Origin of the sequence: Levilactobacillus humaensis, assembly GCF_024345185.1 — a bacterium.
Lineage (GTDB): Bacteria > Bacillota > Bacilli > Lactobacillales > Lactobacillaceae > Levilactobacillus > Levilactobacillus humaensis.
In genome coordinates this window covers 1-57671 of the sequence record NZ_BROB01000011.1, presented here as the reverse complement: position 1 = coordinate 57671, position 57671 = coordinate 1, and the positions used below count along the sequence as shown (strand labels likewise).

General features: G+C 50.0%; 40 protein-coding genes (1 of these 40 running past the window's edge). 13 read left to right on the top strand and 27 right to left on the bottom strand.

Features of this window, described 5'->3' with window-relative positions; all coding sequences use genetic code 11:
- A protein-coding gene (locus OCU14_RS05015; RefSeq protein WP_261810072.1) for an FtsX-like permease family protein crosses the window boundary here: on the bottom strand, positions 1 to 1351 show its 5' portion. Its footprint begins 464 nt before the window's first position; the window shows 1351 of its 1815 coding nt (coding positions 1-1351); it begins with the start codon at positions 1349 to 1351; its stop codon lies beyond the left edge, outside the window.
- Positions 1352 to 1362: 11 nt separating this feature from the next.
- Positions 1363 to 2124: an ABC transporter ATP-binding protein gene (locus OCU14_RS05010; RefSeq protein WP_261810071.1), complete on the bottom strand. Its 762-nt coding sequence runs from the start codon at positions 2122 to 2124 to the stop codon at positions 1363 to 1365.
- 195 nt (positions 2125 to 2319) lie between these two features.
- On the opposite strand from OCU14_RS05010, the gene OCU14_RS05005 reads away from it, so the two are divergent.
- Complete coding sequence (locus OCU14_RS05005; protein WP_261810070.1) at positions 2320 to 3270, top strand: aldo/keto reductase; 951 nt, start codon at positions 2320 to 2322, stop codon at positions 3268 to 3270.
- Positions 3271 to 4039: 769 nt separating this feature from the next.
- Here OCU14_RS05005 and OCU14_RS05000 read toward each other — a convergent pair.
- A complete protein-coding gene (locus OCU14_RS05000; protein ID WP_261810069.1) occupies positions 4040 to 6196 on the bottom strand; it encodes an L-type lectin family protein in 2157 nt (718 codons plus the stop codon).
- Positions 6197 to 6477: 281 nt separating this feature from the next.
- On the bottom strand, positions 6478 to 7686 hold the full coding sequence (locus tag OCU14_RS04995; protein WP_261810068.1) for an MFS transporter: 1209 nt from the start codon (positions 7684 to 7686) through the stop codon (positions 6478 to 6480).
- Positions 7687 to 7810: 124 nt separating this feature from the next.
- On the opposite strand from OCU14_RS04995, the gene OCU14_RS04990 reads away from it, so the two are divergent.
- The 3 genes from OCU14_RS04990 to OCU14_RS04980 all read left to right on the top strand — a co-directional run bounded on the left by OCU14_RS04990 (position 7811) and on the right by OCU14_RS04980 (position 11555).
- Positions 7811 to 8173 carry a winged helix-turn-helix transcriptional regulator gene (locus tag OCU14_RS04990; protein WP_261810067.1) on the top strand — a complete coding sequence of 121 codons (363 nt, stop codon included), beginning with the start codon at positions 7811 to 7813 and terminating at the stop codon, positions 8171 to 8173.
- Positions 8174 to 8309: 136 nt separating this feature from the next.
- On the top strand, positions 8310 to 9242 hold the full coding sequence (locus tag OCU14_RS04985; RefSeq protein WP_261810066.1) for a hypothetical protein: 933 nt from the start codon (positions 8310 to 8312) through the stop codon (positions 9240 to 9242).
- A gap of 9 nt (positions 9243 to 9251) precedes the next feature.
- Positions 9252 to 11555 (top strand): bifunctional glycosyltransferase family 2 protein/CDP-glycerol:glycerophosphate glycerophosphotransferase, encoded by a 2304-nt coding sequence (locus tag OCU14_RS04980; protein ID WP_261810065.1) that lies wholly within the window; start codon positions 9252 to 9254, stop codon positions 11553 to 11555.
- 242 nt (positions 11556 to 11797) lie between these two features.
- On the opposite strand, the gene OCU14_RS04975 is transcribed toward OCU14_RS04980, so the two are convergent.
- From OCU14_RS04975 to OCU14_RS04965, 3 genes are read right to left on the bottom strand one after another with little or no spacing between them, the layout of a single operon-like run.
- Positions 11798 to 12793 carry a zinc ribbon domain-containing protein gene (locus tag OCU14_RS04975; RefSeq protein ID WP_261810064.1) on the bottom strand — a complete coding sequence of 332 codons (996 nt, stop codon included), beginning with the start codon at positions 12791 to 12793 and terminating at the stop codon, positions 11798 to 11800.
- Between the two features lie 15 nt (positions 12794 to 12808).
- Positions 12809 to 13912 carry a PrsW family glutamic-type intramembrane protease gene (locus OCU14_RS04970; RefSeq protein ID WP_261810063.1) on the bottom strand — a complete coding sequence of 368 codons (1104 nt, stop codon included), beginning with the start codon at positions 13910 to 13912 and terminating at the stop codon, positions 12809 to 12811.
- 9 nt (positions 13913 to 13921) lie between these two features.
- On the bottom strand, positions 13922 to 14515 hold the full coding sequence (locus OCU14_RS04965; protein ID WP_261810062.1) for a DUF805 domain-containing protein: 594 nt from the start codon (positions 14513 to 14515) through the stop codon (positions 13922 to 13924).
- 299 nt (positions 14516 to 14814) lie between these two features.
- On the opposite strand from OCU14_RS04965, the gene OCU14_RS04960 reads away from it, so the two are divergent.
- On the top strand, positions 14815 to 15537 hold the full coding sequence (locus tag OCU14_RS04960; RefSeq protein ID WP_261810061.1) for a helix-turn-helix domain-containing protein: 723 nt from the start codon (positions 14815 to 14817) through the stop codon (positions 15535 to 15537).
- An 86-nt stretch (positions 15538 to 15623) separates the two neighbouring features.
- Here OCU14_RS04960 and OCU14_RS04955 read toward each other — a convergent pair whose 3' ends face one another.
- Positions 15624 to 16481 (bottom strand): SDR family oxidoreductase, encoded by an 858-nt coding sequence (locus tag OCU14_RS04955; protein WP_261810099.1) that lies wholly within the window; start codon positions 16479 to 16481, stop codon positions 15624 to 15626.
- A gap of 167 nt (positions 16482 to 16648) precedes the next feature.
- Here OCU14_RS04955 and OCU14_RS04950 point away from each other — a divergent pair, with 167 nt between their 5' ends.
- Positions 16649 to 17341: an SDR family NAD(P)-dependent oxidoreductase gene (locus OCU14_RS04950; RefSeq protein ID WP_261810060.1), complete on the top strand. Its 693-nt coding sequence runs from the start codon at positions 16649 to 16651 to the stop codon at positions 17339 to 17341.
- Positions 17342 to 17583: 242 nt separating this feature from the next.
- Positions 17584 to 18327, top strand: coding sequence for a sulfite exporter TauE/SafE family protein (locus OCU14_RS04945; protein WP_261810059.1), 744 nt, complete (start codon positions 17584 to 17586; stop codon positions 18325 to 18327).
- A 158-nt stretch (positions 18328 to 18485) separates the two neighbouring features.
- Here OCU14_RS04945 and OCU14_RS04940 read toward each other — a convergent pair whose 3' ends face one another.
- From OCU14_RS04940 to OCU14_RS04890, 11 genes are all read right to left on the bottom strand, one after another.
- A complete protein-coding gene (locus OCU14_RS04940) occupies positions 18486 to 19682 on the bottom strand; it encodes a multidrug effflux MFS transporter (protein ID WP_261810058.1) in 1197 nt (398 codons plus the stop codon).
- 294 nt (positions 19683 to 19976) lie between these two features.
- Entirely contained in the window at positions 19977 to 22031 is a 2055-nt protein-coding gene (locus OCU14_RS04935; RefSeq protein WP_261810057.1) for a collagen-binding domain-containing protein, read from the bottom strand.
- Positions 22032 to 22223: 192 nt separating this feature from the next.
- Positions 22224 to 24365 carry a MucBP domain-containing protein gene (locus tag OCU14_RS04930; protein WP_261810056.1) on the bottom strand — a complete coding sequence of 714 codons (2142 nt, stop codon included), beginning with the start codon at positions 24363 to 24365 and terminating at the stop codon, positions 22224 to 22226.
- Positions 24366 to 24616: 251 nt separating this feature from the next.
- Entirely contained in the window at positions 24617 to 26890 is a 2274-nt protein-coding gene (locus tag OCU14_RS04925; RefSeq protein ID WP_261810055.1) for a MucBP domain-containing protein, read from the bottom strand.
- A gap of 268 nt (positions 26891 to 27158) precedes the next feature.
- On the bottom strand, positions 27159 to 29318 hold the full coding sequence (locus OCU14_RS04920; RefSeq protein WP_261810054.1) for a MucBP domain-containing protein: 2160 nt from the start codon (positions 29316 to 29318) through the stop codon (positions 27159 to 27161).
- 337 nt (positions 29319 to 29655) lie between these two features.
- Complete coding sequence (locus tag OCU14_RS04915) at positions 29656 to 31953, bottom strand: MucBP domain-containing protein (RefSeq protein WP_261810053.1); 2298 nt, start codon at positions 31951 to 31953, stop codon at positions 29656 to 29658.
- A 386-nt stretch (positions 31954 to 32339) separates the two neighbouring features.
- Positions 32340 to 34493, bottom strand: a complete 2154-nt coding sequence (locus OCU14_RS04910; RefSeq protein ID WP_261810052.1) for a MucBP domain-containing protein — start codon at positions 34491 to 34493, stop codon at positions 32340 to 32342.
- Positions 34494 to 34953: 460 nt separating this feature from the next.
- The gene (locus tag OCU14_RS04905) at positions 34954 to 35661 is read right to left on the bottom strand and encodes an MIP/aquaporin family protein (RefSeq protein ID WP_261810051.1); all 708 of its coding nucleotides are present in this window, start codon (positions 35659 to 35661) and stop codon (positions 34954 to 34956) included.
- A 236-nt stretch (positions 35662 to 35897) separates the two neighbouring features.
- Positions 35898 to 36329 carry a Spx/MgsR family RNA polymerase-binding regulatory protein gene (locus OCU14_RS04900; protein ID WP_057878271.1) on the bottom strand — a complete coding sequence of 144 codons (432 nt, stop codon included), beginning with the start codon at positions 36327 to 36329 and terminating at the stop codon, positions 35898 to 35900.
- A 748-nt stretch (positions 36330 to 37077) separates the two neighbouring features.
- Positions 37078 to 38895: a glycoside hydrolase family protein gene (locus OCU14_RS04895; protein WP_261810050.1), complete on the bottom strand. Its 1818-nt coding sequence runs from the start codon at positions 38893 to 38895 to the stop codon at positions 37078 to 37080.
- 151 nt (positions 38896 to 39046) lie between these two features.
- Positions 39047 to 39430 (bottom strand): MarR family winged helix-turn-helix transcriptional regulator, encoded by a 384-nt coding sequence (locus OCU14_RS04890; RefSeq protein WP_057878273.1) that lies wholly within the window; start codon positions 39428 to 39430, stop codon positions 39047 to 39049.
- A gap of 258 nt (positions 39431 to 39688) precedes the next feature.
- Between OCU14_RS04890 and OCU14_RS04885 the strand changes: the two genes are divergently transcribed.
- On the top strand, positions 39689 to 40507 hold the full coding sequence (locus tag OCU14_RS04885) for a Cof-type HAD-IIB family hydrolase (protein ID WP_261810049.1): 819 nt from the start codon (positions 39689 to 39691) through the stop codon (positions 40505 to 40507).
- A gap of 68 nt (positions 40508 to 40575) precedes the next feature.
- On the opposite strand, the gene OCU14_RS04880 is transcribed toward OCU14_RS04885, so the two are convergent.
- Positions 40576 to 41388: an alpha/beta hydrolase gene (locus OCU14_RS04880; RefSeq protein ID WP_261810048.1), complete on the bottom strand. Its 813-nt coding sequence runs from the start codon at positions 41386 to 41388 to the stop codon at positions 40576 to 40578.
- Positions 41389 to 41644: 256 nt separating this feature from the next.
- On the opposite strand from OCU14_RS04880, the gene OCU14_RS04875 reads away from it, so the two are divergent.
- The 3 genes from OCU14_RS04875 to OCU14_RS04865 all read left to right on the top strand — a co-directional run bounded on the left by OCU14_RS04875 (position 41645) and on the right by OCU14_RS04865 (position 43621).
- Entirely contained in the window at positions 41645 to 42676 is a 1032-nt protein-coding gene (locus OCU14_RS04875; protein ID WP_261810047.1) for an aldose epimerase family protein, read from the top strand.
- Positions 42677 to 42766: 90 nt separating this feature from the next.
- Positions 42767 to 43036, top strand: coding sequence for a 30S ribosomal protein S14 (gene rpsN, locus OCU14_RS04870; RefSeq protein WP_057878277.1), 270 nt, complete (start codon positions 42767 to 42769; stop codon positions 43034 to 43036).
- A gap of 147 nt (positions 43037 to 43183) precedes the next feature.
- Positions 43184 to 43621: a hypothetical protein gene (locus OCU14_RS04865; protein WP_261810046.1), complete on the top strand. Its 438-nt coding sequence runs from the start codon at positions 43184 to 43186 to the stop codon at positions 43619 to 43621.
- A 726-nt stretch (positions 43622 to 44347) separates the two neighbouring features.
- Here the strand turns inward: OCU14_RS04865 and OCU14_RS04860 are convergent.
- The 5 genes from OCU14_RS04860 to OCU14_RS04840 all read right to left on the bottom strand — a co-directional run bounded on the left by OCU14_RS04860 (position 44348) and on the right by OCU14_RS04840 (position 51678).
- A complete protein-coding gene (locus OCU14_RS04860; RefSeq protein WP_261810045.1) occupies positions 44348 to 46603 on the bottom strand; it encodes a glycoside hydrolase family 65 protein in 2256 nt (751 codons plus the stop codon).
- 47 nt (positions 46604 to 46650) lie between these two features.
- Positions 46651 to 48015 (bottom strand): SLC45 family MFS transporter, encoded by a 1365-nt coding sequence (locus OCU14_RS04855; protein WP_261810044.1) that lies wholly within the window; start codon positions 48013 to 48015, stop codon positions 46651 to 46653.
- A gap of 235 nt (positions 48016 to 48250) precedes the next feature.
- Positions 48251 to 49216, bottom strand: coding sequence for a LacI family DNA-binding transcriptional regulator (locus OCU14_RS04850; RefSeq protein WP_261810043.1), 966 nt, complete (start codon positions 49214 to 49216; stop codon positions 48251 to 48253).
- Between the two features lie 436 nt (positions 49217 to 49652).
- On the bottom strand, positions 49653 to 50996 hold the full coding sequence (locus tag OCU14_RS04845; protein ID WP_261810042.1) for a sensor histidine kinase: 1344 nt from the start codon (positions 50994 to 50996) through the stop codon (positions 49653 to 49655).
- Positions 50986 to 51678: a response regulator transcription factor gene (locus OCU14_RS04840; RefSeq protein WP_261810041.1), complete on the bottom strand. Its 693-nt coding sequence runs from the start codon at positions 51676 to 51678 to the stop codon at positions 50986 to 50988. Before OCU14_RS04840 ends, OCU14_RS04845 begins: the two co-directional genes overlap by 11 nt.
- A 694-nt stretch (positions 51679 to 52372) precedes the next feature.
- Here OCU14_RS04840 and OCU14_RS04835 point away from each other — a divergent pair.
- Positions 52373 to 55075 carry a YfhO family protein gene (locus tag OCU14_RS04835; RefSeq protein ID WP_261810040.1) on the top strand — a complete coding sequence of 901 codons (2703 nt, stop codon included), beginning with the start codon at positions 52373 to 52375 and terminating at the stop codon, positions 55073 to 55075.
- Positions 55076 to 55383: 308 nt separating this feature from the next.
- Here the strand turns inward: OCU14_RS04835 and OCU14_RS04830 are convergent, their stop codons facing one another.
- On the bottom strand, positions 55384 to 56577 hold the full coding sequence (locus OCU14_RS04830; protein ID WP_261810039.1) for a cation:proton antiporter: 1194 nt from the start codon (positions 56575 to 56577) through the stop codon (positions 55384 to 55386).
- Positions 56578 to 56828: 251 nt separating this feature from the next.
- Between OCU14_RS04830 and OCU14_RS04825 the strand changes: the two genes are divergently transcribed.
- Positions 56829 to 57035 (top strand): YjzD family protein, encoded by a 207-nt coding sequence (locus OCU14_RS04825; RefSeq protein ID WP_261810038.1) that lies wholly within the window; start codon positions 56829 to 56831, stop codon positions 57033 to 57035.
- A 440-nt stretch (positions 57036 to 57475) separates the two neighbouring features.
- Here OCU14_RS04825 and OCU14_RS04820 read toward each other — a convergent pair.
- On the bottom strand, positions 57476 to 57671 hold a 196-nt coding region (locus OCU14_RS04820; protein ID WP_261810037.1), incomplete at its 5' end, for a hypothetical protein.

Below are 57671 nucleotides of genomic sequence, written 5' to 3'. Positions count from 1 at the left end.
GCGCCATTTCTAACTGGTTGAGTTTCTTCAAGGTTGCGCGATCCTTATCGATATTTTTGACCCGAATCGTTGTCACCGAAACGGTCTTCCCAGCTTGACGGGAAAACTTGGCGGCGTTCAGCATCTTCGGCGCATAGAGGTTATTCTGGCCCAAAACAGCCAAGTTAAGGAAGTCCAGGCTGTTAAGGTCGGTCGACTTCATTTGTGCGGCCGTCTTCTTAACGTATTTCGGCGTCATGGTGCCTTCATTGAATTCATAGGGGTGTTGCTTGAATTCTGCGGCATTGTAGAACACCGTCTTCCCCTGACGTTTCTGGGTGTAGGTCGCCTGATTAACCACATTCAGCTTGCCAATCAACTGTTGTTCCTTCGCCGTCTTATCATGAATAGCGATCGTGTAAGAACCCAAGCTATCAGCCATCATCGGTAATTGACGGTGGTACCCGGACCCCACCGTGATAGCGCCTAAGGCCATGGCAAAGAGCAGAGACACAATCGTTAACATCCGTGTGTAATTGTAGACCCGGAAGTTCAGTTGTCCCATTAAGAAGCCATTGAGGTGTTTCTTGGCCCACTTGGTCTGGCGTAACCACCGAATGATGGTCAACAGGGTCGCTCTGAACAATAGGTAAGTTCCCAAGGTAATCGTCACGATGGCAAACGGAATCGCCGCCATCTGAAGCATTTTAATATTCGCTAAGGCCCAGTAACCCGCGGCCAATAACAGAATTCCCACGATACCGGCAATCATCTGCCGAACGGGTTTCACTTGGGGCTGATTTGCCTGCTCATCGGTATGCAGCAACTTGAGGACCGTGGTCCGCGTCAGCTTAACTAAGTTGAACAGTGAAGCCAAGATAAACAGACCCACATACAACACGGCCGTCGCGATGATCGCCGGCAGATAGAAGGATTCCAGGTGCGCTAAATGTAATCCCAAGGCATTTAGCAGGAAGCCCACTAGGAAGCGACTCATGAGCAGTCCCAGGACGATCCCAATGGCCGTGGCCACCGTTCCTAAGATCAACGTTTCCAGAAAGACCAACTGACCAATCCGTCGTTTCTTGGCGCCTAGCATCATGAAGAGACCATAGTCATGCTGCCGCATGCTGAGGAGAAAACTATTGGCATACATAATGTAGACAATGGTAATTAAAATCAACAGAACGGCCCCGAAACCGAAGATAAGCATGGACTGTCCAACCACCCCATTGGCCTTAACGAAGGCCTTGTTGGTGGTGAGGTTCGCAAACATATAGAAGATCGCCGCGGGCATAGTTAATCCGGCCAGAAGTACCAGATAGTCGCGACGCCGGTTCTTAATTCCGGCTAGCGCTAATTTCCCTAACATTTGTTTTCCCCCTACTCGTTAAACGTGCCCAGCTCATTTAAGATCTGCTGGTAAAAGGCACTCCGGTCCTGATCGCCACGCCGAATCTCTGACCCGATCAACCCATCCTTAATGAAGAGGATGCGTTGACAGAAGCTGGCGGAGAACGGATCGTGGGTGACGAGTAAGACCGACATGTGTTGTTCTTGGTTGATGGTCGTCAAGAGATCTAACAACTCTCTGGCACTCGTGGAATCCAAGGCCCCCGTAGGTTCGTCACCCATGAGAATTGAGGGGTGATGCACGATGGCTCTAGCCGCGGCCACCCGTTGTTTTTGGCCTCCAGATAACTCGGAGGGATATTTTTGTAACAAGTCAGCGATAGACAGCGTGTCCGCCACCTCATGAATGGCCTGATCCATAATCTTGGAAGAGGTCCCCTTCAACGCCAGTGGCAACCCAATATTTTCCTCGGCCGTTAGGCTTTCTAACAGGTTAAAGTCTTGGAAAATGAAACCCACTTCCTGTGCCCGAAAATCTGCGAGTTGGTTCCCCCGCATCTTCGTCACATCATGACCATTAACGATCACGTCGCCCTTAGTCGGCACGTCTAACGTCGACAGCATGTTCAGCAGCGTGGTCTTCCCAGAACCAGAAGCCCCCATGATCCCGACAAATTCACCGGCAGCCACCTGAAAGTTCAGCCCCTTCAAGGCCTGATACTGCCGTTCGTTGGCTTTACCATACGTTTTTTCCAGGCCGTGTACGTCGACCACTGCGTTACTGCTTGTCATGATTAAAATCCCCTTACTCTTTAAATTAAGTTTGATTACGTGTGTTGGTTAGCTACTTGTGTAATTAACTATAACGGTTCCCAAGATAAAGTCAACCACTTTTAACAAATAAAGGGCTTTCACGCGAAATCTTAGCCGATTTGCGTTAAGATTATTAGTGGATTTATAAATTGGTTTGATAAAGGAGTTTTATTGATGAAACAATTACGTTTAGGTGGGACAAACTGGCAGTCTTCCGCAGTAGCCTTAGGGATCATGCGGATGGGTGTCCTCGATCAAACAGCCGCAGTGAACGCCCTTGAGGCCGCTCATGACGCTGGGATTACCTACATCGACTCCGCAGATATCTATGTCAATGGGAAGTCCGAAGAAGTCTTCGGCAATGCCTTGAAGGCCTCTGGTTTAAACCGGGACGACTTCTACATCCAATCCAAGGGTGGGATCATCGTCGACCCCGAACGGAGCCATGATGACCTGGTCTTCGGGAAACGTTATGACTTCTCGAAGCAACACCTGATCGATTCCGTTGACGGTATCTTGTCACGGATGGGGATTGACTACCTCGATGCCTTCCTGCTTCACCGGCCAGATCCATTGATGGAACCCGAAGAAATCGCCGATGCCTTCAACACCTTACAGGCGTCCGGCAAGGTTCGTCACTTTGGGGTTTCCAACTTTAACGTTCAACAATTTGAAATGTTACAAGAAGCTGTCGACCAGAAGTTAATGTTTAACCAACTTCAATTCAGTGCCGCTCACGCTGGCATGGTTGCCGCCGGCCTTCACGTCAACATGGATGACAAGCCAACCTCCAATGACTTAGGGATGTTGGAATACGCTCGTCGCAAGCACGTGACGGTTCAGGCTTGGTCCCCATTCCAATACGGTCTCTTCGCTGGGATGTTTATCAACGATCCGAAGTACCCTGAATTAAATGCCGAATTACAGAAGTTGGCTGACAAGTATGGTGTTTCCAAGAACGGGATTGCCGTGGCCTGGATCCTACGCCACCCGGCTAACTTACAAGTCTTACTTGGAACCATGAACCCTGATCACATCAAGGATAGCGCGGCTGGTGCCGATGTTACCTTGACAAAGCAAGAATGGTACGACGTCTACTTCGCTGCTGGCAACGATTTGCCTTAATCTATCATTTACTGAACCACGCTATCACTTGCTGATGGCGTGGTTTTTTTAGGAAGTGGTAGAAGACCGCCTGCGGCTGTCAGGGATTACGCCTGCTGTGGGGACGCTTCAGCCCCTTGGGCTTCTCGCTCGATTTGAAGCCCCGCCAAGAACGCGGGTCCTCAAAGTCGCCCGTGGCGTAAGGCCGAGAAAGTCACTCGGTCTAACGCCACCACCACGGCCGGCTCCATCCCTGACCTCCTCCGGCTCTGACTGGTCTTTGCCAACGACGCTGACTTCATAATTGGTAAAAATGGTTATTTTGTTCTGACTATCGTGTCAGGTATCTGATCGTAAATTATTACGAACCCAATAGATAACGGGAATCATGTCACCCCGGTCGGATGAAATCTTGACTCAGTCATGACAACTGTTTCATTGCTAAGCAAACTGTCAATGACGTCGAAAAAGTCCTCAATTACCGCCAAAATTGGTAATTGAAGACTTCATTATCTGACCATAACTTTTTAAGTGTCGAACCGTTCCAGACAATAGCCAGATTAAAAACTTTCACCGTGCGCCCTAGTCAATTCAAAACACAATCCTAGCCGGAGGCGGCGAGGGGTGGAGCCAGCCGTGATGAGTCTGTTTGACCGAGTATTTTGCTCGGTCTTACAGACTGGGACGACTTGGGAGACTCGTGGTTCTTCAGCGAGGCTTTCAGGCTGCAGGTGGTCCCCACAGCAGGCGTAACCCCTGGCAACCGTAGGCGACCAATTTACCCCAATCATCAGGGCGCATCCGCTAGTTGCCAGCGGAGTTCGCCTTCATACTGGCCAGCAGTCGCTCCCCCATTAACCCGAATCAGCATTCCCGTGTTCTTATGCCAGTCTCGGATCACGTCAGTTTCCTCGCCTAGGCCATGGGTTTGTTGTTCATAGATGACCACTGGATCGGTGCCAATCACCTTCTGCTCGTGCTCAGCCTGATAGATCATATCACCTTGTAGCGGACGACCCTGTTCATCGCGCAGTGGTGCAGCCAAGCTGGCCTGTAGTTTCCAGCGATTCTCGCCAGCCCGCTCATCACGCACGCGAAGTTGCCACTCGTCATCGCGGGTAATCAGCTGTTGCTTTCCCGTCAAATGACCAGAAAAGCCGGTTTCTGGTGAAACGGCACTAAACACCAGGTCTCCAGAAAGCTGGATAATGGGAATCGTGAGGTCTGGCGCGACGTCATCGCGGTTCGTTGCCGAAATGGTCAACGCGTTCTTTCCTTGTTTCAATGCCGCGGCTGGCACCCGAAGCTTGAAGTGACCATCCGTTCCGGTCCACGCCCCGGCGAGTTGCGTAAACGTGTACGCTTTGCCGTTAACCGAAAAGGTCAATTTGGAATCCTTCATGGCGTCCGGTTGAATCGTCCGACCGTTGTTACTCAAACGACCCTCGATCTCGGCATCCACCTGTGGCGCCACCGCCGCGGTTGGCGTACCTAACTTTTCTAGTTGTAAATTCAGCTTGCGTTTCAAATAGTAACCTACAGACTTGACCGCCACATAGTGATTTTCACCGTAATAAATCGCCGTTTGCGGTGCAACATAAGTATCTTCCTCTGGTGATTGTCCCTTAGCGTGGAGCTCCGTTTCAAGGGACGGCTGGTCCTTAGTAAAAACGTCTTGCCCAATGGCATGCGACATTGGCGGCGCAGCCAGTTCCGCGGCATTAAAGTCGTAGAGTGACGTCACCTGCCCAGACTGTCGGACACTGCCAGCCAGCAGCTTAAGCACCGGCGACGTGCCTAAAACCACCGCTGTCGTGTTGCTGGCACGAAAACCATCAGGTTGGCCCGCGGCCTGGAAATGATAGCGGACATCGGCATCCCCCGGAATCTTATCACCCTCATGAATCGTTTGGTATTGCCCATCTTTGGTCACAACTTGTGTCTCCTGTTCGACATCAAAACGCATCTGCCCCGGTTCTTGGTCGACGACGGCTAAGTTGTTTTCACCTCTAGCACTCGTGGCCCCGGTCAGGCCCCAGACAGCACTGGTAGCTGGCCGAGACGTCGTGCCTAGCTTCGTTAAATCGATCGGAACAGTGTCCTGAACTTCCGGCGTAATCGCTTGCCCTGTATGGGGATCACGATCGTTGAACGCGTAGGTCATCTGACTCTTATCTTTGTGCCAATCCATAGTCACATGATGCCAACGGCCATTCGAGGGATTAGTCATCCGCTTCGGTTGCAGGTGCTTTAACCCAAAGTAGTAATGCCCCCAACTACCGAAAATCTGATAGGTACTCTTCTCCGCTGGATAATTACTAGCAATGTGGGGACCTTGACTCGGAACCGACTCATAATCAAAGTAATTGGCCTGACTCACACTGTTGACCACATTGTTGACATGGGTATCGAACTCGAGTGTCCAACTCTTCTGCAACGCAATTTGTGACATGTAGGTGGTATCGCCGCTCGCGTTGGTATCCCCACCCCAAACACCCAGCGATTGGCCCGACCCACTCATCGCGATGGCATCCGTACCATCGGCGGCGTTCTGGAGAGTAAAGGTCATCCCGTCAGCCGCCTGGTCCCCTTTATTACCAAAGTACAGCCAAAATGACCAGCGCTGATCGTGCGTCAACGGAATTCGCCGCGGCACATTCTGTGTTCCCGGGGTCTTCGACCACAATACCCCTACCTGCCGATACATCTGATTGAAATTATCATTGGTCAGTTGGGCAATCTGTTTGGGGATAGCCGGACCATCCAGTAGCCTATCTGCCGCCCCAAACGAGCGACCCGGACTAAATCCCCGATCCAATGAAAAACCTGGCGGTGCACTCGCAATCGCCGCGAGCATATCATCATCTCTGGTCATCGCGGCATGTGCCGAGTCACGAGCCATCACACCCAGACTACAGGCCAAAAGTAACAGCACTAGTCGATACACCTGCTTACATCCCAAAGTTAGAACCCCCCAGTTCTGATCTAGATGCTGAAAGTATACTGGAAAAAGCCGGGCTATCAGGCTCGCAACTGCATTTTGACCCGAATCCGCTATAAAACCTCTAATATTAAGCGTATCCAAACCCATTGACTAGCCCCTGGTACTGTCAGCCTCTTCACGTGCATCTTTGGCAGTAATTCCTTTTAAAAGTGACGTTTACCGAATCATCACCCACCAAAAAGAGGGCCCCGACAACTAGTCGAGACCCTCTTCGATAAATTATTTTAGTGATTAAACTTCTTAACTAGCCGTTTGGCTGGCCGAGCCAAACGAATCAATCCCGCCGTAAGGCCAATACTAATAGCCACCATGACGGCACCAAAGAATGGCGTCCAACCTAACCCAATTTGGCTCGTGACCTGACCACCGATACCGGAGCCCAGGGCGATCCCAACGTTAAAGGCTGAGATGTTTAAGGCTGAAGCCATCGTGATGTCGGCTGGCGTGTACTTTTCGGCCAATTGGACGATGTACAATTGCAAACCAGGAACGTTCATGAAGGCGAAGAATCCCATAGCCAGAACGGTCAGGAGGCCCAACCAGTGGCTACTTGCCGTAAAGGTTAAGACCAACAATGTCACGAAGAGACCCGTGAACATCTTCAATAAGGCTGCCAGAGGCTTCTTGTTGGCCCAACGACCACCCAGTGTGTTTCCCAGAGCCACCATCAGACCATAAACAACCAAAATCACCACAACAGCACTGCTTGACCAGCCCATCTTCTGTTCCAGTAATGGTGACAGGTACGTGTAGGCAACGAAGGTTCCACCGTAGCCCAAGGCCGTGACCAAGAGCGCCAATAAGAGTTGTGGATTACCCAAGACTCGTAACAGACCCTTAGCGGTCGCCTTACTTGGTAATGGCAACTCGCGAGGAACTAAAATATAGTCGGCAACTAAACCGATCAACCCAATCACACTGATAAAAATAAAGGACCAGCGCCAGCCACCCAATTGGCCAATCATGGTGCCCATTGGAACACCCGTAACCGTGGCCACCGTTAAGCCGGTAAACATGACGGCAATCGCCGAAGCCCGTTTCGAAGGGGCCACGACGTCAGCGGCAATCACCGAGGCCACCGTCATGAAGATCCCATGGGCCAGAGCGGCAATCACCCGGCCGGCCAGTAACACGACAAAAGTAGGGGCAAAGGCCGCCACCAAGTTCCCCGTGATAAAGAGGAGCATGATGATGACCATCAAGGTGTGGCGGTTAATCTGACCGGTCAAGAGGGTCATGACGGGCGCGCCAATCATGATCCCCATCGCGTAAACGGAAACCGTCAACCCGGCCTGCGCCATGCTAACGTGGAAGCTTTGAATCAACATGGGAATCAACCCAACACTGATGAATTCGGTTGACCCGATGGCAAAGGCACTCACAGCGAGTGCTAGTAACGTAAATGTTGCTGAAATTTGTTTTTGTTTTGTCATAATACCCTCCTCAGATTGCGTACGTGATAAATATTGATTATACTGGCTAATAACTAGGGAACAAGAACCCACTTTAAAGTGCCCTACTTACCAAAAAGTAACCATCAACGAGGAGAACCGTTTTATGCCCACCAAGACCTATCACATTGGCGTCGAGGCTACCATGGAAATCATCGGTGGCAAATGGAAATCAATCATTCTGTGTCACTTGCGTCACCACACTATGCGGACCGGCGAGTTATCTCGGGCTATCCCCCAGATTTCGCAGAAGATGTTGACCCAACAGCTCCGTGAACTAGAAGCTGCCAACATCGTTTCTCGCCACGTCTTTCATCAGGTTCCACCCAAGGTTGAATATGCCTTGACGGACTACGGTGAAAGCCTCTCAGGGATTCTCCACGAACTGTGTGTTTGGGGGGAAGACAACATCGATCGTCGTCAAGCTGACGGCGAAGCGATCACCCTGCTGAGTCGCGACGATATCTAAACGCTTCAATATAAGGGTTAAGAATTTAACCTTTTTACAAATTTTGGTGGTAACCCTCCCAGATCTCGGTATAATAGGAGTCGTTGCCAAATTACTGTTCACTAAATCTTACATACTTTACGGAGAAGGAAAAATTATGCACGTTTTCGTTAACATCGTGCCGCAAGCACAGTTGGACTGGGCCAAGCTCAGTTCCCTCATTGAGGAACTCGCCAACCAAAACTTTGCCGCCACGACGCTGAATTTACAACTACCAACTGAACAATCGCTAACGGCCGAACAACAGGCCCAAGCCGCCAGCTGGCATCTCGCAGTCAACGACTTGAATTTGCCATCGACCCCCCACAACTATCTCCTTAATCTACGCGAGACGGACCATGTTTTACCGGGGGCCATGCAACAATGGGATCAACTGGCAACCCAACATCCCGGTAGTCCGATCAGTCTGTCAGCCTTTGAAACGACGCTGGATCTCAACGAGCAGGTCTCAACCTACCTCGCTGAACATGATTCATCCGCGACGCAACTGACTTTCCAAAACCTGACCTCGGCCACACCGACGACCCCCACTGAACGTCAAATGACGTTGTGGGCCCGTCAAAGTTACAGCATTCAAACCGATTTACAAACAGTGGGTCGCTTGACCCAACGTATCCGCCCAACCGGATTACTGTTACCTGTCACGTTATTGGATCACGACCTGCCCCTAGTTTCCATCGCGCAGGCTTTTCATGTGCTCCAGCTCAGTCAGGACGTCTTAAGACTCCACGTGCCAACGATTCAGCGGCAGGTCTGGGCAGAAGCCACGCCAGTTGAATGGCTCGATGAGTTACAACGCATCGACGTCCAATCACTGGGCGTCATGTGGCAACCCGCCTTTACCGAGTACTTCCAGCGTCAGCTGAATACCCTGTTAGATACTGCTGGCAAAAAAAATCTCAGTGTGGCCAATCATGTTCAGCTCCTGAGTCGGATTAAAGAACTCATTACCCCACCAACCAAGGTTTGGTCACGGTTAGGGCTCTTGCGGATGGTGTCACCACAGATGGCACATCGGCTGTTTTATTAGGAGGTTGTCATGAAATTTAGTTTAATTACACCCTGTCAAACGGGTGAACTACATCAACTATTAGCCCTACGGCAAAACTTAGTCCACCAAACGACTCACGACTTCGAGTGGATTATTGCGCTCAACGCGCCCCTCGACTTCACTGAGTCAGAGTGGCAGGTGCCGTTCAAGGTCCGTCAAGTGTCATTCGATGGCAACACTATGGGTTCAGCCCGCAATGCGGCCGTGGCTGCGGCAACCGGTGACTGGTTAGTCTTCGTGGATAGCGATGACTTCCTGGTACCAAGCGCCTTGGCGGAAATGGCAGCGATCAATCCCGCTACCGATACCCTGGGAGACTTGAACCAATACCCCACTTACGAACCACAATCGTCATTCCTTAATAGTTTGGAACAGACGGAAGCCTTGGACACACTACCAAAATGGGGTGGTGCCAAGCGTCGTGCACCTAAGAACTTTGCCTTAAACTTCGATCCAGCCGTTACCCAACAATTGCCAGATGCCCCAGCAGTCGACGCCAATGCGTTGAACTGGTTGGAACACAAGTACGTTCAGTTGCGTGGTGACACGCGTTGGGATCAATTTAACCGCCAAATTAAACTGACCGGTAAGGTAATCGACCGTAAATTGGTTCAGGAACATGACATTCAATTCATGCCCGATAACCAACTCTACCCCGACTTTCCCTTCTTAGTTCAGGTCATGGCCTTAACCAGCTCTTATCTGCGGTTAGCCACGCCCCACTACATCCGGGTCAAGCACAATGACCCCATCAACCAACCTTCAATTCACCAACTCGAAGTTGGCACGCGTTGGCAACAGCGGGTCGCTGCTTGGCAAGCCAGTCTAGACCTCATCAAGGATGACGATCTCCACTTTGCCTTCAGCCGCTACACCTTACTGCGGATGCACCGTTTCCTCTATCAGGCCTTGGCCACCAGTTCACCCGTGACGGTGGATGACGTGCCCGCCTTGATGAAGGACCTGCACCACTACCTGAAGGACACGGATGCCGCCGCATATGGCGACGTTTCCCTCCTCAGTCGGCAAATCTTGCATCACATTCGGCGTCAACCAACCTGCCCCCAATCCCGAATCAACGGGTTAGTGCGGTTACGGCAGTTGAACCGGGTGCTCCACCATCGCGGTCGAGGTCTCACCCGTCTGTCTTACATCTGGTGGTTTACCAAGATGCCAATCAAGCCACGAGTTATCATTTACGAATCCTTCTTAGGACGTAACTTCTCAGATAGCCCTAAGGCCATTTACAACTACATTCAAGAGAACTATCCTGGCAAGTTTAAACACGTTTGGATCATGAACCCCGACGTCGAAGACACCCCTGCCGATCGACCAGATACCATCGTGGTCAAGCGGTTTGGCTGGCGCTACATGTACTACCTGGCAACCTCTAAGTACCAGGTCATCAACATGCGTCAACCCCAGTGGTTCGTCAAGCGTCCCGGAACCAAATTCCTGTCAACTTGGCACGGAACACCATTGAAGCATTTGGTCTTCGACATGGATAACGTGGCCAGTGCCAATCCAATGTATAAGGCGATCTTCTTCTCTCAATCCCGTCAATGGGATTACCTGGTCACCGCCAACCAATTCTCCGTCGACGTCTTCGAACACGCCTTCATGTATCCAGAAGGTCAGATGTTGAAGTCAGGTTACCCACGTAACGATATCCTAAGTGCCCCGGACAAAGATGACCAGGCACGGAAGATTAAGGAACAATTGGGAATCCCGCTCGACAAGAAGATCATCCTCTACGCCCCAACGTGGCGTGACGATGACTACTACGGTGTCGGGGATTACAAGTTCACGTTGAAACTCGATATCGAACGTCTAAAGCGCGAACTCGGTGACGAATACGTGCTGGTCTTACGGACCCACTACTTCATCACGGAACACTTGGACACGACCGGTTTCGGCGACTTCGTTTACAACGAATCCAGCTACGACGATATTGCTGAACTGTACCTGATTGCCGATGTACTCATCACCGACTACTCCAGTGTGTTCTTCGATTACGCCATCCTGCGACGCCCTATTCTGTACTTCGTTTACGATTACGAAAAGTACGGGAGTGTCTTGCGAGGCTTCTACCTCGACATGGAAAAGGATCTCCCAGGACCACTGTTGAAGACCAATGACGACGTGTTGTCGGCCCTGCACAATCTGCCTAAGGTTGAACAGGAATATGCCGGTGCTTACCAACGTTTCAGCGATCGCTTTAACAATTGGGAAGACGGCCATGCCAGCCAACGTGTTGTCGACGCGTTCTTCGACAAAGAAGATTTGAAGTAAGCTCTTTTTAAAGTTAAACCGCCAAACAGTGTAGAAATCACTGCTTGGCGGTTTTTATATTTCAGACTATTTTGAGAAAAAGACATCCAATTCGTTTTGAATTGGATGCCTACATTTCAGTATAGACCTGTAAAATACAGGAGTTTCTGGCCAGTTACTTTAATCCAAGGAGGGCTTTCAAAGAGCTGGCACTATGTATTTTAGAGTTTACTTACTGATAATTTTTCTTCTAAACTGACTGGTCACTCGTCATCTGTAAAATCGTAAATTATATCGCCATCTTCAGCAGTGTAAAGGTGCAGATTGGTATTCTGCGGATTCAAAAGTTCCACCCGAACATCTTTTAAATTAGTTGGCATCAGTGGCGCCATGGCCGTAGAAATCTTCTTTAGCTTGGTAAGATAAGGAGCCATATCATCAGCTTCATCATAGCCATTCGTCATATCATAAGCGATATCATAAAGATCCGTATCCTCATCTGCTTCCACCGTTAACACATTGTCACTCTTACTATAGCGGACCGTTGCGGAATTACCCAAATATTTTGAGGTCACACCATCACCAATGTTGGCAATCTCTTGTTCCGTTAAATTGTCCCGCTTATAAGTATTATAGCCGTTATACCCAGCCACACCAATCAAGATGAGGACAATTGCCCCTACCACGATCCAGATGGTTCGCCGATCTCCAGCCGCTTTTGCCACTGTCTGTGCTGGCGTATTGGCTGGTTGCGTGGCGACCTGTCCATTTTGAGTATAAGTCTCACCACCGTTAGGCGTCGTTGTTCCTGCGGTCGAGGTTCCCGGCTGTTGCGGTGCCTGCGTTGGGGAGCCTGACACACCTGCGCTTCCTGGAGTCTGACCAACTGGATTATTCACATTAGGTGTGGGTGCTTCCGGTGCGTCGCTAGTGGCCGCATCTGTTGGCGTTACGGGTTCATCAACATTCGGTGTCACCGGGGATTCAGTTGGCGCCACATCTGGTATAGCCGGTGCTGACGCTTGTGAAACTGGTGGCTCGACATCAGACGTAGGCATTGGTATCTCCGGCTCGACCGGCGGTTCCACTGGGGTGGCTTGTTCCTGTGTTGGAACCACTGGCGCTGCTTGAGGGGCCACAGACGCTGCCGAAGATGCTGGTGTTGCGGGTTGCGTGAACTCTGGTTGTTTCGCACCACAATTGGTACAGAACTTTTGTCCGGCTTTCAATTGCTGACCACAGTTAATACAAAACTTCATTTTCAACACTCCCATTTAAGTTAATTTTCCTTCTCGTAGCTCGCGAATTTCACGTAAACCGGCGTTAATTAACACTAAAACTATCACCCAGGCCACCGCGATCAGTACGCCTGACTTCAATGGACTAGGCAATGGTAAGGGCATATCCCATAAAGCATGTAAACTTACGGCTAACGCATAGAATCGGACGAACCGACCATCTTGAAATGTATTCGCGGCTAATGGATGAGCCCCCTTCACCATGACTAAGGCGGCCCCACTAATAGCTCCCCACATGGTATGGGTCCCCAGCGAATCTATGGCCCGTAACAGCAACACCCACAGGCCATAGTCTTGCGCATAACCGGCCGTTTCAAACGCCGCAAAACCAGCCCCGATTGCCGCCCCAATCAGCAGGCCATTTAAAATGAAATGCGCTTGGGCTCGTTTCACATAGTAGGCGATGATGACCAGCTTCCCAGTCTCCTCAATGATGGCAACCAGAATTGCTGCTACAATTGTCATGTTTTGAATGTTAACGAACTGATAGAGAACCATAGTGGTGAGAACCGAGGCAACTCCACCGACCATAAAAATCTTGGTCACCTTAAAAATACTGATATTACGGAACGTATTAATTTCAAAAAACATAATTAGCAGGGAAAAAGGAACGGCCAAGGCACTCATGAAGATTAACCCGTTATACATTTTCTCCCCATTAAAAATAAATAGGCTTCCCGCTAGAATAGCGATCGTCAAGCCAAATACAGCTAGCACTCGGGTAAACAACCAGGGCTGAACCGGAGAATCACTGACGGTGGCCAGCGATGGCGTCGTCTTTTCCGTTCCCCCGATGAAGAGGGTTTCGGCTTCGGCCTCTGTATGCGCTTTAAATACCTGGCTAAACATACTGCCTAGCTGAATGGGCACCTTGCGCCGTTGTCCGGTCCAGCTATTGAGTTGTGCGGTCGCCGAATCTAAAAGGTTAGGACTTGAACTCACCTTAGCTTTTGTCTGCGCCTGTGGTGCGGCCGAAGACGCCGGCTGAAAGGCGCGTAAATCACGCCCACAGTATGGGCAAAAGTTCAGTCCCAGCCTCACAGGTTGCCCACAACCCGGACAAAAGAAATTAGAATTCATGGCTAACTCCTAACCAAAACGATTGGCTTGTTGGTCAGCTGGCTTGCAAAGTAAAACAAGAAGATAAATAGCCCCAGCAACCGGGAGCAATATCCAAAAGATATTACCACCAGAGAGGTTACTATCATGTAATCGACGAGACATACTTGAATACGATGGCACAAGGAACAGCAAAACAACGACATTCGTAAGAAGAAAACTACCCATGGCATACGAAAGAATCAATGCAATCACGCTAATAATAGAAATCGCTAGGTAAGCCCACCAGTAATTGGCACGGCTCATTCGTCCATCAAATTTGACGTATTCCTTCATATACTCTGAAAACGCGCCAAATAACCCCAAATTACTTTGGTAGTCGATGGCACCATTACCCGCAGCTTGCGGCATAGGTGCTGCCATAGTCGCTTGTTGTTGAAATTGTACTTGGGGTTGCGGTTGTGGTTGTGCCTGTGGCTGTACTTGTGGTTGTGGCGCTGACTGCACAGGTGCACTCGCAGCCGGCGTTGATGTTGCTCCCTTTACCTGTAAATCAAACCCACAGTTCGGGCAAAAGCGAGTTCCCGCCTTAACTGACGTGCCACACTTTGGACAAAAATTCATAATATTACCTCCATAATTTTGTATTATTTTTGTGAACAACGGTAACTGAAGAGATCGTTGTCTTGACTATTCACGTGCCCACCATCCTCTGAAACCGCTATATCAAGGTTATTAAAGGGATGACAGAACCGCTAATTAACTAGACTTCTGCCAGTTTGAATTCATAAAAGCTAACTTAATTATAAGTATAAGTCTCATGTTTCACTTTTGCAATCACAATTTATGCCTCAAAAGCCCATTATCTAGGGATCCGTCGCCATTCGTTGCTATACTAGTTAGATACAAACGGGGTGAGAACGATGCAGGATTCAACATTTGGCAATGAATTAAGAAAGATCCGTATTAGCAAAGGTGACTCAGTACGTAAAGTCGCCTTATATGCGGGGATCTCGGCATCGTATTATTCCCAGATCGAAAACAATAAACGACAGATCCCCAAGCCCAATACCCTACGCAAGATTGCCAAGGGATTACGCATTTCGGAAACTCAGATTTTCGAGTTGGCCGATCTGATTCCTGATGAACTTGAAAAAGCCAATTTATCCGACAAAAGGCCATCTGGTAGGAACAAGTCCTACAGACTTAACATAACGGGAAAATCCGACGACCTGCCAACCACCACTTCCCTACACATTCCGATCAGCGATATGCAAACTGAATTACGTATTCCTGACAACATGAAAGTCTCCAGCAAGCTACCGGTTCGAAACGCGAAGAAACCAGGATTGGCTTGGCTCAAGGTCACCGATACTAACCTAATGATGCTAGGGATCTTACAAAATGATTTGGTCGTCGTCGACGCGGCAGAGGAAGCTTGTCAATTAGCTTCGGAAAATGCCAAGTTGGTTGCCATTAATCTTAAACCGGGCAAAACCACTATCCGACGCGCCCTGCCAGTTGCGAATGATCAGGTATTACTCACCACTGGTTTCCCATCAGAGCAGTCGGTCTTCCTCCCCCGTGACAAATTCGAAGCCCAATTGGCTGGCGCGATTATTAATCTCTATCGTGACATTCACTAGAATTCATACGTAAAATATACCGCCAATTTAAAACAGCGTGATCACCTATTCCGGTGATCACGCTGTTTTGTTTTTACCAATTAAACTTAACGACGGTAATTTTCTTTTAAGAAGTCCGGTAATGACTGTGCCGGATGGCCCATGATGGTGGCATAGTCATCAGTCGTGATGTCTAACAGACCCATGGCCCCACCAGCATACATGGAGGACAACATGTGTCCCTCATTGCCTTCGTTGTAAATCTTCCCAAACTCAGCGTTATCGACTGGCGCGTAGCCAATCTTTTCACCGGAGACGGTCGAGAGCACCTCGGCCAATTCGGGCATGCTGTAGGCCCGCTCTTGGGTCAACGTGTACATGGAACGCGTCCACAGGGCTGGTGTGACGGTGATCTTGGCAAAGGCCGCAGCACTATCAGCCAAGCTGATGAAACTCAAGGCTTGATCGTCCATTGGGTAAATGACGTTTTGCCGTTCGATTAATTCTGGTAAATAAGGGACCAGCGGATCGGCATATAACGCATTACGAACGATGGTATAGCTCAGATCACTTGAGGCTAACCGGCGTGGTACATAGCCGTAGAAGGCCGATAAATCAAACGGATTGTTGGCCTGGTCGGCAATAAAGCCCATGACCACCAAGTGACCAACTTTGGCTTGGGTCGCGGCCGTAACGACGTGTTCAAATTCGGTCACCCGGCTGAAGCTATCATGACTCTTGCTAGGCACGTAGACCGCAACGTCTGCTCCATCCAAGGCTGCCGCTACGGTTGCTGGTTCAGTATAATCCAAAGGCTTAATCGACATGCCTTGGTTAGCGTAGTCCTGGGCCTTGCTAGGGGTATGAACGCCCAACGTTAAGCTAGTTGGGGCAACTAATTCAGTTAAATGATCCACAATCTGGCGACCCAAATGGCCGGTGGCTCCCGTAACGACAATTTTCAAGTTCAACACGCCTTTCCTTCTCTGTTACTTTTAAAGTAACACCTTTAACCTGATAAGTCAACTTTCTTAGTGAAATCTCATTTTTCTCTCCCTTCAACCTAATGATTGCTTTATAATGGGAGCAGGATGGTTAATCCTAAAACTAGTTTCTTTAAGGAGTGAGTCACGTGGTTGAACAATTAGCGAATAAAGTGGCTATCGTTACCGGGGCGGGGTCTGGTAAAGGCCAAGCCATCGCGGAACTCTTCGCCCACGAGGGGGCCAAGATCGTCGCCGCAGATAGCAACGCCGAACGACTGGATCAAGTCGTTTCAAAGATTAAGGACGCTGGCGGTGAAGCCGTGGCTGCCGTCGCCGACGTGACAAAGGAAGCCGACGTCGAGGATATGGTCCAGACCGCCGTTAAGCAATACGGCCATCTCGATATCCTGGTAAACAATGCCGGGATGCTCGACAAGCTCGCTCCCGTGGGTACCCTCACCAACGAGCTTTGGGATCAGGTCATGACGGTCAACACGACCAGCGTGATGATTGCCACTCGTGAAGCCCTGAAACTCTTCACCGAACAAAAACACGGGGTCATCTTAAATATCGCCGCCGTTGAAGGCACCAGTGATAACCGGGCCAGCGCCGCGGTTGCCGCTTCAAAACACGCCGTGGTTGGTCTCACTAAAAACACGGCCTACATGTACCAGAACGTGGGCATTCGGACCAATGCCATCGCCCCAGGTGGTGCCGACGCTGACGAGGAAAGTTTGAACATTCCCGTGGCACCTAATGGGAATGAGATTGCTCAGACCGCGCTCTTCCTGTGTTCCGACATCTCCAGTTATGTTAATGGTGTGGTCGTGCCGGTTTAAAGATTGTCTATAAAATGGGAGTCGCTAGTTCTAATTGCGACTCCTTTTATTTTGACCAGACTGAACCGCCTGTGGCTAAGTTCGAGCTCGACCACCATAGAGAATTTCAAGCCTTCATAGAAGACGGTTTCCATTAGTTATCGGTAAGTCCTAACGCAGTCCCGCCAACAGAAAGCGAATTGATCTTCTCCCCTTAAAAACATAGACTGAAACTAGTACATCTGTGAAGGGAGTCTGGTCTCATGGTTTGGGTCAGTTTACTTATCACGGGGTTCCTCGTGGGCCTCTTTGTTCTTTCGACCGGTGGCGGTGGTGCGGCAGTCTACCTTGGTCTATTAACCACCGTCTTTCATCTCAGCCCAGCGGTGGCCGCAGCAACATCGCTATTTACGGCCTTTCCCTCGCTCCTAGTTGGGGCTTATGGTCACTATCGGACTGGTCAAATTCACTTTCGCGTCGGCAATCAAATGCTTCTGGCGGCGATTCCCGCTACCATTGTGGGGGCTCTACTTTCGCCAATCATCCCCCAAAAACTCTACACCTGGCTCGTGGCCGCCATTCTTTTTCTACTAGGTGTGCAAATTCTCGTTAAGATCCTCATTAAAGGTGCCCAACGCCCTGCCAAACATAAGTCGCTTCAGGCCGTTCTTTACGGAATTGTCAGTGGCCTGATGGTTGGCGTTGCCGGCCTATCTGGCGGGGGACCGATCATCGCTGGGCTCTTGGCCCTGGGCCTCGACATGGTCCCGGCCGCTGCAACCTCGGCCTACGTCTTGGTCGGCACCTCTTTCGTCGGCCTACTCTTCCATCTCTCAGCCAACAACATCGACTGGAGCATCGGGATCTGCCTGATGATCGGGGCTGTTCTAGGCGCCATCTGTGCTCCTAGACTATTGGCCAAGGGCAATCCTCAGCGACTAAACACGATTATGAAGCCACTCATGGCCCTTCTATTAATCGTCATGGGCGTCAAAATGGTCCTTTAAAGCCCGTCAACTTAAGCGCTTATCACCAAGCCACCGAACAAATTGGTTCGGTGGCTTTTCGTGTTGTCACCACTGGAAGCTATCAACGTCGGCCGCATTCACACACCTCGCAAAAAGCGCTCCAGACCAACAGTCTAGAGCGCTCATTTCAACTTATTTTAGTCATCCATTTCAACCGCACGGGACTGCCGTGGCACGACTTTCACGTAAACCACGAGCATCACCACGCTGAGTCCCAGCACATACCAGGGAAGTGTCGTGATGGCCCCATTATGCAGGCAACTCATGCCAAAGGTCATCCCACTTACCAGCAGATAATACCCCAGACTGAACCAGCCACTGGCACTTCCCATCACGTCTTCATAACCCACCAGTGCCCGATTCAGAGCATTGGGTAACGCGATATTAAGCCCCAGGAACGTCAGAAAGACACTGACCAGTATCAGTCCAGGATGTTCCCCATACGCCGTTAGAACGAACGTCAAGGCTGACACAACACTGAACCAGAGCCCCCAGAGAGTCAACTGTTCTGGTAACCACCAAGTTAGTAGCCGATTCACCAGAATCGCGCCCAAGAGGCTGGCCGCAGCGAGCACCAGACCCAGCCAACCGTACTGGACGGCGCTAAAGCCAAAGTGGCTCACAAAAATAAAGGGGGCCTCGGCATAGTAACTAAATAGAATCCCGTTGATGCCCCCAATGAGCAGACCATAAGCCCACACCACCGGGTTGCCAAGTAGCCGCTTAATCACCTTAATCTGTGAAACCGTTGCTTCCCGATCACTGGCCGGTTGCGTTTCTGGCAACCGCCACCAGGCGTAGCCCCCAACAACGACGGCGAGCGTCACCAATCCAGAAAACACGCTCCGAAAGCCCCAATAGGTTTGGAGAACACCTCCGATTAGTGGTCCCAGAGCGGGCGCTAGCGCCATGGCCGCACTGGTTCGGGCGAAAACCTTGGCCCCGGTCACGCCACTGAAGCTTTCACGCATGATCGTCTGGGTTACCACGGACCCGGCACTGGCCCCAAAGGCCTGAATCAATCGACTCACCAGTAGGAGTCGGAAATCACCACTCAGTAGCAGGCCAACGTTACCCAATAGGTACACGCCGATTCCAGTCAGCATGGCGGGACGACGACCAAAGCGATCCGCAAGTTGTCCCCAGATGAGAACCCCCACGGCGAAGGCAATAAAGTAGCTACTCATGGTTAACTGCGCCCGGTTGGCACTCACTGCAAAGGCCGTTTGCAGGAACGGTAAAACCGGGGTAAAAATGGACTCGCTGATTTGTGGAAACCCAACGAGGGTAATGATCAGTCCCAAGGACGGAACCGATCGACGGACGTTTTTCATTAATATTTCTCCTTAAAATTTACTTTGCGGAAAAACGTCCTTGACCGTCTGCGGGGACACACGCCATTAACACGTTTAAACTCATGGGTTGTCACCCCTTTCTGTTAGATGTCGTTCTACCATACGGGATCAGAGACTATCTTGTCAAGCTGTGGAGACGACAAAACAGGAACTACGAGTGTTATCGTAATCCCTGTTAGTGCTTCAATTTTCTATTGTCGAAACGTGTGCCTGGCGGGCAATCGGTTCCGCTTAAGTCTGATGACCAACTAAACGCCCTCTGTCACACGCTATTTAATTGTGACGCCGTTGCCGTTTGAAGATCAAGGCACCCAAGACACCCGTCAACAAGGCTAACCCTACAACCTGCATGGCCCGTGGACTAGCTTCATTGGTTTGTGGCAATTCGCCAAGGTCTGCGAGGACCCGGTTACGCATCCCCTCGAGTTCGTTCAACAACGCGGTATCACCGTGAGCCTGAGCCCAAGCAATCGCCGAGTCAATTTCATTCAAGACGGCTTCTTCAGCGGTGCGGGAATCTTCTTCCTCGGCATCGATCATATCATCCCAGATATCCTCAATGTCTTCGTCGCCATAATCTGGCCGTTCGTGTTCGAACTCTTCTTCCTCTTCGTTCTCGTCCGTATCTGGTTCCTCAACATTTGGTTCTTCAACGTTTGGTTCCTCGACACTTGGATTATCAATGTTTGGTTTGTCGGTAGCTGGTAATTCAACCCCAATACCTGGAATTGTCACTGGCTTATCGTATTCGTCTGGATCGGGATTTTCATCCTCATCGTTATGATCTTGGAGGTCCCACCGGTGGGTTTCGGCGTTAACCACGACCCGCTTCCCAATGATGTTTCCATCCAAGTTCTGGTTGACCGTGATGTCTGCGGAAGGTGCTAACACACTTCCTTGGAATGGGGCATCAAAGAAGAGGTTCCCGTTGAACTGCTGGTCAGCGGCTGAACGGTCAATGAAGTTCCACAATAAGTGGTTGTCCCCAAAGTATTCCGTTTCGTGGCTGTCCCGGTCACTCCCGTCACTGTATTGGATCTTGATCGGCGAGTTGACGTGGTAATCTGATTGACCACCAGTATCTACGTTGATAATCACCGTGGTCCCCGTCTCTTCTGGAGAAAGACCCACGATCTTGAGTGGCGTATTGCCAGCCAAGACGTCCGGCGAAAGATTGATAATAATTTGGTTATTGGCGTTAGGCTTCATGTCACTCACGTCAATGACCCGGTTATTCAGATCGTCGAAATCACTATTCGTGTAGCTGGCTTCGCTAGACTTGCCACCCAGCGATTCATTCAGGGCCTTAAGCTTCTTAAATTCGGCATCAAAGTCAATGTAAGTTTGTCCATTCTTATCCTGATAGGTTTCGGAAGCCAACAGGTGATCGATGTAAACGCCATTGACCATCGGCCGGTTAGGATTGCTGACATCAACCGTGATGCCTTCCCCGAAGACCACCTTGTTCTCACGGGTATCCCCTTGAGAAACGAAGGAACTACCGGCAATGTTGGTAAAGTTCTGTATGTAAGAGATGTCCTTGTCGAGTAATTCTTCAATCACGTTCGTCCCGAAGTTCACATTACCTTTCAGGTTCTGAACCGCAATGTTCCCATTGGTGTGGGCATTCAGTTCAGCTTCCAACGCAAAGATATGGAACATGGAGGAAACGCCGAGGATGTTGTCCAAGTTGCCATAGTCATCGTAGACGCTCCCACCATCTTGAACAGCATCGTTGTCATAAGCCGAGATGGCTGAGGCGTCGGTGTCCTTGGAACGAGCTAACTTAGCTGCGGCATTGGCAGCAGCAATAGCGGCCTTCAGATTGGCCTTCTGTGTGTCAGAAAGGATTCCTGACAGGGCCTTGATGCCACTAACCGGAGACTGCGCAGGTGTTTGCACCTTATCTGTCGTCCCTGAATCGTCAGCTACCTTGTCGCCATTCTGGTTCTGATCTTGCGACTTGGTCACGTCGGCCTGACTATCAGCGGTGCTTTCTTTTGTGGTGTCATCTTTCGTGAGACTCTCTTTCGAGCCACTGTCTTGACTGACACTATCCTTAGACCCGTCAAGTTCACTCTCGCTGTCAGACTGACCATCTTGCTGAGACTGGCCATCCTTGTCAGAATCTTTGGTGGCATCCTGGCTACTCTCAGATTTGTCACTCGACACGTCAGCTAATTTACTCGTCTGTTCGCTATCGTTTCCCGTGGTTGCGGCTTCTGCCGTGACGACGGAGCCCCCACCAATAACCAACATGAGCGCACAGGCGAAGACCCACTTACGGCCTGCCTTGTACATCTTAAAATGCGTCCGTTTCGTTTCCATATCGATTAAATCCCTACCTTTCCAAGCTGTATCCACTTCCCATTCTCACCCTGGCGCGACCAGAATTCAACATTATTTTGAAATTATTTTTATCCAAAACTAATTAATAGTGTGTAGATTAAGCATAGAAATTGTCTTCCTATAATGCAAAAAAAAGAGGACCCCCGACAATCGTCGAGATCCTCTAACATTTTAGTTGCGCTTGCGTCTGAAGAATAGGCCCGTGACACTAGTACCAAGTAACAGGAGCAGACCCAGCAATGGTGAAATGGCCCTTTCACTGGTTTGCGGTAACGTGTTCTCTGCCTTGATTACCTGAACTGGGGCAACTAAATCAGTTGTTGCCGGTGTCTTACTAGATACCTTGACTGCATTCACAACCTTATCAGCCGTTCCACCTGAAGTTGTCGGTTTCTTGCCAGATTGGTCTGGTTTTCCGGGTTTTCCGGGTTTTCCGGGTTTTCCGGGTTTTCCGGGTTTTCCGGGTTTTCCGGGTTTTCCGGGTTTCACCGGCTTTTCTGGTTCGGGGTTAACGGTCGCTCCCCCGCCGCCAGTGGTGACCTTGGCATAAGCGAACGTCACAGTTTGACCGGCTGCGGTATACGTCCCCGTAGCACTATTGTTACCCGTGACCTGGTATCCAAAAATTTCTGGGGCCGTGACCGTATAGCCGTCACCGACTGTCCCGGTCTGTGTCGTCTGGCTAAGAACTTTTCCAGACTGATCGACACTGACAACCGTTACGGTTCCGGTTTCATTTGGGGTCGGTGTTGGATTAACTGGTTTCTCAATGGCTTTGTATGTGTAGATGACATTGATTGGGTCCGTGCCATAAACACCCTTGGCGTTATCCGGAGTAGTGAGGAGCTTGTAGCCATCAATATCAAGTGGTGTCGTGGTGTAGGCATCTCCCACACTGCCTTGCGCTAAAGTCGTGGTTGGACTGATCGTCTTTCCAGATTCATCCTGGTAAGAGACGGTCACATCAGCCGCCGCAACTGCCATCGTGTAGGGCTGAATGACTTGGAGGTCAGCACCACCCTGATTATAGTGACCCATCAGGTAATAGTAATTAGCCAGTGGAGAAATCACAGCTCCGTTGCCATCCGGATCAACTGTGATACCGGATTTCTGTTTCGGAATATTGGTGAAGTTCAGTCCACCATTACCATCTGGCATCGCATCTCCGGCTGGATAATAGATCTGCCAGACCTTATTTAAATCATCATTCCAGGCCACCTGTTCATAATACTTTGAGTCCGTAAAGGGCTGTAAGTCAGCCTTCCCATTTGGTGCAATCGGACTTTGGCTAAGTGCCATATGATAGCCTTCACCTGGTTTCAACGTAATCGGTGGTAAAAATACCTGCTGATTCGAGAGTGTCGTGATAAAAAACTTAGAAAATTTACGATATGGCGTGAAATCCACAATCGAATTGTAGGCCAGATCGAGTTCAGAAAGATTGGTCAGGTTAGCCAATGCTGAAATGTCCTGAATACGATTAAACTGGACATTCAGGGTCGTCAGTTTAGTTAAATCCTTGATAGGACTCAGGTCAACGATATCTCCCCGTAACGTTCCCGGAGCATCCCCGTCATCACCTTCAAGCTTGATGAGTGTCAGATTGGTCGCATACTGCAACCCTTCCAGGGAAAATGGGGTGTGTCCGTCGATATAGGTCCCCAGGCCACCAAACTCTGGCCCCCCATTGGCGTGGATTTTAGTCAGCAGTAACATATCGTCCTGCGTAATATCGTCGACACTACTCCAGTGGATGTGCTTATTTTGTTTTTGAAGTTCTAGGAGCACAATTTTCTGTAAAGTTTTATTCGGCATCCAGCTATCAATCGACGTGTCGGCAGGAACCTCTGCCGTTGGCGTTTCAACAACTGGCGTTGCCATCATCCGCGATTGTGGCCGAACGGCCGGCTTAGGTGTCGTCGTTTCTTTTGTTTTTTCAGTGTCCACCTTAACCCCAGAGTTGTCAGGAGCTGGCGTGCCCGGCTTGGAGTCTTCTGGTGTCTTAACTGTTGGCACTGGCGTACCCGTCTTTTTGGGGGTCGTCACCTTTTTAGGGGTAATCGACTCAGGATCAACACTACTTCGCGTTTGTTCGTCAGTCGCTCCCGATTTAGTCGTAGGTTGTTCCTTCACCGCTTCATCAGTAACCACTTCTGTCTTGTCGGCAGGATCAGCCGTCGTTGCCGCATGGGCACTCGGCGTAGCAACCATACCTAAACCAAAGGCGACGACCGCAATACTGGCGTAAACCCAGCGTTTTCCTGCCTTATAACTCTTGTAATGTGTTTTAATTTCCCCGATATGTTGACTCATGATGATGTCCTCCCTGATGGATCTCGGCTTAATTAGTAGTGTTACATATTTATGAATTTGGATATGTATCTAACTTCATTATAACCGAGAAAGCCGTTAAATCAAAGATGTCCATGTTTTCATAGAATAAACATGGCTTCTACTTTTTAACTGAGTAACGATCACTTAAAAAGACGATTTCCACCTTTAACGGTGAAGATCGTCTTTTTAAAGAATCTGTCTATTTTCATTTGTTTTACAAAACCTCTGACCTAGTGCCGGCGACGACCCCACCAGCCCCAAAGGCTACCCAACAGGAGCACGCCACCTAGCCAGGCCGCAATGGTCCGCTGTTCATTGGTCTGTGGTAAGCCAAAGGTGTGGCTCGGCGTTGCATCGTCATAGGTGCTTAGACTAGCTGCTGGCCCCACAGAGGACGTACTGCTAGCTTGATCGGGTTCTTCACCCGTGACCATATCGCCATCACTGCCAGAGATCACCTCGGAACCGGGTTTATCTGGATCTGGTTCATTGGGATTCTCAGCATCTGGCGTTTCATCCGGATCGAGACCGCCATCTGGGTTCTGCGGATCCGTCGGGCTCACCGGTGGTTGCGGATCCGTCGTCGGCGGCGTCACACCACCATCGCCATCCCCACCGGTTGAAATTGGGGCATAGACGTAAGTGATCTCCAGATCGGATTCACCGTAGTTTCCGGTAGTCTGCCCGACCGTATTCATCAACTTATACCCGTCGATCGACAAGGCCTCCGTTTGGTAGGTTTCTCCAGGCTCCCCATTCAACACAGTGTCCTCGTGCAGGCTCTTCCCCGTTTCATCTTGATAGTGAATGGTTAACTTGTGCTTCGTCGCAATGGGTTCCACCTTACGATAGCGATAGATAACCGTCGTTGGTTCTTCGGCGTACGTTCCCGTCGCGTTCTCCGGTGTTTCAATCAACTCGTAATGCGAGATATTTGCGGCTTCAGTGGTGTAAGGCTGACCCACCTCCCCAGTTAAGGTGGCTGAATCGGCAATCTTATTGCCCGCCTCATCCTGATAGCGTACCTCAACCGTCGACTTCACGGCTTGTTTCTTGTAGGTAAACGTCACCGTGATTGGGTCTTTGCCAAACGTTCCTTGGGCATTCTCAGGACTCTTCACCAGATCATAGCCAGGAATGTCGATCGGTTTCGCCGTGTAGGTCTCTCCCATCATCCCCTCCAGCGGTGCCGCATCCGGTGCGACCTCTTGGCCGTTCTCATCGTGGTACTGTACCGTGACTGGCGCGGCGACATCCCCTAGCTTGTACGGTTGCATCAATAAGAAGGCATACTTGCCATCGGCGGTCACATACTGCGCATTGAGATAATACTTATCGGGCAAGGGAATGACGCCATGGCCGGTAATCCCTGGCTCTTGATCCTTAATCTCTGAAAAGTCGAGACCACCCTCGGCGTCCGCGGTCAACTCTCCCCCCTTGGTGTAGAATTGGAAAGTTTTGTCCTCATCTTCATCTGCGTAATAATGCCAAGTTATCAAATTTTTGGCAATTGGGTTTTGCGCAAACGTGCCATCTTGGAGCTTAATGCCAGAGTTAATGTGGGCCTTCCGGGTCTTGCCATCCACCACGATGGGGGTCCGACGTTCAAGGTATTGAAAACGGAACTCGTTCGTCTCGTAACTTATCCCCTTTAACGGCGAAAAATCTGAGATGTGGTTAAAGGTCAGGTCCAACCAGGTCACGTTCTTCAGATGAGCTAATGGTGAAATATCCTCAATCTGGTTATTCTGCAAGAGCACCGTCGTCAGCTTGGGTAGCTTGGCCAATGGCGAAATGTCCACAAGATTCCCAAACATTTGTTGCGGACCATCGTTCATTCCACCACCGCCAAAGTCCACCGTTTCTAAATTTGTGGCGTACTCAATGCCTTCAATTGAATATTCTGATCCATCCGGGTTGTAAGTTGATTCGCCATCCTCACCACCCAGGGCTCCCACGTATATCCCTTTGAGGCGCTTCATGTCCTCCTTGGTAATATCCGCGACGGAATTCCAGGTTGGCTCGTCATCTGGCACTGGTGATAGATTTTGAAGCTGATATAAAACGGCCCGCTGTAATCTTTTATTGGGCATCCATTGATCGATGGATTCGCTTTCTTTTTTGCGTTGCCGTGGCTTTTCGGTCTGGATGTCCGCCGGGTCACTCGGCTTTTCTGCCGAGCTATCGTCGGTGGTTGTGTCGGCTTCACTGCTCTCTTCGGTTGAACTATCAACCGGGTCCTCAGTGGCCGCCGTAGTCGTGTCCTCGGCTGATTCAGTCGCCGCACTCTCACTACTTGCAGTCGTATCGTCCGTCGCCGTGGCCGCTTCTCCAGCAGCTGCGCTCACACTCTCCTGTTGCACCGTCGTCGCTGACGTCGCCGCATGCCCCACGAGCGGCGCCCCGGCCGAACTCCCTAGGCTCGAAAGGATGGCGACGGTCATCAACCACCCCTTACCACGATTAGACGTTAGCTTAAACCCTTCCTTTTCTCCCCAATACATCCTGTTCCCTCCTAAAATTCATTTCATAATAACCGCATAAATTCAGCATTTTTATTATAAAAATGATAATTAAACCTCACGATTTTCGTGTAAGCGCAGTATAGCCTATCTGCTCAGAAAAATCTAGTATAAGATAAACAATTCATAGTGTACTGAACAGTCATAACTAATCACCTTTTAAGCCGTCACTGGGGGTCGTGATCAGTTCAAAAAAAAGGCGCGTTCAAATGAACGCACCTGATAAAATTCAGTTTGCTTGCTTATAAAATTAGTTGTGACGGCGTAACCAGCCACCCAGTCCCAACGTTGTCAGTAGTGTTACCAATCCCAATACGACTGGCGAAAGCGTCCGCTGTTCATTGGTCTGTGGCAAAGTAACCGTCTGACGATCCTTGGTTTGTTCAACCGACTGTTGCGTGCGCAGCGGCGTCACAGTCGCCGTCATTGCCTTGGCTGACTTCGTTGGCGTTGAAATCTCTGCCGCCTGTCCGCCATTGCCCTTAACCTCTGCCTGCTGATCTTTCTTAGTTGGGGTTGCCGGCTTGTCCGGCAAGACCTGATCACCATCGCCGCCGTTATCAACCGTAGCATACGTAAAGGTAACTGTGTCACCAGCCGCGGTGTAGCTGCCACTAACGTTGGATTTGCCCGTAACTTTGTAGCCGGCCAGCTGGTCAGCCTGTGCTGTATAGGTGTCACCGACTTTTCCAGTCATTGTCCGCTGGTGCAAGGTCTTCCCTTGCTGATCAACCTCGACAATTGTGACCGTTCCGGTCTGTTGACTCGGTGTGGGATCAACTGGCGTGACTGGCGTTACCGGAGCGTCGTGAGTAATCTTGAAGGTGATAAAACCTACATAGCCCCCGAGATCATTGTCATAATTTTCATTCATGATACCTAACGTATAGGTTCCCGCCGGCGTATCCGGACTAGCTATCAGATTGAATCCCAATGGATTAGTTGGATCGGCCACCTTCACGAAATCGGCAGTGGCACTCGATTGTCCAGCAGCCCAATTTAAGAAGTTAGCCTTACTACCGGCATCGTTCCAGTCCCCCGAAACAACCCAGGCACCTTTTGAAAAGCCATAGACGATAAAGTTCTCGCTGGGATCGATCTGCCCAGTCTTCATATCTTGAATCCCCGCAACCACCCCAGTTAAGGGATCGAAGGTCTGATCCGTACCAAACAAGTTGTAGGTCTTGCCATTCAAGAACTGATACCAACTGTAATTATCACTGGCCTGGCCCTGGTCATTATAGAAAGTGAGTAAGCCAGAAGACAACTGATTATAATACTCCCGGAAATCCGAGGCCTTAAAATTCTTCAAGTCTGGCAAGGCCCCACTAAAATCGTTATTGGAGATATTCAAAACATTTAATACTGGCCAATTTCCAAAGTTCGGCAAAGTCCCTGACATTTGGTTATTCTCCACGTCGAGACGGTCCAGGACCGGTAAGTTCCCCAGATCGGGTAAGGTCCCCGTTAACTGGTTATTACTGAAGTTAATGGTCTCTAGCTTTTGATAAGCCGACAAGTCCGGAAAACTTCCTTGAAGACTATAGTTGAGCGCTAAATTCGTCAAGGCCGTGTTTTGAATCAGGTGGTCTTTCATAAATTGAGCGGCATCCGTAAAGTGTTGATTATCTCCAAGATAAGTAAAGAAACGCAAGTTGGGCGCAAAGGAAAAGTCTGGCAGACTGTCCGCTGAAATCTGTGGGTCCGTTGCCCGGAAAGAAGTCAAATTCGTAAAGTATTGTAACCCTTCAAATGAGGCGACACCGGTAGCCGTGGGATAACTACTATCGTTCGTATCCAGGTTCAAGCTATGATCGAGGTATGTCGACAGATTGGCATCCGTCACGGCCTCGCCCTGACTTTGCGATAAATCCCCTTCGATCCAGGTCCGAAGGCCGGCATCTGGCATCCATTCCGAGGCATCTTGACCAACCACACTTGGTGCCGTCTCCCGTGGCGCGATCTTTGCCATGCGGGTCATATTCTGAGCCGGTGCACTTGCCACAACCGGTTTTTCTGGTTCCTGAGTGACCTCTTTTTTCTCGGATGTCACCGTGTTAGCTGGTTCCGTTGTCGTCTCTGGCTGGTCTTGCTGTACCGAGTCCTCATTCTTGGTTGGCGCAGGTGTTTCAGCCGGTTTCGTTTCATTTTGTTTCGTTTCAGGTTCTGTCGTTTGACCATCCGTCTTGACAGGATCGCCGGCTGCTTCCTTCTCCGACGATGCTGGCTGTTCGCTACTCTGAGTGGTTTCAACCGCCGGATCGCTTGTCGTTGCCGCATTAGCCGTGGTTGTGACTCCTAAGGTACCCAATCCAAGTGCTGCGACCGTGAGACAGGCGTAAACCCAGCGTTTGCCTGCCTTATAACTCTTGTAATGTTCTTTGGTTTCGCTTACATTTAACTGCCGCATAATGGTTCTCCTCCCTGGAGGATAGTCCGTTCGTCACGACCCGTTCTCCTTAAACGTTTAATCCCAATACTCTTCTACGGACCACCAGTCTACTAGTCACGCTGGCAAGTCACTCCTAAAACGTCCTTTTTGTGAGTTCCGCTGAACTCATAAGCTCGAGTTGCCACAGATTAGTCAAAGTGTGGCAATCTCTTCACCTTCATTGTAGGTCGCCCCACAAAAAGTTCAAGTTAGAATCGTTTATTAGGCATAACTAATTCGGTCAGCAAACATTCTAAACACAACTTTGCAAAGAAAAAGGATCGGCTTCACAGCCAATCCCTCCAAAAAACTATTATTAGTTCTGTTTCCGCCGTAAGGCCAGTCCGCCAAGACTGAGAACTGTACCCAATAAAGCCAATCCCCAGGCCGCTGCCGTCCGGTGTTCATTCGTTTGTGGCAACGTGGTTTCGTTAGTCGTAGCAGGCGAAGCCAACTGTTGTTGCTGAGCTTGGGCTGCGGCATGACTGGTGCCAAGGCTTTGCACCTTGCCATTCGTCTTAGCAGTTACGGTCGCTGCTTGACCACCCCTGTTAGTTGGCGTTTGCTTGTTGTTATCCGTCTTCTTACCTGGCTTGTCTGGTGTCACAACAACCTTGTCGCCATCCCCACCGTTAGTCACGGCGGCGTAGGTGAAGGTAATTGTTGATCCGGACTGCGTGTAGGTTCCGGTGACACTGGCTGGACTCGTTAACTTGTAGCCATCCAATGTGTCGGCAGTTGCCGTGTAGGTATCTCCGGCAGTCCCTGTTAACGTCTTGGTACTCAAGGTCTTGCCATCTTGGTCGACGTTGACAATGGTAATGGTCCCAGTCTGAACGGGATCGACTGGCGTACCTGGGTCAACAGGTGTTCCAGGATCAACTGGTGCATCGCGGGTAATCTTAAAGGTAATGAAGGCGATGTAACCCCCATTACTGTACTTGTCGTTGACCACACCCATCGTGTAAGTCCCGGGCTGAACGTCTTTGCTAGCAACCAAATTGAACCCAAATGGGTCATCGGTCGTCGCTTGTCTCTGGAACTGAGATGAAACATCCTGTTGACTGCCCAACCAACTGATAAGTTCTTCTGCCGTAAAGGTTGGATCTGGTTCGCCGTAGTAGACCTTACCGGCACCATAAGCATAGAGGAAGAGACTATCTGTGGGATCGAATTCCCCAGTCTGAGCATTCTGAATGCCTGAGACAACATTCTTGATTGGATCAAAGGTGTTCTTGTCATCCGTCAGATTGTAAGTCCCACCCGTCAAGGTTTGGTACCACGTATTAATAGCTCCAGGCATATTGTTCAAACCAGAACTGAAGTGGTTATACGTGCCATCGAAACTTCCAGTAAAGCCCTTGAAGCTTGGGAGATCACCGGTCATATTATTATGACCGACCCAAACATCAATTAACCGTGAGGTACTGCCATAGACAGGGTTTAACGTGCCACTCAACTGATTGTTCTGAACAAAGAGTTCAGTCAACTGCGTCCCTGTAACCAGATCGGGTAACTCCCCAGTCAGCTGGTTGTGGTCAACATCCATAATGTTCACGCTGGTTAAGCCCTTGAGTTGGGTCAAATCACCAGTCAAATGGTTCGTACTCAAGTCTAACCGAGAGAGCTTGGTGTAGGACGAAAGGTTTGGTAAGTTTCCCTTCAAAAGATTGTGGACAACTAAGAATTGGAGATTCTGATTTCCACTCAAATAGCTATCCATGAAGGTCTGTGCATCGAAATCACTTGGCGCATCATTGGCCTTGCCTTCATACGCGAACTCAGTCATGTTGGGCGCAAAGTCAAAGTTGATAAACCCATCCTTTGGGTAGTAATGCAAGACAACATGGTTCAAGTTGGTGAAGTACTGTAACCCCTCAAAGTCTTGAATCTTGAGGTTGCCAGTATAGTTATTATCATCTAGATCCAGCATTTCCCCAACGTATTGGTAAAGATTAGAATCGGTGGCCTTAATGTTGTGGTTAAATAGCAAGGCCGATTCAACTATATCCCGTAACCCTGCATCTGGCATCCATTCCGAGGCATCCTTACCTTGGATGTCTGCTGGATCATAGACCTTCACTGCAGCTACGGCCGGTGCCGCCATTCTACTCATATTCTTCGGCATTTCGGTCTTTTCAGGCGTTGTCACTGGTGCCGGTGTTTTGGCCTTGTCTGACGTTACTGTTGGTGCTGGCGTTTTGTCTTTGTCTGGCGTTACTGTTGGTGCCGGTGTGTCGTCTTTGTCTGGCGCTACCACTGGTTCTGGCGTTTTGTCTTTGTCTGGCGCTACCACTGGTTCTGGCGTTTTGTCTTTGTCTGTTGTTGGCGTCTTATCCTTATCTGGCGTCGTTACCGGGGTCTCACTATTTTCCGCCGTCGTTTCCTTTTCCGTCGTCGTTGTTAATGTCCCCGTCTTTGATATTGCATCTGGATCGGCTACTTGTGTTTGTGTGGCTTCAGTTCCTTGAACATCGGCCGCGTGAGCCGTGACATCCATCCCCGTCAAGCCTAACCCCATTGCGACAGTTGCAATCCCGGCGAAAACCCACCGTTTGCCTGCCTTGTAACTCTTGTAGTGCACCTTAGTTGTTGTTAGTTTGTTATTCCGCATGATAAACTTCCTCCTCGTAAAGTTTGACATTGCCCTAGTCCGTCTCAATCAACCGTTGATTATCGGCTGTGAACACTATTTGTGGTTCTTATATAATCGACTAATAAGTTAAATCATAGGTTGTGATTACCACATATCAGTAAATATGGACAACTACTGTCACTCTCATTGTAACCGCTGCCGAAAAAAGTTCAAGGGGTATTGTGTTGGGACGTAACTAATAGTCCTCTGTTTAACCGCGTATGCCTGCACTGTAAACCCTTTAACTAACCTTTTTTAACCACTTTGTAAAAAGAGTCACAATTAGAATTGGTGTTAAAATCATTCCTCCCAAAATAAAAAACGGTTGGAATTATAGTTCCAACCGTTCATGAATTAAATTATTTTTATTGTTCTTTCCGTCTCGTACCGGCTAGTCCTAACAACGACCCCAGCAGAACCACAATACCCCACAGACCTGTGGAACGATGTTGTTCACCCGTTTGTGGTAACGTAGTCTTCGCCGAATTGGTGGCCGGCCGACTGGCTAAGTTCGTTGTGCCACCCTTGATTGGCTCTTTGCCGGTGACAATCTGGTCGCCACTGCCGCCATCATCGGTGTCTGGCGTTGCGACATCACCGTCATCACCATCCTCGTCGGTGTCCGTATCCGGATCTTCCGGATCAACCAAGTCGCCATCGCCATCGGTATCCAATGGGGCATAGATGTACGTGACCGTGATATCACCGTCACCCAGGGTACCGGAAGCATTACCTGGCGTTTCGACTAAAGCATAGCCTTCAACCGTAACTGGACTCGTGGTATAGGTTGTCCCCTGCTTCCCCGTAAAGATTTGGTCTGGCGCCACGGTCTTGCCATCCGCCGTTTGATAGTGCACGGTGACCGTCATATCAGCTGCGGGGTTAACCACTGGTGGGTCAACCGGGTCAGTCTTTGGTTCATAGATGTAATAGACATCAGTTGGTCCCTCGACATATTTTCCAGTGGCGTTATCTGGGGTCTTCGTGAGCGTATAGCCCTCAACCTCAGCCGCCGTGGTCGTGTAGTCATCGCCAATGAACCCATCGTCAAGAACCACATCCGGTGCGAGTTCTTTGCCATTCTTATCCTGGTAGTGCGCGGTGACGGTCCCACCCATGTCGCCGATGACGTAAGGCTGGATAACCCCGATATCAACACTATAACCGCCAGGGAATTGTGTCGTCACGGCCCCCGTCAAATAAAAGTTCTCGTCTAGCGGGTCAATGTTAAATCCTGGATACTCGGTAATCCCGGGAATTTGATCCTTTAGTCCCGTGAAGTACAGACCACCCTCACCATCGACTGCTGCAGTTCCCCCATTCCAATACAGTTTGTAAACCAAGGAAATGGAATTTCCCGATCCCACAACTCGGTCAGGATAAGCAATCCCATTACGCGCTTCCAGTGGAACAATTTCGCCGTTTTCGTTCTTGAATTGGAAGACCAGATGAGCCTTTCGCGTCTTAGAATTGACCTTAATCGGTGGTAAGAAAACCACCTGGTTCGTCGCACTGAAGGTACTATATTTGCGCCCGGCGATTGGCGTGAAATCAGAGATCGCATTAAATTGTAATTGGAGTTTCGTGATGTTCGTTAAATTCTTCAATGGCGAAATATCTTCGATCCGGTTCTGTTGGAGATAGACCGTTTGTAGCTTGGTCAGGTCCGCCAATGGTGAAATGTCAACGATGTCTCCATAGTATTTCTGAGAAGCATAGTTAAAGTTGGTCCCCATTTCAATCCGGGTCAGGTTAACGGCATACTGAAGCCCTTCAATCGAGAATGGCTTACGATTGTTATAGGTATCGATCCCACCGGATTCGTTCGACCCATAGGCCACCAGACTGGTTAACAACGCCATGTCATCCTTGGTAATATCAGCCACACTATTCCAGGTCTTCCCTGGGTTTTGCTTCCGTAGTTGTAATAAGACAACCTGCTGGAGCTTCTGATTTGGCATCCACTGGTCAATCGTCTCGAGATCTTTGACAGCAATTTTAGGCGTTGCCACCGGTGCTTGAACAGATCTGGCCAGTCTTTTAACCTGCTGGTCCACCTGTTCTTCAGTGTCAGTGGACTGGGTTGAAACCACCGTCGTCTGTTTGTCGTCGATTTTGTCTTTCTGTTCGTCATTGTTAGCGGTTACATTTTTATCGGTTTTGTCTATTTCGGCTGGTTCTGCCTGGTCATTCTGTTTGCGTTCGTCCGACTGTTCAGCTTGTTTTTCTGCGTCTTGGGTCGCTCCCTGAACCTTTTCCTCGCTCGCGTCTTGCGTGGTATCTTGCACCGTAACCTCTTCAGCCTCGGCCTTAGGAGTTGTGAGTGTCACCTCGCCAGTTGTTGTCTTCTCGCTCCCCTGGGTCGTCGCCACTGTCTCATCATCCGTCGTGTCGGCGTGGGCCGCTTGTGGTGCCGCAACACCCAACGCTAAAGCCGTCGTCACGATCCCTGCGAAAATCCAAGTCTTCCCTTTTTTATACATCTTGTAGTGAACGTTTTGATCTTCTGAATGAAACATCATAGGCCCTCCTCAAATGTGCCTCAACTTTATTCACACCCGCATGAATGATCGGCATCGCCCCTATTAATTCCGGTTAATTATGTTGCCTGATCACAGGTTCATTATAACGGGTATTATCAGAAAAATCTACCGTATACTTAAAACGGTTCATTAGCATAGCTATTTGCTTATGGACTAATATAGGTTAACCGTTAAACCAGCAGAATCGCCGTCAATAAAGCAATTTGTTGGTTCGGCTAAGTAATTCAGTTTTTGAAATTCAATTTTATATGCACTATTTCCCATTGTTACAATAATCATATTATGGCTATGTTAGCTGTTTCTTAGCCCACAAGTTAACAATCTTAAGTAATACCGATTATTGGACAATTCATTTATTCCGCGACAACATAAAAAAAGAGACGCAGGACAAGTCCCACGTCTCCGCGATCGCATTAAGCGATCTACTTATTTTGAATTAATTTAACAGATACTGCATACCAGCAGCCAGAATTCCGCCGACAATTGGGCCACACATTGGGACCCAGGCATAGTTCCACTCAGCCGCACCCTTGTTGGGCACTGGCAGAATAGTGTAAGCCAATCGTGGACCCCAGTCACGGGCAGGGTTCAGGGCGAACCCCGTAGTAGTCCCCAAGGCCATCCCGATGGTCATGATTAACAGTCCTACCATGAATGGCTTTAGTCCCGTCGTGAAGTTCCCTAAGTTCAGGAGAATGAAGATAAAGGCCCAGGTTGCGACAACTTCAGAGATGAAGTTAAAGGCCGGATTCTTAATTGCTGGCCGGGTCGCAAAGATGCCGACCGAGTTACCAGAAGCTTCATCTGGTGACGCCTTGAAGTGAGGATAGAATTGCAGAATCACAATGGCAGCCCCCACAAAGGCCCCCAAGAATTGGCCTAGCAGGTAGGCCCCAACGTGCGCCCATGGGAAGTACCCAAACAGGGCAAACCCAATCGTCACGGCTGGATTCAAATGCCCGTCCGATCCAAACATGCCGGCCACGTAAACGCCCATGGTCACGGCCATCCCCCAGGCTAAACTCACGTACGTCCAGTTGGATCCCTTGGCATAGGTTTTATTTAGATTAATACTTGCCCCAGTTCCGGCACCCAAGACGATTAGAATCATGGTCCCCAGGAACTCACCCATAAAGCCACTCATAACACGAACACCCACCTTGTTAGTTTTTTTCCTCAAATTTTGAACTATTAACAGTCTACCATAGACGTTCCGCCTAGCGGAGCTAAATTTGGGACCGCTTCCAAAATGTAAACTTTTCATAACAAATGACGGAGGCACTAATTATTTACATAAAGCGTTTTACCTGGCGATGGATCGCGTATTTGGCCACAAAAAAAGTTTCGACCAAGCGGCCGAAACTTTTTATCTGACAGGCTTTATGCTGGGGAAACGCCCAGTGTGTTCTTGTTGCCACCGTTTAAAATCTTGAAGAAACTAGCAAGCTCCTTCTTCCGGTATGAGGCTGGCACGAATTCCCGAATAGTTTCCAGGTCAAACCCAGTCGCCAACTTATTACGGTCAACCACGATTGGGTTCTTCAGAATTCCCGGATTCTGCTGTAAGAGATCAACCAACTCGTTCATCCCCATGTCCTGAACGGACTGTGGCAAAGCCTTGTAAGCCTTGGAACGGGTAGAAATCAAGTCGTCGGTGCCTTCTTCAGTTAAGGAAAACATGTAGAGAATCTCTTCACGAGTTAATGGTTGTTTTTTAATGTCACGAGCAGTAAAGATGGCGTCGTGGTTCGCAAGCCATTTCATAGCCTTCGTTACCGCGGTAGTTTTTGCATGAAAGTACATTTTGATCATAGAATCGCCCTCCAATTATCTTCTCTTCGATGAGGTACTTGGGTTAGCACTCTTTTAGTTGAGTGCTAATTTATGATTCTCATTGTACACCACAATCCGAAATGATGAAACCCATTACCCCCACAGTTGACTGCCTTTTAACAATTTCTCAAGATCCTTGGCCAACCGACGTAGGGCAACAACCCTACTATCTCGGGCTTAGGCTAACCTTAGCAAGAGAATCCACCCTTTTTACGCCCGAAAAATGAATTTTTTGCGAAGATCTCCTCATTCCCCGTGTTAAACCATTGGCATGGCTTTCATTGCTGTTAGTTTTATTGAAACCTAAGACCAGATTGATAAAGTGGTCCGCCTGCGGCTGCCAGGGATTACGCCTGCTGTGGGGACGCTTCAGCCCTGTGGGCTTCTCGCTCGATTTGAAGACCCGCCAGAATCGCGGGTCTTCAAAGTCGCCCGTGGTGTAAGGCCGAGAAAAACACTCGGTCTAACGCCACCACCACGGCCGGCTCCATCCCTGGCCTCCTCCGGCTAAGATCATCTTCTGCCACGACTAACAGCACTCAATACCTAACTTCAGGAATCTACTAGTGATGGTTGGTAACCAACCCTACCGGCATCGTAGAAATTTCAATTATTCCCTTTTCCATATCTATCACGATAGCATAGCACCATCCTTGGAGAACTTGATTCTAATCAAAAAGCACGGTCAAAACCAAATTCGATTTCACCATGCTTTTTTAATTTATCGCTATTGCAATTCGAAAGCCGCTGCTCTGGTCCACAGACCATCACTCATTCTATAGAAGGTCGTGACCGATCCACTCGAGGTTTTTCGCTGAACCCTTTCGGTGATGTGCACGACTCGCTGGGCGATATCGGCTGTGGTTCCCCGTTGTTGTGCCAGCAGCGGATCATTGAATGGCCGTGTGTAGACCGGATAAACCTTAGCTAACATGGCGTCGTGATCGAAGGCCTCACTGGTAAAGGTATCGAAGGTCAAGGCACCCTTACGAATCCAATAGGTCTTCGCATTGGTTTTCTTACTGAATCGAATGCGGTACCACTTTCCAGTATCAGCCTCCGCTCGCATATCAATATAGACGCGCTTGGTCTTGATCGACTGCCACTTGAACTTCAGGGCATTCCAATTCTTATGGCCCTTGATCACGTTATAGAGCGTATAGTTCTTATAATTTTTACTCAACTGGGCATGTTGCGAGGCGATCCCTTTGAAATAAGTCTCATGCTTGTTAGTCTGCTTACGCTTCTTGAGTTTTTGACCAGTGTCGTGAACGACTGCCGTTGGTTTAATCGTGTGTTGCGGCTTGACCACCGTTCCCGACTTTTTGGCCTTCTTAACACTATTATTAGCGACCGTGTTCCCCGTCATGGGGAAGTTACTCATGAGAAACTGGGCCTGGCCATTTTGTGTCGTGGCCTTGTTCCCCGTAATCGTGACCTGCGTCATTGGGTTCGTGGCATAGCGACTGTCTAGGCTCACGTAACTATGCATCGGGTTCACATCGGTAAAAGTATTATCCTTGATATTGATATTGGTCATCTGGTAGTTACGCAACGTATTTCGCAGATAAATGTAGTCACCCGACCCTAAGGCATGCTGATTGATAAAATGGTTCCCGGTAATCCACAGGTTGGAAATGCCCTTAAAGTGAATCGTGGCCATTCCACTCCCAGCGGCACTGGTCAGCGGCTTGGGGTCAACCACAGTGTTGTTACTGAAACGAACATCGTGGATAATTCCCCCGACACCCTTGTTATAGACAGCATGTTCCCCAATCGGATTGGGCGCGTAGACCTTCACGGACCCACTGGCCTTCTGGACTGGCAAGAATTGACTGTCGGTCACCGTCACCCCGTAGGTCGGCAAGTTATCGTATTGGTCCCCAGGATTCTGGTAAGACATGGCACGCAGATTAGAGTAATCCACCTGAATGGCTTCCTTATAGTCTCGCGACCCATCAAACCCGGTGAAGACCGATCCGGTCACATTAATATTGTGACTGCCATCGAGATCGAGATAGTGGCCAGTCGGTGATTCTGCGTTGTCGAAGACACAGTCTTGAAAATTAACGTTCTGCGCATGGTGCACGCTCTGAACGAAGACGCTTTGGCCCTTGACGTGGTCACCCTGGAAGGTAGCGCGTTGCCAGGTCACGTTCTTCAATCCCCCGTCATATCCGGCTTTCGGACTCGGATAAACGAAGAACACCTCATGACCATCAGTTACCCGAAAAACGGCACCCTTATCAAACTTAAACGTTATGTTCGAATGCAGTAAAATTTTTCCAGAGTCAAAGACGTACGTCCCCTTCGGCACACGGACCGTCAGAGAATCTTTATCCCACTTATCCAACATGGCTTGCATGGCCTCATTGTTCGCCGTCTCACCATCGCCAACCATCCCCTGGTTCTTGGCATTGATCGTCGTCGCCGCATGGGCCACAACGGATTGACGCGATGATGTTCCGGGAAGACCACTCAAACTCAACAGCGCTGTCCCCACAACGACTGTCATTAGTAAACCGAGCTTTCCCCTCAAATTCACAAAAAACCCCTCCATTTCAAGTATCCTACTCGCGACCAATTATAACTAAGACAACATAAGAAATGGATCATCTTAACTAAATTGTTACACGAATATAAGAAACTTACAGTGAAGGGGTTTTACTTTTCAATTGTAAATTAATTTAAGTTTGTTACATTAATTTTGAGATGTCGTCATGCAAATTGTTTAAACGGTCGACAACCTTGCCACGAACGGACGTGTAAACTTTAACACCATCTGGTGTCAGCTTCAGGTTGTGTTGACGACGGTCCACCGTGGAGGCGATACTTTCAATTAAACCAGCCCGCAACAACCGTGAGATTTGTCCGGAGATCATGGATTTAGAAACCCCAATCTGACCGGCAAACTTGGTTGGTGTGAATTCCTCCCGTTGGGTGGTGATGGCATGTAATAGATTAAATTGTTCCAGAGAAATCGTAATGTCCTCCGTTTTAATCGTGGTTACTGGCCGCATGATCTTTTGGAGCTGGGAGAACCATTCCAAGGATTGGTTTAAATCGTTCGTTTGCGTCATTTCTGCTTTCTTCCTTTCCAGTTGAGCTAGCGGTAAGCCTGCGGTAGCGGTTACTATTCTTACCCGCTAACCATTTATTATAGCCCTTATTTTCAGTCTTTATGTTACCGATTCATTAATAGTTTATAGCATTACGAATGAAAAAACTAGTGATCCGCAATCTTTTTGTCATATTTCTTCTAGCTTAGAACATTGAAATCCCAAACAGAAGCCCGTATGATTAATGTTAACGAAATCTAAACGAATAAGGAGACCGGTATGACACATATTAAACTTATTGCAACAGACGTTGACGGGACCTTTCTCAACTCGCAGCGTCATTATAATCAGTCCCGCTTCCATGAACAACTCGATCGGCTTCACGCCGCGGGCATTCACTTTGTTATTGCAAGTGGCAATAGTCTCGGCCACCTTCATGACGTCTTCGCACCCACGCCGGCAATTAAAACGTTCGTCGCCGAAAATGGCGGTCTCATCACGAGTGGGGATCAAACCCTCTTCGAAGATGCTATTCCCACACCGGTAGTCCACGAGATCGTCCGCACCATCCTCGCTGACGACACGTTGCGGCCTCAAGTGCTCCGCTTATCCGGCGCTCATGGCACCTATATCAACCGTGCCGACCAGACCAATGATCCGGCCTCGCAGGCCTACTTCTTCAACAATATTGTCCTCGTCGATGACCTGACACAGGTCGATGATACCTTCTACAAGGTCAATGGTGAGTGGCCTAACGAGTCGATTCAAGCCTTGGCAGCCAAGATCAACGACCGCTTCCCGACAGAAATTCACGCGACGGCCAGTGGTTTCGGCAGTATCGATATCATCCCACCCCACATGAACAAGGCCATTGGCCTCCACCAGTTGGCGGACTCATGGGGCATCAAACCGGCTGAAATTGCGGCTTTCGGTGACAACGATAATGACCAAGAAATGCTGGCTCACGTCGGTCTTGGTGTTGCCATGTCCAACGGCACCGACACGGTGAAACAGGTCGCAGACCTCATCACCAAAACGGATAACGATCACGATGGGGTCCTCGACGTCATCGATGCTATCTTAGCAGGCGAAGTTTAAAACTAGCTAAATTATTCAGGGTCTGGGGCATTTGTCCCGGCCCTTTTTAATTTGCCTACTAGTTTCAATTAGGCGTTCACCCAGAGATGCGTCGCAATTAGCCGCCACATTCGCTCGGTGGCGTGCAATTGACGATGGCTGGTGGCCGGCACGTGAACCTCCACGTACCCCACCGGACTGCCACTCACAACCCCTCGTAATGGGGTGATTTGACTGACCGGAACCGAGCCATCCGTCAGATGCCCTGAGAGCGTCCCATAGACGTTAATGATTCGAGCCTTAGGATGAGCCATCAAATGATGTTTCGCCGCTCTCAGCCGCTGATAAGACACATCAGGGGTATCCAGACTGCCCTCGTCTACCGGTGCCCCCAGAAGGACTAACCGATGGAGCACGGGTAGATCGGCATGGTGACCGTGACGAACCAAAGTGTGAACGGCCGCGCTGCCACCCCAGGAATGGGCCACGACATTGTAACTCGAGACGCCATACCGTTGTTTCAAGGCACGTAGAATCGCCGTCAGCCATTGAACCTGCTGCTGATAGCCACGGGTCGCACTATGGTCGAATAGGACTTGAATGACCGGATTCTCCCCGGTGCCGTCCCATTGCCCACTGAAACGTAGCTTGCCAGTCCAACTCACGCGGACCGTCAAGACTTTCTGGGCATAGCCTGCCCGTGGTAACCATCGTAAGAAACCATTGAACGTCCAGGCATTGCCTGCCCAACCTGGAATCAGGAGGGTCGGTGTCTGGCTATAGGTCACGTCTTGCCGATGATGAGTCAAAGGCTCGGGAGGTACCGCTCGTTGTCCCAGCCAGTGATACCCTAACCAACTACCCCCTAAGATAATCGGGAGCCATTGCCATTTAAGGTTCATGATTACTTCCCCCTTAAACTAATCCATTATGCCAGTTCTTTTGATTGCGTACAAGTTAAAATTGGCGTACTTAATTATTTTTGCTAGTCGCCATTTCTGACGATAACCCCCGTCCAAGTTCACCATCCCCCTTGGCCACATCCCCGTCAAATCGCGGGGTCCGCGTGAACATCGTTTGACAATCAACCAGTCAAACCCATAAAATAGAAGAAAATGAAACCGCTTAATTCAAAAAATCAGAAACGGGGACTTGCTCATGCAGACCGCAACGAAAAATTGGGATACTTATCAAAATCAGGTCGTGACCCGCTACGTCATTGAAAATGATCATGGCGTAAAATTAGCCGTTCTCAGTTGGGGGGCTACGCTTCACACGTTGTCCGTACCCACTGCTAACGGCGAGAAGAACTTGGTGTTATCTTACCACAGGATGGCCGATTATCTTGATAATCCGTTCTACGTTGGCATGAGCATCGGCCGAACCGGTGGCCGGATCTCCGGCGGGAAGTTTCCCCTCAATGGTCACACCTATCAGGTTGATACTAACGAAGGCCACAACACCCTCCACGGGGGTCCTCACGGCTTCAACACCGTGAACTGGGATGGCCAATTGGACACCAGTGATCCACAGGCACCCCAGATCATTTTCACCCATACCTTTAAGAGTTCCGAAGATTCCTTCCCCGGCGATCTCGCGGTACGCCTTACCTATACGTTGACTAATGAAGATAGTGTCACCTTGACCTACACCGCCACTAGCACGGCGGATACCCTGTTCAATCCCACGCAACACGTTTATTTCAATCTGGGCGAAGACCAATTGATTGCGGGCCAAACCTTACAGATTAATAGTCAAGAACGACTGGAACTGGACGCTGAAAAGCTTCCTACCGGTCAATATCTCTCAACCGCCGGCACACCATATGACTTTGCGAACGGCCAGTACTTGGGAAGTGCCATTCGGGGTCTCCAAACGATTCCGGAACAGGGCATCGATGACGTTTATCACGTCGTTCCCGCCGCTGACCAAACCATTGCGGAACTCAGTGACCCGCTATCGAAACGCAGTGTCACCATCAAGTCCGCTAGAAATGGTCTCGTGGTCTTCACGGCCAACTCCTTTACCTCGCAGATGAAGCTCGCTACGGGCCCCGGTCAGCCTTACATGGGCCTAGCCTTGGAACCGCAGAGCTTGCCAGATTCACCCAACCATCCCGAATTCTGTGACGTCAGTCTGCCAGCCGGTGAAACCCGGACTTATCAGATCACCTACGACCTCAGTTATTAGGTGAGTCGCCATCGTTGACAGGGCCCATCTTTCTATGATAAATTTATAAAACGTAATTATTATCATTTAAGAAAGGAGGACCCTTTATTCATGGCTAAAAAGTCTAAGATTGCTAAGGCAAACCGTATCGCGGCTACTGTCGCCAAGTACGCAGACCGCCGAGCAGAACTCAAGGCCGCCGGTGACTACGCCGCACTGGCCTTACTGCCCCGTGATGCTTCCCCTACTCGGATGCATCATCGTGACCACCTGGACGGCCGTCCTCACGCCTACATGCGTAAGTTCGGGATGTCTCGGTTGAACTTCCGTCAACTAGCCCATGCCGGTCAGATTCCCGGTGTGAAGAAAGCTAGCTGGTAGTTTCCCTAAAACTTAAAACTTGCACCCACGTCAACCCTGCCCGCGGCTTCGTTTGACGTGGGTTTTTTCGTGACCTAAACTTGAGATAGTTTGATTTATTGGGGTCGGACCAATCGGCTATCCCCAAATAATGAAGGAGCGTTTAGCATGACAGAGGTTTTATCAGTAATTCGAGAATTTGACATTTTTGGTGGCGGTGACGATGCCCCTTATGGTATCGATACCCCCAAGATTCACGCTCAGTTCGTGGGCGTGAGCCCCGCTATCACCTTTGATACGAGTAACCAACCGCGTTTAGCTCGACAAAAGGAACGTGAATTACGGACGTTGGAAGATAACATTCGTAAGGAATTCAGAGACCAGTTGAGTCACCAACAAGGTGGGAATTTATCCGCTAACTTGAACATCTTCGGCAGCCTCATCACTACCTTCAAGCAACGCTTGGAAGACACGTTGCTGGTCAAGGATCAGCTTGAATTGGAAAGCCTCACCATCAGTGGTGAATGGCTGACGTACTGGCAGGACAAGACACCATTAGCACGGCAAAAGACGGCTCAGCAACAGCAGATGCCTAGCGACCTTTAGACTGCAGTCTGTGATAAATTTGCCGCCTGCGGCTGTCAGGGATTCCGCCTGCTGTGGGGACGCTTCAGCCCTTGGGGCTTCTCGCTCGATTTGAAGCCCCGTCAGGGGCACGGGTCTTCAAAGTCGCCCGTGGTGTAAGGCCGAGAAGAACACTCGGTCTAACGCCACCTCCACGGCCGGCTCCATCCCTGACCTCCTCCGGCTAGGATCGTCCACGACAATTACGGCGAGCTTAAGCGTCTCGATTCCATCAAGCGGTTAAGACCAAGATCCTGGCTGATACTTGCCGTGTGCTGGCAAGCCCAGTCACAGTCAGTGGCTGGCCAAACTTGAATCAAAAAGCCTAAACCAAAACAAATAAAACAAATGGCGTCATAGCAGCTATCCAAATGGATACTGTTATGACGCCATTTTTAAATTTCTCGTTAATCAGAAGCAGATTAGAATCGCCGTGACTCTGAGATCGGCATTCGTCTAATTGCCAGACTTTGGACTCTGCTACGATTGCCTTAAAAACGCAACCTTAGCCGGAGGAAGCCAGGGGTGGAGCCAGCCGTGACGAGGCCTGTTAGACCGAGCGGTTTTCTCGGCCTTACAGCCTGGGACGACTTGGGAGACTCGTGCTTCTCAGCGTGGCTTCCAAGTGAGCCGGAAGCCCGCCCTTTGGCTGCAGGCGGTCCCCACAGCAGGCGTAACCCCTGGCAGCCGCAGGCTACCAATCCGAACTTATTTAACGGTAACGGATTTTCCTGCGACGTCGATAGTCAAAAGTTCCCCACTGAGTAATTTGAAGTGTGACCCACTACCATCGACACTAACCTCGATCAGCCGACCTCTGAAGACCTGCCGGAAGGAGTAGCGTGACCATTTCTTAGGCAGGAATGGCGCAAAGTGTAAGTGACCATCCCGAACCCGCATACCGGCGAAGCCTTGAACAACCGCGATCCAGCCACCGGTCATGGCCGTGATGTGAAGGCCATCCTTGGTGTCATTGTTGTAGTTGTCCAGATCCAGTCGGGCCGTCCGTTCGTAGAGTTCCACGGCCTTATCCTCGTAGTGTAGGTCGGCCGCAAGCACCGCGTGAATGGCCGGTGACAGACTAGACTCATGTACCGTGAGCGGTTCGTAGAAATCGAAATTAGCCTTCTTCTGTTCTGGGGTATAGTCGTCAATAAAGTCCCAGATTCCTTGGAGCACATCACCTTGCTTGATGTAAGGTGAGCGCAGAATCTTATCCCAGGACCAGTGTTGATTGATTGGCCGTTGATCTGCTGGAATGGCACTGACCGGCTGAAGATCCTTATCGAGGAACCCATCGTGTTGCACGAAAATATTGAGATCCTTGTCGTATGGCAGATACATCCGATCGATGATATCTTGCCACTTGGTCTTCTCGGCCGGCGTCACACCGAGTTTTGTTGCGGTTTGTGCATCGACTTGGCCTAAGATTTCTAAGGTATAGCGTAAGGTCCACTGGGCCAACATGTTGGTGTCCCAGTTGTTGTCGACGTTATTTTCATATTCATCGGCACCGGTAACCCCGTGAATCATGTACTGACCCTTGCGTTGACTGAAGTGAACTCGGTCAGCCCAGAACCGTGAAATCTCGGTCAGTACCTTGGCACCTTCATGCAGCACGTAAGAGGTATCGCCAGTGTAGCGAGTGTAGTTGTAAATAGCGAAGGCAATGTCCCCGTTACGGTGAATTTCTTCAAAGGTGATTTCCCACTCGTTGTGGCATTCGATCCCATCGAACGTCACCATTGGGAATAAGGCGCCCTTAAGTCCTTGTTGTTGGGCATTGATGTAAGCCCCATCGAGTTGCTTGTATCGATACATCAAGAGATTTCGCGTCACTTCTGGATTCGTAATGCCCAGATAAACCGGAACGGCGAAGGCTTCGGTGTCCCAATATGTGGCGCCACCGTACTTTTCCCCCGTGAACCCTTTTGGTCCGATATTCAAACGTGAATCTTCCCCATAGTAGGTCGAGAACAGTTGGAAGAGGTTGAAGCGAATCCCCTGTTGCGACTCGTCATCCCCTTGAATCTGAACGTCAGATTTAGTCCAGCGGTCGGCCCAAACGGTCTCATGCATGGCCAGCAACTCATCATAGCTTTCCAGAGCCACGTGATCACTCAGTTGGTGCATCGCCGTGGTCAGTGCGGAAACATCAGCGTAGTCCCGTGAGGTCACCACGATGACCCGCTTTTCCAACTGTGTCGTGGCATTAGGTGCCAGTTCACCGGTATAAGCCGCGGCTACCGCCTGGTCGTTAGGTTGGGCAATGGTCACTGGCTTTAAGGCGGTCACCACGCGCATTTCCATCCCCGAAGTAAACTGCGGCGTACCGAATGGATTAGGGGTCGTTTTGGCAATAACACTGCCTTGATCGGCCTGCTGGTCGGTGGCCAGAATATCCCAGAAGCGTTCGTCGTAATTGGCTTCTTCATTCTTGACGTTGCCGTCAATTCCGGGTTTGAGCGTCAGGGTTACCGCATCGGTTCCCAGGTTCTTCGCCGTCACCCGTTGCACGGCAAGTTCGCGCTGGCTAACACTCAGGAAGCGCTCGAAAATCAAGTTCACCCGAGTTGCCCCGCGCTCCACAACAAATGACCGAGTCAACGTGCCGTGTTGCATGTCCAGGTCTAAGGTGAAATCGCTAATGTTGTCTTTTGCCAGATCAACGGCTTCGCCATTAATTTCGATCGGTAACTTCATGAAATTGACGGCATTGACAACTTTTCCAAAATATTTCGGATAGCCGTTCTTCCACCAACCCACTCGCGTCTTATCCGGATACCAAACACCCCCGAGGTAGATGCCTTGCAGCGTGTCACCACTGTAGCCTTCCTCAAAGTTGCCCCGCATCCCCATGTAACCATTTCCCAGGCTCGTCATTGATTCCTGTAGTCGCTTGTTTTGCGGGTCAAAGGTATGGGTGATGACATGCCATGGTTGGACTTCAAAAATTCGTTTCATTGCCGAACGCTCCTTTTTATAAATCATTTCATTTTTTAAACATCTGATTAAGCCTTGTAAGTTTCCTTAATTGCCCCGACCGCAACAGCTCCGAGGGCCAAGATAATGCCGGCCAGAATGAACATGTTGGCCTGAACCTTCCCTAAGAGTGGGAACAAGGCGAAGCTAGCCAGTGAAGCCACAATTTGTGGTAAACAGATGGAGCCGTTGAACAGTCCCAAATAAGTGCCCATGTGAGCCCCGGACAAGGCGTTCGTGACCATTGTCAGTGGGTAGGTATTCATTGCCGCCCAAGCGATCCCCACCAGAACAAAGGCTACGATTAAGGCGTATTGGTTGTGAATGAAGAAGACCGATACGAATCCTAAGGCCCCTAGGCCCAGGCTTCCGGCATAGCCCAATTTGTGGTGATCGTTTGGTAACTTAGCTAACACGTAGGACCAAATGACGGCTGCAATCGATTGAACCGCTGCCAAGACCCCATACCAGTTACCGGCAGCTTGATAGCCTGCCGAAGCGGCATTGGTCGTGTGCCAAACGTTACCCGAAATGGCCCCAACTGAGTAGGTCCACAGGTATTGGAAGGCAATCCAGCAGAAAAATTGAACTAAAGTGACGGTCCAGAAGACCCGTGGTGCCGACTTAAGCAATGACCACCAGTTACCACCGGTCGTATTGTCTTCCTTGGCAATCCCATGATACTTCGCATAGGTGTCTGGATCGTATTCCTTCACCCGGAAAATCGTAAAGAGACTGGTAATCACCAGCAGCACAGCCCCAACGTAGAAGGCCACCTTAACCGTAGCAGGCACAACCCCTTTAGCCGCGGTGTTGGCAATCCCAATCATCGCAAAGAGAAATGGGAGAATAGCGGCGACAACGGCACCCGTGTTGGATAAGAAGCTCTGGATTCCGTAAGCGTAACTCTTCTGGTCATCATTGACCATGTCCCCCACCATCATTTTGAATGGTTGCATGGCCACGTTTGACGAGAGGTCCAGGAAGGCAACCGTAATCGCTCCAAAGAGCAGTGCGGCCATCGAGGCGTACCCGAAGCCGAGACTCCCAGAGTTCGGTAACAGACACATGACGATGAGCGCCACGATCGTTCCAAGTAACAGATAAGGTAACCGCCGACCGCCTAATTTAGGCAACCAAGTTCTGTCGGAATAATACCCCACGATGGGTTGCACGATCAGTCCGGCCAGTGGTGGCAAGATGAAGAACCACCCTAAACTGTTCGGATCCGCCCCAATCGTTTGAAAAATCCGGCTCATCTGTGAACTTTGCAGGGTAAACGCGGTTTGCACCCCGAGATACCCAAAATTAATCATCCAAATGGTACTTGCTGGTAATGTTGGCAAGCCATTGTTTGCTTTGGCCGCAGCCGCTGTCAATGATTCATCTGCCATAACCTGAAGCCTCCCATAATTTTAGTTACAATTGAAAAATAGTCACAATTGAAAAATAAGTGCTGTCATCATTATGGCACCGCTTCCAAATTAATGCAACCGTTTGCGCAAATTTTATTTTTCACGCCACGAGCCACTTTATTTTCAAATTCGGGATCCATTCACGCGCGAAAGTCTCTTCAAATTTTATCGATAAAAAAGGCCGAGACACCTGTCTCAGCCTATCATCTAGCGTTTATTTAATTTCATAAGGAATTGTAATTTGCCGTGGTGTGGCCGACTCCAAGGGTTGGCGATCACTGAACAACAAGGTCACCGTGGCCGCCCCCATCTTTTCCGGATAAAGATCGACTGAATGCAGGTCAGCATCGGTCAAACCTACCGGTAAAGAGCGGTTAAAACTTACAATTGGGAAATGACTGGCCCCGCTGCTCTCGCGAATCAAGCGATAAAATTCGATGGCATTGAAGTCATCGGTGGCCATAATCCCATTGATTTCGGGATGACGCGTGATGAATGAGCGGGCCTGCTCTAGGTCGCCCAGCTTGCACGTGAGAGGTTCCACGTTAAATTGGGCCGTCATTCGTTCATAGCCTTCACGTCGCTGCTGTTCGTAAGCCCAGTCGTGCGCGGATTCGACGAAAACGGGATGGGTCACAGCTAGTTGATCCAGCAGATAGGACGCCCCACCAATGCCAGCCTTCAAGTTGTCGTTATCAACAAAAAGGTCGGTCGGGTCATCGACTGGTTGACCAATCGTCACAAACCGCAATTTATTCTGCCGTAAAAAATCCGCGATGGGATCGGTACGATGGGCGTAAAGCAAGATAAACCGTTTGATTTTCCCCTGCGTCACCATGGACTTAACGTTGGCTAGGAGCTCGTCTTCCGTCTTGCTGATGGCCACGGACAGCACATACTGGCGTTCCATCAGTTCCGTATTGATTCCGCGCAACAGATCGATGTAAAACGGGTTCTCAGAAAAAGTGTGGTCGGCCGTCGGAAAGACAACGCCCACTGTATTGGCCTCACCCGCCGTGAGATTTTTGGCATTATAGTTGGGCCGATAGCCTTCAGCCGTAGCCAATGCCTGGATCCGTTTACGGGTCGCCACGCTGATACGTGGATTATTATTTAATGCCCGGGAGGCCGTGGAGACCGACACGCCCGCCTTAGCGGCAATATCACGGATAGTTAACATCTTCGAAAGCTCCTTATGCTGCACTTGCCAATTCGTTCTAATGCTTCAGATCTTACCATACAACCGGCGGGAATAAAACTTTCCTTGTGATGGTGATGTGTAAAAACAAATTGGAAAAGGCCGCCTGCGGCTGCCAGGGATTACGCCTGCTGTGGGGACGCTTCAGCCCCTTGGGCTTCTCGCTCGATTTGAAGCCTCGCCAGGGGCGCGGGTCTTCAAAGTCGCCCGTAGTGTAAGGCCGAGAAAAACCACTCGGTCTAACGCTACCGCCACGGCTGGCTCCATCCCTGACCTCCTCCGGCTACACTGCTTGTTAACCAGTCGGAAAGTTTACCCCAATGGGTGCCGTTTATTAGTCTGTTTGTTCAACTTTGTTTGCCCAAATTTTTACATAAAAACCGCATCCCCTCAAATAAGGCAGACGCGGTTACAAATTCTATTGTTTTTCCTTTGCCGTGGGCTTTTCATGATGTCCCGCTAGGCCTGCAGGATTAATTGGGAGCGTCGTAATGAACTGACTTCCCTGGGGCTGATTCTCCTTGACCACAATCGTTCCGTGGTGCAGGTTAACAATCCAATGGGCGATCGATAGACCCAGCCCATTTCCGCCGGTTTGTCGGCTACGGGAGCTGTCGACACGGTAGAAGCGGTCGAAAATTCGTTGCCGGTCCGCTCGTTTGATCCCGATACCTTGATCGGCAACCGTTAACTGCCACTTGCGACCCGTTAACTTAGCAGACAACGTGATTGACCGCCCTTGCGGCGAGTACTTTAGTGCATTATCGATTAGAATATTCAATAACTGATGCACTAAAGCCTGATCCAGAGTTGCCTGGAAAGGTGTGACCGGATCTAAGACCAGGGTCTTCCCCTGGCTGGCCGCAATCTCGGTATAAGGTTCCACCGTCCGCTGCATGAATGTCGCCATGTCGGTGAGTTCGAAATTAGTCTGTACGGTATTGGAATCGGACCGTGCTAGCGCCAACAGGTCCTGCGTTAATTTTTGTAGGCGCTGACTCTCACTATTGGCCACAGCGATGCTCTCTGCCTGGTCGATAATCTTATCGTTAGGCCGCGTTAACAGAAATTCCAGCTTATTCTGAATGATGGTCAGTGGGGTCCGCAACTCATGGGCGGCATTCCCTACGAACTCCGTCTGCCGGCGCCAAGACCGTAGAATTGGCCGCATCGTTAGGCGTGACATCCAGATACTCATCAGAATTGACAGGAGCCAGAAGACCCCCATGGTGATCAGCAAGACACGCGTGAAATTGGACATGGCCGCCTTCTGGGGATCAATATTTTCCATAATGAGGAGGTACTTTCCCGCCACGGCTGGGTCCGAATTAGATTTCGGCACCTTCACCAGTAATGTCCGGAAACTATACTTGCCATTCACACGGACGGTATGCAATTGGCCGACCTGGCTACGCTTGAGCGCGATGCTTTTCAACATGTCATACCGCGAACCCAATTGGGCTTGGTTGATGATTTTCCCTTTATTGCTGTAGATTAACGTCGTGGTCATAAAGGGATGAATCGCCGTCTTCTGCATCTGCCGGGGCGTCATTTCTGGCTGATGTTGGGGCCGCTTTTTCACCGGTGTTCCGGATAAACGCGACGTTCGTTCGACTCTGAGCGCCTGATCGGTACTGGTCAACATGGCGCGTTTGAACAAGACAAAAACAATCACGCCCAGCAAGACGAAAATGACGGTGAATCCGATAAAATTGTTGATAAATAACCGCCACTGTTGCGCGCGGTTAACCTTATTGCTCATCAGGTGCCTCCACAATGTAACCGGCATTGCGAATTGTCCGCAGCGACAGGTCACTGCCGGCGCGCTTAAGTTCCTTTCGCAGATTACTCATATAGACTTCCACCACGGACAGTGAGGTCTCTGAATCAAAGCCCCACAGGCGGTTGAAGATCTGTTCTTTGGTAATGATCGTCCCGGGATTGGCCACGAGATAGGCCAACAGATCAAATTCACGGCCCTTCAGGGTCAAGGGATCGCCGTCAAAGGTCGCTAAATGTTTGCTGGTGTTGATTTCCAGTTGGCCTAGCGTAATGACGTCGCTGCTATTCAAATGCCCCGTACGCTTCAGCAGGGCCTTCATACGAGCCAACAATTCTTCACGGTGAAACGGCTTGGTGACGTAATCATCGGCCCCATCATTGAATCCCCGCAACTTGTCAGCAATCGTATCCTTCGCCGTTAAAATTAAAACGGGCGTCTTGATATCCTTGTTGCGAATATGCAACAGGAGGTCCAACCCACTCTGACCGGGTAGCATCAGGTCCAAAATAATCGCGTCAAAAACACCCTGACTAGCTAGAAATTCGCCTTGTTCACCATCAAACGCGGTGGTTGTTTCGCAAATCGGTCTAATTAATTCCACAATGTCCGCGGATAACTCACGTTCGTCCTCCACGACCAATACCTTGGCAGTCGTACTCAACGGGCATTCCTCCTTTGACTTTATCTTTTTTGTTTTAGATTGTTCGCCGGAGGCAATCAGACGCCACCCTGTGGGGCAGACCTGAAGCCAAAGAACGGTCTTCAGGGCAACCTTGAACTTCGCACAACCCGCGAATTTCAAAGTTGGCCGTGGTCTAAGTCGAGACAGGACCTCGACTAAGACCACCGACACAGGGCTCTGTCTGATTACCTCCAGCTAAACTTTATTTCAAATAACTTCTTCAAAAACACTTTGTGCGGGTAGCGGTGCACGGTTAGAAGCGCAGTCCCGTGTCGGTGCTGTAAGGTCGGTGATTCTCCGACCTTACAGCACGGGACGTCTTTAAGACCACGGTTTGGGGGCTTAAAGGCGAGTTCGAAGACCGCCCTTTGGCTTCGGACGTGCCCCACAGGACGAAGCTCCTAACCGTGCACCGCGGCACACCCCACAGGGTGGCGTCTGGTGACCTCCGGCGATCAATTTAAAGGCTACTTTTGTCATTAATAACATAGTCTACGTGATGAACGATAACGCAACCTTAAGTCACTCGCCTTACCAAACACACGGTTAATTCGAATTTTAGCACGTTCTCCCATATAATGCCCGAAAATTGGAGTAGACTTTTATCAGGACAAGGAGCGTGTTATTCTATTAAGGTCAGACATTTTGTCCATTTAACAACGGAGGGGTTTTCATGAAAGAGCATCGTGACACGCTAGCGCAGGCTCGCGTCAGCCGCTGGGTGTACTTGGGGGCATTTTTAATCCCGATGATCATCATCAGTGTCATTTTTTGGCATTTGAAGATCACGCCATTCGGCCATCGGAGCCTATTATTTAGCGATACTGGGGCACAATATGTGCCGATTTTAGAGTACCTGCGATCAACGATTTCACATGGTCAGTTCCACCTATTCTCATTCGCACTGGGCACGGGGAGTAGCCTAGTACCGCTACTGACCTACTACGTTATCAGTCCCTACAATGTGCTCATCTTCCTATTCCCGGCGGCGCAATTACCGACCGCCGTGGCTTTAATCATGATTTTAAAAATTAGTACGATTGGCCTCACCATGGCTATCTTTCTACGGCGAGCCTTTCTTAAGAGCGGGTGGGCACTCCTCCTGTTCTCGACGGCCTTCAGCCTCTGTGGCTTCGTGGCGATGTACGACTACGACATTATGTGGCTCGACGCCCTCATCATGTTGCCGCTGGTCGCGCTAGGCCTGCATCGGATCGTCAGTGTCCATCATTTTGGGCTCTACACACTGAGTCTAACGATTACCATCCTAGCCAATTATTATCTCGGGTATATGACGTGTCTCTTTTCCGTCCTGTACTTTGCCTACCTCATCATCGAACATCAACGAACCGCCACCGCCTTTAAGGAAATCTGGCGCGTCCACCGGCCTGCCATCCGCCAGTTCATTATTGGGTCGTTACTGGCGGGAATGATGGCCATGGTCGTGTTGATTCCGACCGCTATGGGGATGCTCCTGACCGGTAAGGGGAACTTCTTTGTGACCAACTTCCTGCCGACCCCCCTCTTCGGCCCAGAAGTTCTGGCCCAATTTGGCCCCGGTACCACGACCTTCGTCTCACATTTGTACCACGCACCGAGCCTATTTATGGGAACCTTGATGTTCCTGCTACTCATCGTGTACTTCGTCTCCCCCAAGGTCCAGTCGATTGAAAAACACCGGGCCATGTGGCTCCTGATTACGATGGGACTCGGGCTCTTCCTAACGCTATTCAATACTATCTGGCACATGCTCCAACAACCGGCCGGATTTCCATTTCGTAACGTCTACTTCTTCACTTTTCTCGCCTTGATCATTGCCTACCGGGCTTGGCAAACGCACCCCGACCAGACTATGAATGACCCGCAAAAGGTCCTCGCTTTGGTCTGGGGAGCGGGACTGCTGGTCATCGGTTTCCTATCCGCTCGCATCTTTCCACGGCTCTGGGCCTTCATGCTCCCGGGCTACGACGCCAGTCTCTATCAACAGAGTCAGCCCGCGTTCCACCTCGTTTGGTGGGCGCTGGGACTACTGTTACTCAACACCATGCTCCTGTTCATTAGTGAGTGGCGTCCCATCCGTATCGGCTTGATGGGCCTCCTGATTTCCTTTGAACTCGGGGGTAATCTGTTGGTTGCCAGTCGGGGCATGGACTTCGGATCCCAAACAAAATTTGAAAAATACTTCAAGGCTGACACGACGACGTTGAAACAGTTCAACGCTTCCTCAACCAAGGCCAATTTCTATCGAACCGACTTTCTACATTCGCGGATCGGCAGGGCCTACGACGAGGCTTACAACCACTACAATGACCCCCTGTTATTCGATTATGCCGGATTGAGTTCCTATTCCTCAACCTTAGAGGAACCGGCCCGGGTCTTCCAAAGTGACCTCGGTTACTTCAGCAGTAATGTTCGCCGAATCAGTGCTCAGGGTAGTACCAGCCTGACCGATACACTACTCGGGGTTAAATACCGGGTCAACGTCAATCGGGATCCCGAGGTCACCAAGCTCACCACATTTGCAGGTATCGGTTTCGCCGTTCCACAAGAACTCGTGGGCTTACAGCTCGAGGATCAGGACGCCCTAGGCAACCAACAACGCATTCTCACCGCCTTGGGTGCACCGAGTGATACTCTGGCTCACGCCACTGTCCTCGATGTTTCTAACCGCCGGGCGACGGTCGATGACTTGCGTCGAGTTCCTAAGAAGACCCTGATGCCACAACAACGTTATCAACAAACGTTTAAACTCAAAGTCAATGCGACGGGAACGCTCCACGGCTTCTCACCATCCAATACGCTAATCTACTCGACCTTGCGGATTAACGGTCGGGCAGCCGGTCCCATGGTACGGGCCGATGGTTACCGCTATGTCATGAACCTGGGTTACCATCACAAGGGTGACGTGCTGACGATCAGCTATCTCACGCCAGCCCCAGCTGCTGGTTACAGCAACGAATTCATTTCGTTGAACCAGGCCCACTATCAAACGGTCGTCAACCGTCTGAAACGGCAACAATTCACCCTCTCGAAACAAAGTGGGGTTACCGACTTATCCGGAACCGTTACCGGGAGTGCCCAACGACCTTACCTGTACCTTTCCGTGCCAAACACGCCGGGTTGGCATGCCACCGTCAACGGTCGCGCAGTCAAGGTCCAACCAGCCATGCACGCACAATCAATCACCCCAGTTGTTAAGAATTATCCGGGGATGATGGCCGTGCCACTCAAGCCGGGCCAGAATCACGTGGTCTTCAGATACACCACACCTGGACTAAAGGCCGGTGTCATCACGTCGATCGTCGGTGTCATTCTGTTTAGCCTCCTGTGGTTTGGGGGCGAATGGCGCCGCGTCGTTCGAGAACGTCATCAATAAATTTGTTTAGTCAGCGTTCGGTGCATCTTGCCGAGCGCTGTTTTTGTTTTGCCGATTGCCGCCTCCCTACTTAGTACTAACGAAATTTCTTCGGTATTTTTCGCATGTTTTTAGTGGAATTCGTTTTACCCGATAAATTAGTTGTATGCTGGTTGCCTGCGGCTGCCAGGGATTACGCCTGCTGTGGGGACACTTCAGCCCCTCGGGCTTCTTGCTCGATTTGAAGCCGCAAAAAGGTCTAGCAACCACCCACTATGGGTAGTCACTAGACCTCGTTAACATTCTATTCTTAAGTTGTGGAAGTTACTCTAAGCACTTGGCCGCACTTTAGAGACATCCGCTTCACCTTTACGAACCCGGTTAACCGTAACCCGTAACAGGAATGGCGCAACTAACGTAGCCACGATGATTGCCGCCACGATGGCTGAATAACGAACGGGTGACATGAGCTTGGCTTGGAACCCAATCTGGGCAATGATTAACGCCATTTCACCCCGTGAGACCATCCCGGCTCCAACGGCCGCGGAACTGTCCCACGAATAGCCAGCTAACTTGGCCCCACCACCGGCTCCTAACAACTTGGTTAGGATGGCCACGATGGTCAGAACCACGATAAAGCCAATCTGGTGACCCAAACCATGGAAGTCCATGTTTAACCCAATGCTGACGAAGAACACGGGAATAAACAGGGCGTACCCAATCGGTTCGATATGCCGATCGACCGTGGATAAGGCCGACGTCTGCGCAATCGCAATCCCGGCAAAGAAGGCCCCAACGACATCACTCAAACCAACAAGTTCAGCCAAGTAGGCCATCCCAAAACAGAGAATAATGGCCATGAGCGTTTGGCCCATAGGGATCAGTAACCGTTCCCCAATCTTAGCCATGTACGGTGCCACCCAACGAACCACGAAGTAAATGGCCGCAAAGTAAACAATCTGTTCCAACGTGGTGATGAGCAGGTTACTGGAAGCCCCACTACCACCAACAGCGGTCCCGGTCGTTGAAACCAACACACTCAAGATTACCACGGCCAAGACATCATCGACCACAGCGGCCCCAAGGATGGTGGTCCCTTCACGACTACTCATGGCGTTCATTTCCTTTAAGACTTCTACGGAAATGGACACTGACGTCGCAGCGAAGATCACACTAATAAAGAGGCTCTCAACCATACCCAGGTTATAAACCATCCCCACCAAATACGTCCCGATCATGGGGATAATAACACCCAACAACGCCACAAAAACACTCGGCTTCAGGTAGCGTTTCAGGAGCTTCAGGTCACTTTCCAGCCCGGCGATAAACATCAGGATAATAACCCCGATCTCTGCGTAGCTTTCCAACACGTGGGTCAGACTGATCCAACCCAAGACGGCGGGTCCAATAATGACCCCCACCAACAACTGTCCAATTACCGCTGGAATCCCAATGCGCGTACTGTAGTGTCCCACCACAGTCGTTGCGAGTAGAATCAGCGTCAAGCTCATTAATAAGTTCACGAGTAGCCTCCTTTTCAACAAAAAAAGCGACAGCTCCAGAAAAATGGTCCCCCCAACCCAAGGGAAACACTATTCTTGAAAGCAGTCGCTTCAACCATCTTTTAATTTAATTAAGGACTATTATACCGAAACCAACTGGTACAAGCAACCTTGCCGCCTCGTCAAACCAATTATTTAACCGCTTACACAATCTTAACTACCGCATTGCCGGCGACCGTGTTAAAATGGATAATGATTGTGAGGTGACGCGTGTGAAGTGGTTTTTCTCTAACTTGATCGTGGTTGTTTGGGCCGTTATTTTCGGTGAAATCATTGGCTATATTGGGGATACGTTGGAAAAGATGACGTATGATCCCATGACCGTTGGTGTTATTACAGCCGTTGGCGCATTCGTTGCAGTGAACGGTATCTGGTTCCTTAACCGCGAAGGCCGTAAGCAAGCTTCAAGTGCCAAGTAACGTCAATATGAACATGATCAACAAACCAGCCTTGGCACTTGCCAGGGTTTTTTATTTTGAATTAGTTTTATAAATGGCGTGAAGGACCGCCTGCGGCTGTCAGGGGTTCCACCTGCTGTGGGGACGCTTCAGCCTAAAAATCAGGCTTCTCGCTCGATTTGAAGCCACGAAGGGCACGTGTCTTCAAAGTCGCCCGTAGCGTAAGGCCGAGAAGTTCACTCGGTCTAACGTTACCACCACGGCCGGCTCCACCCCTGACCTCCTCCGGCTACGATCGATTTTTAACTCACCTACTGGCAATCGCGGGATAAGTCACCACTTCATCCTATGCTATACACACCTAAACTGCCGTTAGCTAGTCATGACTAGCTAACGGCATGAAGAAACCCTGCAAAACCACCATCGGTTTTACAGGGCTAATTTAAGTTCATAACTCAGGGTCACGAGCCATCAATACTAGTTGATATTGAAACGGCAAAACCAATCCTAAGAATTAGGGTACATACGCTATCCGATTCAAATCCGCCAAGCTTTAAAACAGTTACGGAAAACGACACACATAGCCGGAGGAGGCCAGGGATGGAGCCAGCCGTGGCGGTGGTGTAAACTGGCGCTTCTTGCCAGTTTACACCACCG

Bases quoted from the DNA above. Each gene is read 5' to 3' on its own strand.
- OCU14_RS05010 (WP_261810071.1), bottom strand. From the start codon at position 2,124: ATGACAAGCAGTAACGCAGTGGTCGACGTACACGGCCTGGAAAAAACG.
- OCU14_RS05005 (WP_261810070.1), top strand. From the start codon at position 2,320: ATGAAACAATTACGTTTAGGTGGGACAAACTGGCAGTCTTCCGCAGTA.
- OCU14_RS04995 (WP_261810068.1), bottom strand. From the start codon at position 7,686: ATGACAAAACAAAAACAAATTTCAGCAACATTTACGTTACTAGCACTC.
- OCU14_RS04990 (WP_261810067.1), top strand. From the start codon at position 7,811: ATGCCCACCAAGACCTATCACATTGGCGTCGAGGCTACCATGGAAATC.
- OCU14_RS04985 (WP_261810066.1), top strand. From the start codon at position 8,310: ATGCACGTTTTCGTTAACATCGTGCCGCAAGCACAGTTGGACTGGGCC.
- OCU14_RS04980 (WP_261810065.1), top strand. From the start codon at position 9,252: ATGAAATTTAGTTTAATTACACCCTGTCAAACGGGTGAACTACATCAA.
- OCU14_RS04975 (WP_261810064.1), bottom strand. From the start codon at position 12,793: ATGAAGTTTTGTATTAACTGTGGTCAGCAATTGAAAGCCGGACAAAAG.
- OCU14_RS04970 (WP_261810063.1), bottom strand. From the start codon at position 13,912: ATGAATTCTAATTTCTTTTGTCCGGGTTGTGGGCAACCTGTGAGGCTG.
- OCU14_RS04965 (WP_261810062.1), bottom strand. From the start codon at position 14,515: ATGAATTTTTGTCCAAAGTGTGGCACGTCAGTTAAGGCGGGAACTCGC.
- OCU14_RS04960 (WP_261810061.1), top strand. From the start codon at position 14,815: ATGCAGGATTCAACATTTGGCAATGAATTAAGAAAGATCCGTATTAGC.
- OCU14_RS04945 (WP_261810059.1), top strand. From the start codon at position 17,584: ATGGTTTGGGTCAGTTTACTTATCACGGGGTTCCTCGTGGGCCTCTTT.
- OCU14_RS04940 (WP_261810058.1), bottom strand. From the start codon at position 19,682: ATGAAAAACGTCCGTCGATCGGTTCCGTCCTTGGGACTGATCATTACC.
- OCU14_RS04935 (WP_261810057.1), bottom strand. From the start codon at position 22,031: ATGGAAACGAAACGGACGCATTTTAAGATGTACAAGGCAGGCCGTAAG.
- OCU14_RS04930 (WP_261810056.1), bottom strand. From the start codon at position 24,365: ATGAGTCAACATATCGGGGAAATTAAAACACATTACAAGAGTTATAAG.
- OCU14_RS04925 (WP_261810055.1), bottom strand. From the start codon at position 26,890: ATGTATTGGGGAGAAAAGGAAGGGTTTAAGCTAACGTCTAATCGTGGT.
- OCU14_RS04920 (WP_261810054.1), bottom strand. From the start codon at position 29,318: ATGCGGCAGTTAAATGTAAGCGAAACCAAAGAACATTACAAGAGTTAT.
- OCU14_RS04915 (WP_261810053.1), bottom strand. From the start codon at position 31,953: ATGCGGAATAACAAACTAACAACAACTAAGGTGCACTACAAGAGTTAC.
- OCU14_RS04910 (WP_261810052.1), bottom strand. From the start codon at position 34,493: ATGTTTCATTCAGAAGATCAAAACGTTCACTACAAGATGTATAAAAAA.
- OCU14_RS04905 (WP_261810051.1), bottom strand. From the start codon at position 35,661: ATGAGTGGCTTTATGGGTGAGTTCCTGGGGACCATGATTCTAATCGTC.
- OCU14_RS04900 (WP_057878271.1), bottom strand. From the start codon at position 36,329: ATGATCAAAATGTACTTTCATGCAAAAACTACCGCGGTAACGAAGGCT.
- OCU14_RS04890 (WP_057878273.1), bottom strand. From the start codon at position 39,430: ATGACGCAAACGAACGATTTAAACCAATCCTTGGAATGGTTCTCCCAG.
- OCU14_RS04885 (WP_261810049.1), top strand. From the start codon at position 39,689: ATGACACATATTAAACTTATTGCAACAGACGTTGACGGGACCTTTCTC.
- OCU14_RS04880 (WP_261810048.1), bottom strand. From the start codon at position 41,388: ATGAACCTTAAATGGCAATGGCTCCCGATTATCTTAGGGGGTAGTTGG.
- OCU14_RS04875 (WP_261810047.1), top strand. From the start codon at position 41,645: ATGCAGACCGCAACGAAAAATTGGGATACTTATCAAAATCAGGTCGTG.
- rpsN (WP_057878277.1), top strand. From the start codon at position 42,767: ATGGCTAAAAAGTCTAAGATTGCTAAGGCAAACCGTATCGCGGCTACT.
- OCU14_RS04865 (WP_261810046.1), top strand. From the start codon at position 43,184: ATGACAGAGGTTTTATCAGTAATTCGAGAATTTGACATTTTTGGTGGC.
- OCU14_RS04860 (WP_261810045.1), bottom strand. From the start codon at position 46,603: ATGAAACGAATTTTTGAAGTCCAACCATGGCATGTCATCACCCATACC.
- OCU14_RS04855 (WP_261810044.1), bottom strand. From the start codon at position 48,015: ATGGCAGATGAATCATTGACAGCGGCTGCGGCCAAAGCAAACAATGGC.
- OCU14_RS04850 (WP_261810043.1), bottom strand. From the start codon at position 49,216: ATGTTAACTATCCGTGATATTGCCGCTAAGGCGGGCGTGTCGGTCTCC.
- OCU14_RS04845 (WP_261810042.1), bottom strand. From the start codon at position 50,996: ATGAGCAATAAGGTTAACCGCGCGCAACAGTGGCGGTTATTTATCAAC.
- OCU14_RS04835 (WP_261810040.1), top strand. From the start codon at position 52,373: ATGAAAGAGCATCGTGACACGCTAGCGCAGGCTCGCGTCAGCCGCTGG.